This window comes from Shigella sp. FC1661 (genome assembly GCF_001712525.1).
GTDB lineage: Bacteria > Pseudomonadota > Gammaproteobacteria > Enterobacterales > Enterobacteriaceae > Escherichia > Escherichia coli.
In genome coordinates this window covers 1-40579 of the sequence record NZ_MDGW01000600.1, presented here as the reverse complement: position 1 = coordinate 40579, position 40579 = coordinate 1, and the positions used below count along the sequence as shown (strand labels likewise).

The following is a 40579-nucleotide window of genomic DNA, read 5'->3' as shown; positions in this document are numbered from 1 at the left end:
TAAGAAAGTGGCAGGCTCATATGACGGACCTCTGTAATGCGGTATCCAACCCGCGAATATCAGCGTGATTCACCGTCGGATTTACTGCTACGTCGCCCTCAGGGAATTAAACCTAAAAAGAAAATCGTCAAAATTAGAGATTCCGGTTTGACACGGAAAGTCATATCAGCGCTTACTGATCACCATCCCGCCAAAGGCAATCAACCAGACCACCGCGGTCTGCGAAATGGTTGCTGCCAGTCCGAGCATCACCGCCTGTTTAATGGTGCCTTTGATGGCGATGATAAACGCCGCCATCATCGTTTTTGAGTGCCCTGGTTCCAGACCATGAAGCGCACCAAGTAAGATGGCGCTGGGGATGAAGAACCAGGCGTTTCCTTGCTGAAGAAGAGTTGTAAATTCGGTCATGATAATAATTCTTAGTATTAATTCGGCAATCTGATTCTACTCCCCCCCAGTACCTGATACTACCCCCCAGTAGATTAATAGTGCTATGATTTTTCATATTCTTGTTAACCAGGTGTTGCCATGTCTCATACAATCCGTGATAAACAGAAACTGAAAGCGCGTGCCAGTAAGATTCAGGGCCAGGTCGTGGCGCTCAAGAAAATGCTCGACGAGCCGCACGAATGCGCTGCAGTTTTACAACAGATTGCTGCTATCCGTGGCGCGGTAAACGGTCTGATGCGGGAAGTGATTAAAGGTCATCTGACGGAACACATCGTTCACCAGGGGGATGAGCTAAAACGTGAAGAAGATCTGGATGTCGTTCTGAAGGTGCTGGATTCATATATCAAATAATTTATTAACGCGATTGTAAAACTGCCGTTTTTCCTCGTTTACAACGCGTGCGCTGGACATTACCATCCTCCTCTGCGATTTATCATCGCAACCAAACGACTCGGGGTGCCCTTCTGCGTGAAGGCTGAGAAATACCCGTATTACCTGATCTGGATAATGCCAGCGTAGGGAAGTCACGGACCACCAGGTCATTGCTTCTTCACGTTATGGCAGGAGCAAACTATGCAAGTCGACCTGCTGAGTTCCGCGCAATCTGCGCACACGTTACACCTTTTTCACCAACATTCCCCTCTTGTGCACTGCATGACCAACGATGTGGTGCAAACCTTTACTGCCAATACCTTGCTGGCGCTCGGTGCATCGCCAGCGATGGTTATCGAAACCGAAGAGGCCAGTCAGTTTGCGGCTATTGCTAGTGCGTTGCTGATTAACGTTGGCACGCTGACGCAGCCACGCGCACAGGCGATGCGTGCCGCCGTTGAGCAAGCAAAAAGCTCTCAAACCCCCTGGACGCTTGATCCTGTAGCGGTGGGTGCACTCGATTATCGCCGCCGTTTTTGTCTGGAACTTCTGTCTCATAAGCCAACCGCCATACGTGGTAATGCTTCGGAAATCATGGCATTAGCTGGCGTTGCTAATGGTGGACGGGGAGTGGATACCACTGACGCCGCAGCTAACGCAATACCCGCTGCACAAACACTGGCACGGGAAACTGGCGCAATCGTCGTGGTCACAGGCGAGGTGGATTATGTTACCGATGGGCATCGTATCGTTGGCATTCACGGTGGCGATCCGCTAATGACTAAAGTGGTAGGAACTGGCTGTGCATTATCGGCGGTTGTTGCTGCCTGTTGTGCGTTACCAGGCGATATGCTGGAAAATGTCGCATCTGCCTGTCACTGGATGAAACAAGCCGGAGAGCGCGCAGTCGCCAGAAGCGAGGGGCCAGGCAGTTTTGTTCCACATTTCCTTGATGCGCTCTGGCAATTGACGCAGGAGGTGCAGGCATGAAACGAATTAACGCTCTGACGATTGCCGGTACTGATCCCAGTGGTGGTGCGGGGATTCAGGCCGATCTTAAAACCTTCTCGGCACTTGGCGCTTATGGTTGCTCAGTTATTACTGCACTGGTGGCGCAAAATACCCGTGGCGTACAGTCGGTGTATCGCATTGAGCCTGATTTTGTCGCCGCCCAGCTCGATTCGGTGTTCAGCGATGTGCGAATCGACACCACTAAAATCGGTATGTTGGCGGAAACCGATATTGTTGAAGCGGTGGCAGAACGGTTGCAACGTTATCAGATCCAAAACGTGGTACTCGACACCGTTATGCTGGCAAAAAGCGGCGACCCGCTGCTTTCACCTTCGGCGGTTGCTACGCTGCGCAGTCGATTATTGCCACAGGTTTCATTAATAACGCCAAACTTGCCCGAAGCTGCCGCCTTGCTCGACGCGCCACACGCGCGCACCGAACAGGAAATGCTGGAACAAGGGCGATCGCTGTTGGCGATGGGCTGTGGCGCAGTGCTAATGAAAGGTGGTCATCTGGATGATGAGCAAAGCCCGGACTGGCTGTTTACCCGCGAGGGTGAACAACGGTTTACCGCACCGCGCATTATGACCAAAAACACCCACGGTACTGGTTGTACACTCTCTGCGGCGTTGGCTGCACTACGCCCGCGCCATACAAACTGGGCTGACACCGTACAGGAGGCAAAAAGCTGGCTTTCATCGGCGTTAGCCCAGGCCGACACGCTGGAAGTTGGTCACGGTATTGGTCCGGTTCACCACTTCCACGCCTGGTGGTGAGCACCGTACTATAGCTGCTTTGGTTATTGTCAGCCTTTGGCACTGACATTCAGGGATGAAACCAATGCAGCTAAGAATTACCAGTCGAAAAAAACTCACCGCTCTATTATGCGCTCTTGGGCTAATTTCCATCGTTGCAATTTATCCGCGTCAGACGGTGAATTTTTTCTATTCGACAGCAGTTCAGATTACAGACTACATCCACTTCTACGGTTATCGCCCGGTTAAATCTTTCGCTATTCGTATTCCTGCCAGTTACACCATTCACGGAATAGATGTTTCGCGCTGGCAGGAGCGGATCGACTGGCAGCGTGTGGCAAAAATGCGCGATAACGGTATTCGCTTACAATTTGCCTTTATTAAGGCGACGGAAGGCGAAAAGCTGGTGGACCCCTATTTTTCGCGTAACTGGCAACTAAGCCGTGAAAATGGCCTGCTGCGCGGGGCATATCATTATTTCTCCCCGTCGGTAGCAGCACCGGTTCAGGTGCGATTATTTCTGCAAACGGTAGATTTCTCACAAGGCGATTTCCCTGCGGTACTGGACGTAGAAGAGCGAGGAAAATTATCGGCAAAAGAATTACGCAAGAGGGTAAGTCAGTGGCTAAAAATGGTCGAAAAAAGTACGGGGAAAAAGCCGATTATTTACTCAGGAGCCGTTTTTTATCACACGAATCTGGCGGGCTATTTCAATGAATATCCGTGGTGGGTGGCTCACTACTATCAACGTCGTCCGGACAATGACGGCATGGCCTGGCGCTTCTGGCAGCATTCCGACCGTGGACAGGTAGATGGCATCAATGGTCCGGTGGATTTTAATGTGTTTAATGGCACGGTGGAGGAGTTGCAGGGGTTCGTTGATGGGATTAAAGAAACGCCTTAAATAAGAAGCAGTGATATACTCCCACCAGACTCCCTGGCAGGAAAAAGACAAATGGAACAAGCGCATACCCAGCTGATTGCCCAACTGAACGAACGTATTTTAGCGGCGGATAACACGCCGCTTTATATTAAGTTTGCCGAAACGGTAAAAAATGCCGTGCGCAGCGGGGTGCTGGAGCATGGCAATATTTTGCCCGGTGAGCGTGATTTAAGTCAGTTAACCGGCGTTTCGCGCATTACGGTGCGCAAGGCGATGCAGGCGCTGGAAGAAGAGGGTGTGGTGACGCGTTCGCGTGGTTACGGCACGCAGATCAACAACATCTTCGAATACTCGTTGAAAGAAGCGCGAGGTTTTTCTCAGCAGGTGGTATTGCGCGGGAAAAAGCCCGATACGCTATGGGTTAACAAGCGTGTCGTGAAATGTCCCGAAGAAGTCGCGCAGCAGCTGGCGGTCGAAGCAGGAAGTGATGTCTTTTTGCTTAAGCGTATTCGCTATGTCGATGAAGAAGCGGTATCGATTGAGGAATCGTGGGTTCCGGCGCATTTAATTCATGATGTTGATGCCATCGGGATTTCACTTTATGACTATTTCCGCAGCCAGCACATTTACCCACAACGTACGCGTTCCCGCGTTAGCGCCCGGATGCCGGATGCCGAGTTTCAGTCACATATTCAGTTAGATAGCAAAATACCGGTGCTGGTGATCAAGCAAGTGGCGCTTGACCAACAGCAACGGCCTATTGAGTACAGCATTAGCCACTGTCGCAGCGATCTATACGTTTTTGTGTGCGAGGAGTAGTTCCTCGCGCGTTGGCGCACAATCACCGCCCCGATGCCCGACAACCCACGACGCCACTGCATTGCCCAGTAATACGGCATCCGCCAGTGGCAGACCAGAGGCCAGCCCGGCATGACTGTCGCCCGCCCCAATGGTGTCGACAACTTGCGTTGGAAATGCCGGAATGCAGCCAGAAGCGTCGTTGCTGAAATACCATGCGCCTTCTTTATCGAGACGAACGATCAACGGCGCGGCAAATTTCTCCTGCCATTGCTTGCCAAGTGTTGTTATCTCTGCGGATAAAGCAAAACGTTCGGCGCAATCTCAGCCTCTTGACGATTGAGTGACACTAAAGGTCGACAGGCCATGATCCGCGCCAGTAATGCGTCCGGGATATCGCCAATACGTGGGCCAAAATCGATAAACGGCGTCACGTCTTGCAGCTCTTCCAGCCATTCCACTAACAATTCGCCGCAGGGCGAGGCCAGTTGATAACCGGAAAAATAGAGCAGGCTGCCAGGCGCAACGGTTAATCGCGCCAGCCACTGGCGATTCCACTGATTTTCCACACCGCTGAATGACATAAAAGTACGTTCGCCATCCGGCTCAACCAGCGCCAGACACCAGCCGTTATCGCCTTCGGCGTTATCGATCAGGCTGATTAACCCCTCTTTCGCCATCCGGTTGCGAATAATCTCCGCCCATACCCCCTGACCGAGCGGCAAGGCATTACCCGCTTCGATGCCGAGGCGCTTTAACGCCACGGCAATATTCAGTGCGCAGCCGCCAACGTTAACGCTCTGCTGTTTCAGTTCGATATCGCACCCACGCCAGGGGAGGACATAAGCGTCGGCGATCACGTCAATGACCGCCGCGCCGACGACCATCACCGACTGACGCGTGGTTAATTCAGGCAGCAGCGTGTGTAATCGAGCGCCGCTCATACCGCCTCCCGTTGTTGACGATATTTCGCCAGCGCTGTGGCATAGCGGTTGAAATCAAGCTGATTTACCGCATCCAGCTCCGCCTTTAACGGAGGATCGATAGCGTTAATGCCATGCAACGCGCCGCAGATTGCCGTCGCCATAGCACCGATGGTGTCTGTATCGCCGCCAAGGTTAGCGCAGAGGACGGCGCAACGGTTCGGGTCGGTTTGTGCCAGTTCAACCAGCGCAATGGCGCACGGAACGGACTCGATAGTGCTGGTACCTGCGCCAACGACCTGATACAGCTGTTCGCTGGCGGATTCAGTGCCGTCGGCATTGCGCACAATTTTCAGCGCAATCTCCAGACGTGCTGCCAGTGAGGCGCTGAAGGTGGTGATGCGTTTTTGCTGGGCATGTCGCGCAATTGAAGGCAGTGAATCTACAATCGCTGACCAGCTTTCTCCGTCAATGGCACGAGAAATCGCCCATGCGATGACTACCGCGCCCGCAACCGCCAGATCGGATTTATGGGTCGGGCTGGACGCCAGCGCCACATCATCAATAAAGGAATCAACATCACGCGCCGGAAGCAAACAACCTAATGGCGAGACGCGCATTGCCGCGCCGTTGGTCACGCCATTGTTTTCCAGTTCAGCAACGGGTTTACCGTCGCGAATGGCGTTGAGAGCAATCTTCGAGGTCGGACCTAGTACGTTTTTGTTAAAGGCGTCGAAACGCAGCGCCCAGTCGAGAATATTACGCCCAATAAGATTCGGATCGATCTTGCCTTCACGTTCCAGTAACGCATCCGCCAGACACAGCGCCATCGAGGTATCGTCGGTGAATTCGGCGCGGTTAAAATAACAGGCCGCGTTATTCTCCTTTGGTCCAGGAAGAAAACGGTCAATCCAGCCAAAGTGTGCTTTAACGCGGCTGCGTGGCCAAAGCTCGGAGGGCATCCCCATCGCATCCCCTAACGCCTGCCCATAAAGAGCACCGAGAATACGTTCTGTTTTCATTTAACTTCCCCTTGTGTCAACGCAATATCGCGATCATCGACCTTGATAGCCGTAATTTCGTTGTCGGATTCGCGGAAAAAAATCATGAACAGCACGGCGATAATGGCAATCATCACCGCGCCGAAAGTCCACATCCCGGACCAGTTGAAAGTCAGTCCGTTTACCGGTTCCTGATAAGCGAACATCTTTTCCATCATCACACCGCCAAGACGATAGCCGAGCAAACTGCCGAAGCCCTGGCAGCAGAGCGTGATCAGCCCCTGCGCAGCGGTACGCATATGCACGGGGGCTTTTTTATCGACATAGATGTAAGCGGTAACGTAGTAAAAATCGTAACTTACGCCGTGAAGCAAAATACCGAGGAACAGTAACGCGTAGGTGAAATATTCATCCGCACTACCGTAAATAAAGAAGCCATAGCGGATCGCAGCGGTGACCAGACCAAGCAATAACACCTTTTTGATACCAAAGCGTTTAGTGAAAAACGGCAATGCCAGCATAAAGAAGATTTCAGAGAACTGGCCGAGCGTCATCCAGCCGGTGGCGTTTTTCATGCCAACTTCGGTCAGATAACCGTTGGCAAAGATGTAATAGAACGCCAGTGGCATCGCAAACAGGAATGAACAGAAGAAAAAGACGAGGAAGTTTTTATCGCGCAGCAGGATCAGCGCATCCAGGCCGAGCATGACTTTAATATCCATTTTGCCGGTGCTTTTTGGTGGCGTGTCGGGCAGGAAAAACGCAAACACACCGAGCAGAGCAGAACTTCCGGCGGTAATCAGCAGCGGGATGTTAGTCGGTGAGATATCGGCATACCCCAGTATTTGCGGCAAGAAACCACATGCCAGACCGGAGGCAATCCAGCCGATAGTGCCCATCACACGAATGCGCGGGAAATCACGCTCAACATCCGGCACGTTGGCAAAAGCGATGCTGTTAGTCAGCGCAATGGTCGGCATATAGGTTAGCGAGTAGGCCAGCAGTAACGGGAAGAACCCGGCAAAAGTGGTCTGTTGCGCAGCGAAATACATCAGCAGCGCGCCTGCGAACATCAATACCGCCAGCACTTTCTGCGCCGAGAAAAAGCGGTCAGTGATGGAGCCAACCAGAATTGGCGACAGGATCGCCGCAATGGCGGTACAGGCATACGACCAGCCAATTTCTCCGGCACTAAAACCGCTTTTACTTAACCACAACCACAATGGCACAAACCACGCGCCCCAGATAAACCATTCAACAAACATCATGAACGACAGCTTTGCTGTTGTTTTCATCTTTTAATTCCTTCATGACAGGTAATGTAAGGTACGCGATGACAATACCACTTAATAATGCCTTTTAAATACCTTTGCGGTGAAAACTTGACCGCGCTAACATTTTTTCTGATGAATCGAGCCAACAGAAAACGCTGAAAAAACATCCAAAAGATGGAAAAACTCGCCCGTAACGACCAGGATTATGATTGCCCGCAAAAGGCGGGCCAGGAAAATCCATAGCCGATATCCAATCGGAATTTACGGGAGCATAGTAATGACAGATATTGCGCAGTTGCTTGGCAAAGACGCCGACAACCTTTTACAGCACCGTTGTATGACTATTCCTTCTGACCAGCTTTATCTCCCCGGACATGACTACGTAGACCGCGTGATGATTGACAATAATCGCCCGCCTGCGGTGTTACGTAATATGCAGACGTTGTACAACACCGGGCGTCTGGCTGGCACAGGATATCTTTCTATTCTGCCGGTTGACCAGGGCGTTGAGCACTCTGCCGGAGCTTCATTTGCTGCTAACCCGCTCTACTTTGACCCGAAAAACATTGTTGAACTGGCGATCGAAGCGGGCTGTAACTGTGTGGCGTCAACTTACGGCGTGCTGGCGTCGGTATCGCGGCGTTATGCGCATCGCATTCCATTCCTCGTCAAACTTAATCACAACGAGACGCTAAGTTACCCGAATACCTACGATCAAACGCTGTATGCCAGCGTGGAGCAGGCGTTCAACATGGGCGCGGTTGCGGTTGGTGCGACTATCTATTTTGGCTCGGAAGAGTCACGTCGCCAGATTGAAGAAATTTCTGCGGCTTTTGAACGTGCGCACGAGCTGGGCATGGTGACAGTGCTGTGGGCCTATTTGCGTAACTCCGCCTTTAAGAAAGATGGCGTTGATTACCATGTTTCCGCCGACCTGACTGGTCAGGCGAACCATCTGGCGGCGACCATTGGCGCGGACATCGTCAAACAGAAAATGGCGGAAAATAACGGCGGTTATAAAGCGATTAATTACGGTTATACCGACGATCGCGTGTACAGCAAGTTAACCAGCGAAAACCCGATTGATCTGGTGCGTTATCAGTTAGCTAACTGCTATATGGGCCGGGCAGGGTTGATAAACTCCGGCGGTGCTGCAGGCGGTGAAACTGACCTCAGTGATGCAGTGCGTACTGCGGTTATCAACAAACGCGCTGGCGGAATGGGGCTGATTCTTGGACGTAAGGCGTTCAAGAAATCGATGGCTGACGGCGTGAAACTGATTAACGCCGTGCAGGACGTTTATCTCGATAGCAAAATTACTATCGCCTGATACGCCTTATACGAACAACACCACCCCGTAGGACGGATAAGGCGTTTACGCTGCATCCGGCAACCTATGCCTGATGCGACGCTGAAGCGTCTTATCATGCCTACATAGCACTGCCACGTATGTTTACACCGCATCCGGCATAAAAACACGCGCACTTTGCTACGGCTTCCCTATCGGGAGGCCGTTTTTTTGCCTTTCACTCCTCGAACAATTTTCATATTGTCGTTTTTGTGATCGTTATCTCGATATTTAAAAACAAATAATTTCATTATATTTTGAAATCGAAAACAAACAGCAGGATATGAAAATGTACGTGGTATCGACAAAGCAGATGCTGAACAACGCACAGCGCGGCGGTTATGCGGTTCCGGCATTCAATATTCACAATCTCGAAACGATGCAAGTGGTGGTGGAAACCGCTGCCAACCTGCATGCGCCGGTCATCATCGCCGGAACGCCTGGCACATTTACTCATGCTGGTACAGAAAATCTGTTGGCGCTGGTCAGCGCGATGGCGAAGCAATATCACCATCCACTGGCAATTCATCTCGACCATCACACGAAATTTGACGATATCGCTCAGAAGGTTCGTTTTGGCGTGCGCTCAGTCATGATTGACGCCTCGCATTTGCCTTTTGCGCAAAATATTTCACGGGTCAAAGAGGTGGTGGATTTTTGCCATCGCTTTGATGTCAGCGTCGAAGCGGAGCTGGGGCAACTTGGCGGCCAGGAAGATGATGTGCAAGTCAATGAAGCCGATGCTTTTTATACCAACCCCGCTCAGGCGCGTGAATTTGCCGAGGCAACCGGAATTGATTCCCTGGCGGTCGCCATCGGCACGGCTCATGGTATGTATGCCAGCGCACCGGCGCTTGATTTTTCTCGACTGGAGAACATTCGCCAGTGGGTGAACTTACCGCTGGTGCTGCATGGCGCGTCAGGATTATCGACTAAGGATATTCAGCAAACCATCAAACTGGGGATATGCAAAATCAACGTTGCAACGGAGCTGAAAAATGCCTTCTCGCAGGCGTTAAAAAATTACCTGACCGAGCACCCCGAAGCGACCGATCCCCGGGATTATTTGCAGTCGGCTAAATCCGCAATGCGCGATGTGGTGAGCAAAGTGATTGCCGATTGTGGCTGCGAGGGCAGGGCATAACGCACCTGCCATTTAACAAGGAAAAAACATGAAAACGTTAATTGCCCGGCATAAAGCTGGTGAACATATCGGCATATGTTCAGTCTGTTCTGCCCATCCGTTGGTTATCGAAGCGGCGCTGGCATTTGATCGCAACAGCACGCGCAAAGTGCTGATTGAAGCAACGTCAAACCAGGTCAATCAATTTGGCGGTTATACCGGAATGACACCGGCAGACTTTCGCGAATTTGTTTTTACGATTGCCGATAAAGTTGGGTTTGCACGCGAACGCATTATTCTCGGCGGCGATCATCTGGGGCCAAACTGCTGGCAGCAAGAAAATGCGGATGCGGCGATGGAAAAATCCGTCGAGCTGGTAAAAGCATATGTTCGTGCTGGCTTCAGTAAAATTCATCTTGATGCGTCAATGTCCTGCGCGGGGGATCCCATACCGTTAGCACCAGAAACGGTTGCGGAACGAGCTGCTGTGCTTTGCTTTGCTTTGCTTTGCTGCGGAAAGTGTGGCGACAGATTGCCAGCGTGAGCAACTGAGCTATGTCATTGGCACCGAAGTTCCGGTTCCGGGCGGTGAGGCCAGCGCCATTCAGTCAGTACACATCACCCATGTTGAAGATGCCGCCAATACTTTACGTACGCATCAAAAGGCCTTTATTGCCCGTGGGCTGACAGAGGCGTTAACACGTGTGATTGCCATCGTGGTGCAGCCGGGTGTGGAATTTGATCACAGCAATATTATCCATTATCAGCCGCAGGAAGCGCAGGCGCTGGCGCAATGGATAGAAAACACCCGAATGGTTTATGAAGCACATTCTACCGATTACCAGACCCGAACGGCTTATTGGGAATTAGTCCGCGATCACTTTGCAATATTGAAAGTCGGTCCCGCATTAACCTTTGCTTTACGCGAGGCGATATTTGCACTGGCACAAATTGAGCAGGAACTTATCGCCCCCGAAAATCGCAGCGGTTGCCTGGCGGTAATTGAAGAAGTGATGCTCGACGAACCGCAATACTGGAAAAAATATTATCGTACGGGTTTTAACGATTCATTACTGGATATTCGTTACAGCCTGTCGGATCGTATTCGTTATTACTGGCCGCATAGTCGGATTAAAAATAGCGTCGAAACGATGATGGTGAATCTTGAAGGCGTGGACATCCCACTGGGCATGATTAGTCAGTATCTTCCCAAACAATTTGAACGCATTCAGTCCGGGGAATTATCAGCAATACCGCATCAGCTGATTATGGATAAAATTTATGATGTTTTGCGCGCCTATCGCTACGGCTGTGCGGAATAAGGACGGTATATGACTAACCTGTTTGTTCGTAGCGGAATTTCTTTTGTCGATCGTAGCGAAGTTTTAACCCATATCGGTAATGAGATGCTCGCCAAAGGTGTGGTTCATGATACCAGGCCACAGGCATTAATTGCCAGAGAAGCAGAATTCCCTACCGGGATAATGCTTGAGCAGCACGCCATTGCAATACCGCATTGTGAGGCGATTCATGCTAAGTCGTCAGCCATTTATCTGTTAAGGCCAACAAATAAAGTTCATTTTCAGCAAGCGGATGATGATAACGACGTGGAGGTATCGTTGGTTATTGCGTTGATTGTGGAAAATCCGCAGCAGCAATTGAAACTTTTACGCTGTTTATTTGGCAAGTTACAACAGCCCGATATCGTCGAGACACTAATCACTCTTCCTGAAACCCAGTTAAAGGAATACTTCACAAAGTATGTTTTAGATTCAGACGAATAAATCCCTCTGTAACAATAAAAAGGACTATTTATGAAACGCAAGATTATTGTCGCTTGCGGAGGCGCGGTTGCGACCTCTACGATGGCGGCGGAAGAAATTAAAGAGTTGTGTCAGAATCATAATATTCCTGTTGAATTAATCCAGTGTCGGGTTAATGAAATAGAAACCTATATGGATGGTGTGCATTTGATATGCACCACTGCCAAAGTGGATCGTAGTTTTGGCGATATTCCGTTAGTTCACGGCATGCCTTTTATTTCTGGTATCGGTATCGAAGCATTACAAAATAAAATTCTGACTATCTTACAGGGGTGACCTATGTTTTCAGAAGTCATGCGTTATATTCTCGACCTCGGCCCTACGGTGATGCTTCCGATTGTCATCATTATTTTTTCTAAAATATTAGGCATGAAGGCAGGCGATTGCTTTAAAGCGGGTCTGCATATCGGGATTGGCTTTGTTGGCATTGGCCTTGTGATTGGCTTAATGCTGGATTCCATTGGTCCGGCGGCGAAAGCGATGGCGGAAAATTTCGACCTGAATCTGCATGTGGTCGATGTCGGCTGGCCGGGCTCTTCACCAATGACCTGGGCGTCGCAAATTGCGCTGGTGGCGATTCCGATTGCGATTCTGGTTAACGTGGCGATGTTACTGACCCGTATGACGCGGGTGGTAAATATTGATATCTGGAATATCTGGCATATGACCTTCACCGGCGCGTTGCTGCATCTGGCAACCGGTTCATGGATGATAGGGATGGCAGGTGTGGTAATTCACGCGGCGTTTGTTTATAAGCTCGGCGACTGGTTTGCCCGCGATACCCGAAATTTCTTTGAGCTGGAAGGTATTGCTATTCCGCACGGTACGTCGGCGTATATGGGGCCGATTGCGGTGCTGGTCGATGCTATCATCGAGAAAATCCCAGGCGTTAACCGAATTAAATTTAGCGCCGACGATATTCAGCGCAAATTTGGTCCATTTGGCGAGCCTGTCACCGTGGGTTTTGTGATGGGGCTGATTATCGGCATCCTCGCGGGTTACGATGTCAAAGGTGTATTGCAGCTGGCGGTAAAAACGGCGGCAGTGATGCTGCTAATGCCACGGGTGATTAAACCCATCATGGATGGTTTAACGCCCATCGCTAAGCAGGCCCGTAGTCGTTTACAGGCGAAGTTCGGCGGTCAGGAGTTCCTGATTGGCCTGGATCCCGCATTACTGCTGGGGCATACGGCGGTGGTATCGGCAAGCCTGATTTTTATCCCGCTCACCATTTTAATTGCTGTTTGTGTTCCGGGTAATCAGGTGCTGCCGTTTGGCGATCTTGCCACCATCGGCTTCTTTGTGGCGATGGCAGTCGCCGTGCATCGTGGAAATCTGTTCCGCACCTTAATCTCGGGTGTCATCATCATGAGCATCACTCTGTGGATCGCGACGCAAACTATTGGTTTGCACACCCAACTGGCGGCTAATGCTGGGGCGTTAAAAGCCGGGGGTATGGTGACTTCAATGGATCAGGGCGGTTCTCCCATTACCTGGTTACTGATTCAGTTTTTCTCCCCGCAAAATATTCCCGGTTTCATTATTATCGGTGCAATTTATCTGACCGGTATTTTCATGACCTGGCGTAGAGCGCGTGGCTTTATTAAACAAGAGAAAGTCGTTCTCGCAGAATAATTTTTACCTGAGGGGGAGGTTATCCCCCTTAACAATCAGGAGTTTTTATGAAATCAGTGGTGAATGATACTGATGGTATCGTGCGCGTTGCAGAAAGCGTCATTCCTGAAATTAAACATCAGGATGAGGTGCGGGTAAAAATTGCCAGCTCGGGCTTATGTGGTTCCGATTTACCCAGGATATTTAAAAATGGTGCACATTATTATCCAATAACGTTAGGCCATGAATTTAGCGGCTATATTGATGCGGTGGGATCCGGTGTTGATGATTTACACCCTGGCGATGCGGTTGCTGTGTGCCGTTATTACCCTGTTTTACTTGTCCAGAGTGTCTGAAAGGGTTTTATTCCCAGTGCGCAAAATATGATTTTATTGGCTCGCGGCGTGATGGTGGATTTGCTGAATATATTGTCGTTAAGCGAAAAAATGTCTTTGCTCTACCCACGGATATGCCTATTGAGGATGGGGCTTTTATTGAGCCGATTACCGTTGGTCTGCATGCTTTTCATTTAGCGCAAGGTTGTGAGAATAAAAACGTTATTATTATTGGTGCCGGAACCATTGGCCTGCTGGCTATTCAGTGCGCTGTCGCGCTGGGAGCAAAGAGTGTGACGGCTATCGACATTAGCTCAGAAAAACTGGCACTGGCAAAATTTTTCGGTGCGATGCAAACATTTAACAGTAGCGAAATGAGCGCGCCGCAAATGCAGAGCGTTTTACGCGAACTGCGTTTTAATCAGCTTATCCTCGAGACGGCTGGCGTACCGCAAACTGTCGAACTGGCGGTAGAGATTGCCGGTCCTCATGCCCAACTGGCGCTGGTGGGCACGTTGCATCAGGATCTGCATTTAACATCGGCAACGTTTGGCAAAATATTGCGTAAAGAGCTGACGGTTATCGGCAGTTGGATGAACTATTCCAGCCCTTGGCCGGGGCAGGAGTGGGAAACGGCGAGCCGGTTGCTGACAGAACGTAAGTTAAGCCTGGAGCCATTAATCGCTCACCGTGGAAGCTTTGAAAGCTTCACCCAGGCGGTGCGTGACATCGCTCGTAATGCCATGCCGGGCAAAGTGTTGCTCATTCCATGAAACCGCGGGCCAGCGTGATGCTGGCCCGGTATTGTGCAAAACAGATCATTCACCAATGGTCCCCCTTCGTTTACACTAGCCACAATTGAATATGGGTAAATGACGATGAATTCATTCGAGCGAAGGAATAAGATCATCCAATTAGTGAATGAACAGGGAACCGTGCTTGTTCAGGATCTGGCGGGAGTATTTGCTGCCTCGGAAGCGACAATCCGTGCCGATTTGCGCTTTCTCGAACAAAAAGGCGTGGTTACGCGCTTTCATGGCGGTGCGGCGAAAATAATGTCCGGTAATAGTGAAACCGAGACCCAGGAAGTCGGGTTTAAAGAGCGATTTCAGCTCGCCAGCGCGCCAAAAAACAGAATAGCGCAGGCGGCAGTCAAAATGATCCATGAAGGGATGACCGTTATTCTCGACAGCGGAAGTACCACAATGCTTATCGCCGAAGGATTAATGACCGCTAAAAATATCACGGTGATTACCAACAGTCTCCCGGCAGCGTTTGCCCTTTCCGAAAATAAAGACATTACTCTGGTCGTCTGTGGTGGCACGGTCCGCCATAAAACGCGCTCGATGCATGGTTCCATTGCCGAGCGGTCATTGCAGGATATTAATGCCGATTTAATGTTTGTCGGTGCTGATGGTATTGATGCGGTTAATGGTATTACGACCTTTAATGAAGGTTATTCGATTAGCGGTGCGATGGTCACCGCCGCTAATAAAGTGATTGCCGTTCTCGATTCATCGAAATTTAACCGTCGCGGTTTTAATCAGGTACTGCCAATCGAAAAAATTGACATTATTATTACCGATGATGCTGTATCAGAGGTGGATAAACTGGCATTGCAGAAGACACGGGTAAAATTAATTACGGTGTAGTATTGTTCTGTATGCCGGATAAGGTATTTACACCTCATCCGGCATTACGGATTCTCCCTGGTTCAAGAGAGAATAGTTTGATTAACGCAATAATGGACAATCTGGTGGTAATCGACAACGCAACGCCGCCGGAAGTATTTCAATATGAAAGTTTTGTCCACTCAACGGTTCGCCATCAAGATTAAAAGTGATTTCGTGTGGAGCTTGTATATCAAACCACGACGAAGCGCCTTCGATAATATTCGGGTTATCTTCGTCAGATTTTAAAGTTGATACGAGAGCCGGAAGAATTTCATCGCCGGTAAAAATGCGCAGTTGCAGCAAGCCATCGTTAATTAACGCGTTCGGGCACAATTGTTGACCGCCACCGGCCTGACGCCCGTTACCAATACCAATGACCAGGGCGTCACCTTGCCAGTGAAAGTTTTCACCGCGGATTTCACAACGGTCCGGTTGCAGAGTATCCATACGCATTAAGCCATGAATGATGTATGAGACGCCACCCAGCGCGGCTTTTAATTTTTCCGGCGTTTCTGTGGTAATACGCGTCCCAAACCCGCCTGTCGCCATATTAATAAAACAGGTTTGTTTGTTGACCTGCGCCATATCTATCGCAATGGCATTACCGGCAATTGCCAGTTTCAGCGCCTTATCCAGTGCCTCAGGAATCCCTACACTGGTGGCAAAATCATTGGCGGTTCCTAATGGCAAAATTCCCAGCGCGGGTATGTCATCCCCCTCACACTGAATCAACGCCGTAGAAACTTCATTAATGGTGCCATCGCCACCACCGGCAATCACCGTTGCGACGCCCAACTTCCGGGCCTCCTCTACAAATCGTGCGGCATCACCTTTCTCCCAGGTGACCCGCACATGGATCGTCATTCCTTCCTCACGCAACAGCATAATTGCTTCGCGCAAGGGTAGATTGTCAGTACTTTTGCCATTAAGAATCAGTAAGCTGGCGGGAAATTCTGCCATGATCGTATGTGCCTTTATGATTGGTCTGTAGATAGTGTAGAGCAGAAAAGAAAAGGTGGAGTCAGAACAGGATGAAAGTCGGAGGATAAAAAGTCAGTTCAAGTATGGAGGATTCAGTGGTTACCACCAGGAGCTTGCAATGGGAACAGCGAATATTAACGGTAACCACCGATAAATTTCAAAAAAGAGCATATACCTAATATTCAACTAAACAGTGGCATCTTCAATATAATATATTAAAGCCCCCATGGAGTTACCCTGAAGGGCCTCAATGTCCGTAATTCCTACTTATGTAGGAAATGTTGTACAGAACATTTATTATAATCCTATTCAATTATAATAATCATGCCATTATTATATTTAAACACTAGAGAGTGTCGTTGGTATTTAATGGGGGAAGGTGAGATGAAAAAGATAGCTGCTATATCATTAACTAGTGTTTTTCTTATATCTGGTTGTGCTGTGCATAATGATGAGACAAGTATCGGTAAATTTGGTCTTGCATATAAAAGTAATATTCAGCGTAAACTCGATAACCAATACTACACCGAAGCCGAAGCTTCTTTAGCCAGGGGTAGAATATCTGGTGCAGAAAATATAGTAAAAAATGATGCAACTCATTTCTGTGTTACTCAGGGCAAAAAAATGCAAATAGTTGAGCTGAAGACAGAAGGTGTAGGATTACATGGTGTCGCTCGTCTGACATTCAAATGTGGAGAGTGAGAATATTTTTTGGTAAGCGTCAACTATGCGCGTTCTGGCTGTGCGTAGCCGGAACCTGTGGGAGCACGATGCCGATAAGTGAAAGGCATCGTGCTATGAAGGAGGATTCTATCGATGTGGTCAATGGAAGACGGTTACCAGAGATAGGGCTTATGCATAAAAAAATAAGCCCGTGTAAGGGAGATTTAGGGTGTCACCAGTAGGGGCTTTCAACGGTACAATGCGGGTTTGAGCGGCATAAATTACCACTGAAAGCCCTTAAACGTTACTCTACTGTGGACACTGTGTGGACACTCTCGGCCTCAGTACCACCTCTTAGCGGATTAAGAGAAATGGCGTCCTGAAGGTACTCTGGCGCAAAATGAGCGTAAACCATAGTTTGCTCAATCCGCGTGTGACCTAGTATCCGTTGTAGCGTGATAATACTTCCTCCATTAATCATGAAATGAGTGGCAAAGCTGTGCCTTAGTGCATGTGTGGCTTGCCCCGTTGGCAAATCCGGTTTTATTGCTTTCATTGTTCGTCTGAAGCGAGGGTAATCAGCATCAGGGAATAAAAAACCTCGTTTGTTATCCGCGATCATTTTGGCAACAGCCTCTGAGATCGGGACGGTGCGTGGTTTGTTTGTTTTCGTTTTAACAAACGTGACGCGGTTATGGATGATATTTTCTGCTTTCAAACGAGCTGCTTCTCCCCAACGTGCTCCTGTACTCAGGCAAAGAATCGCAATCTTTTTATTGTCGCCGTCAAGTGCTGCAAGCAGTAAGGCAATTTCTTCCTGTGTGAGATAGCCTGTTTCTGGTTTTTCCTCCTTAAGCCTCTTTGTCCCTCTGATAGGGTGCTCACCAAAGAATAACTCCGCTTCAATCAGGGCTGTAAACATGCCGCTAATACATGTTAAATCACGATTGATACTCGAAGGTTTAATACCCTGACTTCTTCGGGTGGCGCAGTACTGGCTGATAAGGGATTTCGTGATTTGAAATGCGCATGGGTCATTCGTTATTTTTGTGAAGATTTCAATTTTTCCAAGATTAGATTTCCCATGCTCTTCGTGTTTACCCTTTAAATCCCACCAGATCTGTGTCAGTTCCGACAGACGTCGTTTGTCTGTTGGTTTTGATAGCCATTCTTTATTGTGGTGGTTGTACAACGTGTATTTTTCGAAAGCGACAGCTTCGCTTTTCTTATCAAACTTCCTACGGATGCGTTTTCCGTTACGTCCAGTAGGGCGGATGTCCACTTCATATCGACCATCATCGAGTTTTTTGATTGCCATCAGAAAACCCTCCGAGTGGTACTTTTTTTTGCTACTACTAATCGCTTTTTTCGTGGTGGCTGAAATTTAGCCACCAATAGTAGGCACTTGTGATGAATATATTCACGATAAATTGTTAACCAGTCTTTTGACCGGAGTGGGGCGACGTTGTTTCGTTTTGCCCAAAGTGTGCGAGAGCGGGCGCAATTTGCCCGGACTCAGGAGCGATCTGATTTGTCATGAACCATAAAGTGTATTTGGTGAATTGTGGGGTCTGCAGGATGTTCATCATGACATCTGTTGGAGGTGTTGAACGACCACTTTCATAGTAACTCAGCGTGCCATACGGAACCCCTGTTAAATCAGCAAGTTGTTGTCTGCTCAAATACTCAGATTTTCGCATTAAGACTATCTTCTCGCTTATCGTGTTTGACATAGTGTTTAGATCTCAATAGTATTTAGTTTAGATGTAGATTGTTTAGTGCTTGGATGTGGGCACTAAAAGGCATTATAAGGCATTAAACGCAATTCATGAGGGCTGGAGGACGACATGAGCAAGCAAGTAACACTCATGACTGATGCGATTCCTTATCAGGAGTTCGCAAAACTAATAGGAAAATCGACAGGAGCGGTTCGTCGGATGATCGATAAAGGAAAGCTGCCTGTAATTGATATGACCGATCCACAATCAGCTTCAGGTCGTGCAGGTGAATATTGGGTATACCTTCCGGCATGGAATAACGGACTAAAACTGGCTTATGAAAGCCGCCCTAAAGAGATTCGTGACGGCTGGTTGATGTGGTTAGGTCTCGGTGAACCACGTTAAGGAGAACCGTATGAATGAGCCTCGTTGTATTGCTCAGTTACTGCGTAACGAAAGCCCCAGGGCGATTGACTTCACCATTACCCACGGTAAGGGACGCAAGGGAATCATTATCCGCACCAAAAAACAGAGTCCGTTAAAGAAGGCTCTGACCTTTCTGAAAAGTCGGAGGGTCTGGAAATGACAGTGATGACGCTCAATCTTGTTGAAAAACAGCCAGCAGCTATGCGCCGGATAATTGGTAAGCATCTGGCCGTCCCTCGCTGGCAGGAGACATGCGATTATTATAATCAGATGATGGAACGTGAACGGCTAACGGTTTGCTTCCATGCGCAGTTAAAACAGCGTCACGCAACGATGCGTTTTGAAGAAATGAATGATGTCGAACGTGAACGACTGGTATGTGCAATTGATGAATTGCGTGGGGCATTCTCAAAACGCCGTCAGGTTGGCGCAAGTGAGTATGCATATATTAGTTTTTTAACAGTCAGTCAGCGTCGTACTTTATTTATGCATGCCGGATTGACTGAAAAAGAATTCAACCAGCCATACTGGCGAATTAATGAAGAGTCATGTTACTGGCGTGATGCTTTATTCCGTGCATTACGTGAATTATTCAGCCTGTTTGAGTATGCACCGACAATTCTGACGTCGGTAAAACCAGAGCAATATCTGCATTAAGTAATTAACCAGAGTTTTTAACGCACTTAATCGTGCGGGGCTTCTTTTTGCCTGGAGAAAGTTATGCATACAGTTTCTGAAAATCAGTGCGGTAAATACGCATTACTGCTGCAACAGGCCAGAACCGAAGCACAGGCCGACGCTGCGACGCGCTTTTCTTCTCATCTTGATGCCATGATTCGCCACATCACAAAGGCGGAGTTATCCCGCGTGGAGATAGTCGAGCTGCTCAGTCAGGAGTCGGAAAAATTTCACAATATCGGATTGTCTCGCGGGGAGGTGCTTTGATGTCCTGTTCTCGTTCAGTTGTATTACTGAATAACGCCTTAAAAATCGCCGTTATGAAAAATGGCGATTTGTCTCTTATTCAACTTGGTCTTGATAAAGAAAAACGCGAAATAACTGAGTCTGTTATCGCGATTTATCAGAACGAATTAAACCTCCTGTCTGATGTGGTCAATTTACTTGTTAAACGCGCTGTATTCCACAAGCAAATTTCCTCAGTGGATGAACTGACAAAATTAACGACAGAACTTGCCAGCTATTGCGCTGATGAATTTAAAAAACTGAACGACAAAAGGAACTGGTAATGCCGGACAACGTAGATTTTATTCAGGAACAACAGACTGAATTACTGGAGCGCCAGATTAACGCGGCAAGGGTAAAACATTGCGGTGTTTCTTCGCTGGTTTGCGAAGAGTGTGACGCGCCAATACCTGCTGCCCGTCGTGCGGCTTATCCGTCAGCCACGCGTTGTGTTTCCTGTCAGTCAGTCTTTGAAGCAAAAAACAAACATTACCGGAGAATGGCATGAGCATTCGTATTGAAATTGGCGAACGTTATGTCGTTACCAGTGACAGCTTTCAGTTTATTCTCCACGAGAAAAAGAGAGCGGAAAGCGGTAAAAACGCCGGTCAGGAATGGCTGGCGGTGGTTGGTTATTACCCGAAATTAAGCCAGCTCGTTTCCGGCCTGATGCATCACGATATTCTGACCGGAAGCGCAAAGTCTTTTGCTGATTTAAACGCGCAGGTTGAGCAACTCAGCAGGCGTTGTTCAGAGGCTTTTGGCTCATATGGCCGTTAAAGCCTCCGGGCGTTTTGTCCCTCCGTCAGCATTTGCCGCAGGCACCGGTAAGACGTTTACCGGTGCTTATGCATGGAACGCGCCACGCGAGGCTGTCGGGCGCGAAAGACCCCTTACACGTGACGAGATGCGTCAGGTGCAAGGTGTTTTATCCACGATTAACCGCCTGCCTTACTTTTTGCGCTCGCTGTTTACTTCACGTTATGACTACATCCGGCGCAATAAAAGCCCGGTGCACGGGTTTTATTTCCTCACATCCACTTTTCAGCGTCGTTTATGGCCGCGCATTGAGCGTGTGAATCAGCGCCATGAAATGAACACCGACGCGTCGTTGCTGTTTCTGGCAGAGCGTGACCACTATGCGCGCCTGCCGGGAATGAATGACAAGGAGCTGAAAAAGTTTGCTGCCCGTATCTCATCGCAGCTTTTCATGATGTATGAGGAACTCTGCGATGCCTGGGTTGATGCACATGGCGAAAAAGAATCGCTGTTTACGGATGAGGCGCAGGCTCACCTTTATGGTCATGTTGCTGGCGCTGCACGTGCTTTCAATATTTCCCCGCTCTACTGGAAAAAATACCGTAAAGGACAGATGACCACGAGGCAGGCATATTCTGCCATTGCCCGCCTGTTTAACGATGAGTGGTGGACTCATCAGCTTAAAGGCCAGCGTATGCGCTGGCATGAGGCGTTACTGATAGCTGTCGGGGAGGTCAATAAAGACCGTTCTCCTTATGCCAGTAAACATGCCATTCGTGATGTGCGTGCGCGCCGCCAGGCAAATCTGGAATTTCTTAAATCATGTGACCTTGAAAACAGGGAAACCGGCGAGCGCATCGACCTTATCAGTAAGGTGATGGGCAGTATTTCTAATCCTGAAATTCGCCGGATGGAGCTGATGAACACCATTGCCGGTATTGAGCGTTACGCCGCAGCAGAGGGTGATGTGGGGATGTTTATCACGCTGACCGCGCCGTCAAAGTATCACCCGACACGTCAGGTCAGAAAAGGCGAAAGTAAAACCGTCCAGCTAAATCACGGCTGGAACGATGAGGCATTTAATCCAAAGGATGCGCAGCGTTATCTCTGCCGTATCTGGAGCCTGATGCGCACGGCATTCAAGGATAATGATTTACAGGTCTACGGTTTGCGTGTCGTCGAGCCACACCACGACGGAACGCCGCACTGGCATATGATGCTTTTTTGTAATCCGCGCCAGCGTAACCAGATTATCGAAATCATGCGTCGCTATGCGCTCAAAGAGGATGGCGACGAAAGAGGAGCTGCGCGAAACCGTTTTCAGGCGAAACACCTTAACCGGGGCGGTGCTGCGGGGTATATCGCGAAATACATCTCAAAAAATATCGACGGCTATGCACTGGATGGTCAGCTCGATAACGATACCGGTAAGCCGCTTAAAGATACTGCCGCGGCTGTTACCGCATGGGCGTCAACGTGGCGCATCCCACAATTTAAAACGGTTGGTCTGCCGACAATGGGGGCTTACCGTGAACTACGCAAATTGCCGCGCGGCGTCAGCATTGCTGATGAGTTTGACGAGCGCGTCGAGGCTGCTCGCGCCGCCGCAGACAGTGGTGATTTTGCGTTGTATATCAGCGCGCAGGGTGGGGCAAATGTCCCGCGCGATTGTCAGACTGTCAGGGTCGCCCGTAGCCCGTCGGATGAAGTTAACGAGTACGAGGAAGAAGTCGAGAGAGTGGTCGGCATTTACGCGCCGCATCTCGGCGCGCGTCATATTCATATCACCAGAACGACGGACTGGCGCATTGTGCCGAAAGTGCCGGTCGTTGAGCCTTTGACTTTAAAAAGCGGCATCGCCGCGCCTCGGAGTCCTGTCAATAACTGTGGAAAGTTCACCGGCGGTGACGTTCCGGTTATGCACCCTACACCGTCTGAGCATGCCGCAGCGGTGTTAAATCTGGTTGATAGTGGTGTTATCGGATGGGATGACCCGGAAGTTGTGACGGTGCTCAGGAGTGCATTAAAACATGGTGCACCGAGACCGAATTGGCAACAAAGAAACTGCGAACCATTAAAACCGTACCAGATAGCGCCATCAGGGCGGATGACAAAGGCTGAACGTTCGCAGATTCCACGCATCCATTTCGAGCTGGCACTAATTGGTAAAACCTATCAATAGTGATTTAATGAAATTTCGGAGTCATAAATATTGTGTATTTAACTAGATGATTGCAATATAAGTGCTTATTATTTATGCGATTATAGCCATAACGGAGCTGAGTATGAGTGTTGCAAGGCATCATCATTTTTTATCCCAATGTTATTTGAAAGGGTTTACAAGTAATGGGGGGAAAAAATCAAAATTAACTGTAATAGATTTAAAGGAGCGCAAAACCTTTGAGAGTAATACTCGCAATGTCGGGGGGGTTAGAGATTTCAACCGATTAGAATTGGATGGAGTTGACCCAAACTATCTCGAGAGTTCTCTTGCAGAGTTTGAAGGCAGTGTCGCTACTCATTTAAGAAAACTTGAGGAGGGGGGCGAGTTTTCAGGCGAAACCAAAGATGTTATTCTGGAGTTTATTTCCTTATTGGCAATACGTACGCCTGCTCAGCGAGAACATTTATCATCTCCATTGAAACAAATAGCAAAGTTTATCATGAAATCCTCAGTTAGTTCGGCTGAGCGTTGGGACGATTGCAAATTAGCTTATGAGAAAGAAATGGGTGAGTCTTTGCCATATGATCTCGCTTACGAAAAAATTAAAAATTTTGTGGATGGGGATAATTTCGAAATCAATGTAATCAGAGAGTTCATGATAGATATGGAAATGAAATGTGTACCTGTTATCACCAAGTTGTTGCATCAACGCAACTGGTCACTTATGACCATATCTGATGGGCAAGGGTCATTTATAACTTCAGATAACCCAGTTTGCTTAATGTGGACTAATCCTGAATTAGCACGAGGCCCTTATTCCCCCGGGTTTGGTGTAAAAGACACTTTAGTTTTGTTCCCAGTATCAAAAAACCTTCTTTTGGCGGGCGAGTTTGATGGTCATGAGGGTGTATTCAGTTGTAATGAGGAGCAGGCTGCGGTCTTCAATACTTCAGTCATTCGGCATACCGCAGAAAGAATATTTTCATCTAATGATAATTTCAAATTTTTAGACTCATCTAAAAAAATGAAGCAAGGCAAAAGCCTGGTTTGATAGCGGTTTTTCTATGATTTTACTAGGAGAATTCTACCCTTAATCAGTGTGTTTAAAATGATTAATTGTCATAACATTTTTTCATTTTTAGGTGTGCCTAGAAATGCATTCAATTGCATGCGTTTTCCTCCCCTGTTGCGTCTGAGCGCCACCAGTGCCGGCGCGCCTCCGGTGTATTCGTGCACCTGCATTAAAACCGACCCATAAAGCGGGCGGGCGAGGCGGGGAAAGCACTGCGCGCTGGCGGTGGTGCTGATTTTATTTTTTCAGCGTCTGAGCGCGTCGTGATGGCGTTTAGATTGTTCGCCGGGGCCGTTGGTGTGTCTGCGGGGTGTTTTGTGCGGTGGTGAGCGTATGAGGGCGTGATGACGGGGTGTAAAAAAGCCGCCCGCAGGCGGCGATGTTCAGCTGTTGTCAGTGTCCAGTGAGTAGTTTTTAAAGCGGATGACTTCCTGGCCGAGCCAGCCGTTTATCTCGCGGATCCTGTCCTGTAGCGGGATAAGCTCATTGCGGACAAAGACCTTTGCCACTTTCTCAATATCGCCCAGCGACCCGACGTTCTCCGGCTTGCCGCCCATCAACTGAAAGGGGATGCGGTGCGCGTCCAGCAGGTCAGCGGCGCTGGCTTTTTTGATATTAAAAAAATCGTCCTTCGTTGCCACTTCACTGAGCGGGATAATTTTAATGCCGTCGGCTTTCCCCTGTGGGGCATAGAGAAACAGGTTTTTAAAGTTGTTGCGGCCTTTCGACTTCACCATGTTTTCGCGGAGCATTTCGATATCGTTGCGATCCTGCACGGCATCGGTGACGTACATGATGTATCCGGCATGTGCGCCGTTTTCGTAATACTTGCGGCGGAACAGCGTGGCCGATTCATTCAGCCAGGCAGAGTTAAGGGCGCTGAGATATTCCGGCAGGCCGTACAGCTCCTGATTAATATCGGGCTCCAGCAGGTGAAATACGGAGCCGGGCGTGAAAGGTGTCGGCTCGTTGAAGGACGGTACCCACCAGTAAACATCCTCCTCCACACCACGGCGGGTATATTTTGCCGGTGAGGTTTCCAGTCTGATGACCTTACCGGTGGTGCTGTATCGCTTTTCCAGAAACGCATTACCGAACACCAGAAAATCCAGCACAAAGCGGCTGAAATCCTGCTGGGAAAGCCACGGATGCGGGATAAATGTCGAGGCCAGAATATTGCGTTTAACGTAAATCGGTGAGCTGTGATGCACGGCAGCACGCAGACTTTTTGCCAGACCGGTAAAGCTGACCGGTGGCTCATACCATCTGCCGTTACTGATGCACTCGACGTAATCCAGAATGTCACGGCGGTCGAGTACCGGCACCGGCTCACCAAAGGTGAATGCCTCCATTTTCGGGGCGCTGGCGGTCATTTTTTTTGCCGCAGGTTGCGGTGTTTTCCCTTTTTTCTTGCTCATCAGTAAAACTCCAGAATGGTGGATGTCAGCGGGGTGCTGATACCGGCGGTGAGTGGCTCATTTAACAGGGCGTGCATGGTCGCCCAGGCGAGGTCGGCGTGGCTGGCTTCCTCGCTGCGGCTGGCCTCATAGGTGGCGATGCGTCCGCTGCTGGTCATGGTCTTGCGGATAGCCATAAACGAGCTGGTGATGTCGGTGGCGCTGACGTCATATTCCAGACAGCCACGGCGGATAACGTCTTTTGCCTTGAGCACCATTGCGGTTTTCATTTCCGGTGTGTAGCGGATATCGCGCGCGGCAGGATAGAACGAGCGCACGAGCTGGAACACGCCGACACCGAGGCCGGTGGCATCAATACCGATGTATTCGACGTTATATTTTTCGGTGAGTTTGCGGATGGATTCAGCCTGGGTGGCAAAGTCCATGCCTTTCCACTGGTGACGCTCAAGTATTCTGAATTTGCCACCGGCCACCACCGGCGGTGCCAGCACCACGCATCCGGCACTGTCGCCACGGTGTGACGGGTCGTAACCAATCCATACCGGGCGGGAGCCGAACGGATTGGCGGCAAAGGGTGCATAGTCTTCCCATTCTTCCAGCGTGTCGACCATGCAGCGTTGCAGCTCCTCGAACGGGAACACCGATGCCTTGTCGTCAACAAATTCACACATGAACAGGTTTTTAAAATCGTCGGCGCTGTTTTCGCGTTTGAGCTGCTCAATGTCGAACAGCGTGCAGCCGCCTTTCAGGGCGTCCTCAATGGTGACAATCTGCCGCCACTGGCCGTCCGCACAGAGAAGACCTCCGGCAAGGGCGTTATGACTGACGTCGATTTCCACGCGTTCGGCGGCGCTGGCGCGTCCCCGGTTGAACAGTTCACCCGACCAGAACGGGTAGGCGTCGTGCGCCAGCGTGGACGGGGTGGAGAAATAGGTCGAGCGCAGGTGGCTCTGTGAGGCCATACCTGATGCCACCTTACGCAGTACCTGAAAATTCGGGATCCAGAAAATCTCATCGACGTACAGGTCGCCGTTATGGCTCTGTGCGGTGTTGGAGTTGGTGCCGAGAAAAATCAGTTTTGCGCCGTTATTGCCCAGGACAATCGGGTCACCGGTAAGGTCAACGTCAACCAGACGGGCAAAGGCGATGATGTATTCACGGAACACATACGCCTGCGTTTTACTGGCCGACAGAAAAATCTGGTTATGGCCGGTTTTCAGGGCGCGCAGCAGCGCCTCGCGGGAAAAATAAAACGTCGCGCCAATCTGGCGGGATTTCAGGATATCGCGGATGCGGTGCTCAAGCCCGGCGCGATACCAGTGCAACTGATAGTCGAAAGACTGCTCAAAGAAAATCTGCTCCAGCTTTTCGATGGCCTCGTCACTGAAAAAATTCTTTTTCGGTTTGCGACGCCCGCCTTTGTTGCGGTTAGCGACGTTCGGATTAAGGTCTGCCTCGTTGCCGGTCTGACTGTAACGGTTGACCCGTGCCAGTCGTTCAATCTGGCGTCCGAGCAGGTCAATTTCCTTGAAGTCACCGCCGGTTTTCTGCGGTTTGATGATGAGCTGGGTCAGCCGCGCTTCCAGACTCATTTCGACACGGCTGATGGGGGCAACGCTGTCCCAGCCGTCGCGCTGCTTCCAGCTCTGCACCGTCGGGCGTTTCATCTGCAACATGGCGGCAATCTGCGGCACGGAAAATCCCTGCCAGTACAGCAGCGCCGCCTGACGACGCGGGTCGTGTAAAAGAGTGGTGTCTGTGGTGATGGTCATGAATACCTCGCCGTGATGAATACACGGCAAGGCTACTGAGTCGCGCCCCGCGATTCGCTAAGGTGCTGTTGTGTCAGTGATAAGCCATCCGGGACTGATGGCGGAGGATGCGCATCGTCGGGAAACTGATGCCGACATGTGACTCCTCTAATCACTATTCAGGACTCCTGACAATGGCAAAAAAAGTCTCAAAATTCTTTCGTATCGGCGTTGAGGGTGACACCTGTGACGGGCGTGTCATCAGTGCGCAGGATATTCAGGAAATGGCCGAAACCTTTGACCCGCGTGTCTACGGTTGCCGCATTAACCTGGAACATCTGCGCGGCATCCTGCCTGACGGTATTTTTAAACGTTATGGCGATGTGGTCGAACTGAAGGCCGAAAAGATTGATGACGATTCGGCGCTGAAAGGCAAATGGGCGCTGTTTGCGAAAATCACCCCGACCGATGACCTTATCGCGATGAACAAGGCCGCGCAGAAGGTCTACACCTCAATGGAAATTCAGCCGAACTTTGCCAACACCGGCAAATGTTATCTGGTGGGGCTGGCCGTCACCGATGACCCGGCAAGCCTCGGCACGGAATACCTGGAATTCTGCCGCACGGCAAAACACAACCCCCTGAACCGCTTCAAATTAAGCCCTGAAAACCTGATTTCAGTGGCAACGCCCGTTGAGCTGGAATTTGAAGACCTGCCTGAAACCGTGTTCACCGCCCTGACCGAAAAGGTGAAATCCATTTTTGGCCGCAAACAGGCCAGCGATGACGCCCGTCTGAATGACGTGCATGAAGCGGTGACCGCTGTTGCTGAACATGTGCAGGAAAAACTGAGCGCCACTGAGCAGCGCCTCGCTGAGGTGGAAACCGCCTTTTCCGCACTTAAGCAGGAGGTGACTGACAGGGCGGATGAAACCAGTCAGGCATTCAGCCGCCTGAAAAACAGTCTCGACAACACCGAAAGTCTGACCCAGCAGCGCCGCAGCAAGGCCACCGGTGGTGGCGGTGACGCCCTGATGACGAACTGCTGACCGGCGTCAGTCAGTCCGGGAAAACCTTCACGATTAACCCTTAATTTCAGGAAAAACTATGCGCCAGGAAACCCGCTTTAAATTTAATGCCTACCTGTCCCGTGTTGCCGAACTGAACGGCATCGACGCCGGTGATGTGTCGAAAAAATTCACCGTTGAACCGTCGGTCACCCAGACCCTGATGAACACCATGCAGGAGTCCTCTGACTTTCTGACCCGCATCAACATTGTGCCGGTCAGCGAAATGAAAGGGGAAAAAATTGGTATTGGTGTCACCGGCTCCATCGCCAGCACCACCGACACCGCCGGTGGCACCGAGCGTCAGCCGAAGGACTTCTCGAAGCTGGCGTCAAACAAGTACGAATGCGACCAGATTAACTTCGATTTTTATATCCGCTACAAAACGCTGGACCTGTGGGCGCGTTATCAGGATTTCCAGCTCCGTGTCCGTAACGCCATTATCAAACGCCAGTCCCTTGATTTAATCATGGCCGGTTTTAACGGCGTGAGGCGTGCCGAAACCTCTGACCGCAGCAGTAACCAGATGCTGCAGGATGTGGCGGTCGGCTGGCTGCAGAAATACCGCAATGAAGCCCCGGCGCGCGTGATGAGCAAGGTTACTGACGAGGAAGGTCACACGACCTCTGAGGTCATCCGCGTGGGTAAGGGCGGTGATTATGCCAGCCTCGATGCACTGGTGATGGATGCGACCAACAACCTGATTGAGCCGTGGTATCAGGAAGACCCTGACCTTGTGGTGATTGTGGGGCGTCAGCTACTGGCGGACAAGTATTTCCCCATCGTCAACAAGGAGCAGGACAACAGCGAGATGCTGGCCGCTGACGTCATCATCAGCCAGAAACGCATCGGTAACCTGCCGGCAGTGCGCGTCCCGTACTTCCCGGCGGATGCGATGCTCATCACGAAGCTGGAAAACCTGTCCATCTACTACATGGATGACAGCCATCGCCGCGTGATTGTGGAAAACCCGAAACTCGACCGCGTGGAGAACTACGAGTCAATGAACATTGATTACGTGGTGGAAGACTACGCCGCCGGTTGTCTGGTGGAAAAAATCAAGGTCGGTGACTTCTCCACACCGGCTAAAGCGACCGCAGAGCCGGGAGCGTAACCGATGACGAGTCCCGCACAGCGCCACATGATGCGGGTCTCGGCAGCGATGACCGCGCAGCGGGAAGCCGCCCCGCTGCGACATGCAACTGTCTATGAGCAGATGCTGGTTAAGCTCGCCGCAGACCAGCGCACACTGAAAGCGATTTATTCAAAAGAGCTGAAGGCCGCGAAAAAACGCGAACTGCTGCCGTTCTGGTTGCCGTGGGTGAACGGCGTGCTGGAGCAGGGCAAAGGTGCACAGGATGACATTCTGATGACGGTCATGCTGTGGCGTCTGGATACCGGCGATATTGCCGGTGCGCTGGAGATTGCCCGTTATGCCCTGAAGTACGGTCTGACCATGCCGGGTAAACACCGCCGCACCCCGCCGTACATGTTCACCGAGGAGGTCGCGCTTGCGGCCATGCGTGCCCACGCTGCCGGTGAGTCTGTGGATACCCGCCTGCTGACGGAGACCCTTGAACTGACTGCCGCTGCTGACATGCCTGATGAAGTGCGCGCAAAGCTGCACAAAATCACCGGTCTGTTTCTGCGTGACGGTGGTGATGCCGCCGGTGCGCTGGCGCACCTGCAACGTGCGACACAGCTCGACTGTCAGGCAGGCGTCAAAAAAGAGATTGAACGACTGGAGCGGGAGCTGAAACCGAAGCCGGAGCCGCAGCCGCAGCCAAAAGCGGCCACCCGTACCCCGCGTAAGACCCGGAGCGTGACACCGGCAAAACGTGGACGCCCGAAAAAGAAAGCCAGTTAACAACCGAATGCGCCCCGCGCCAGGGCGGCACGCCGGTCAGTGAGGGTGAATCATCTGACACTGCACCGGCGTCCACCGCCCGACTTTTCAGAGGTAGTCATGATGACGCTGATTATTCCGCGAAAGGAGGCTCCCGTGTCCGGTGAGGGTACGGTGGTCATCCCGCAACCGGCAGGCGACGAGCCGGTGATTAAAAACACGTTCTTTTTTCCCGATATCGACCCGAAGCGCGTCCGGGAACGTATGCGCCTTGAGCAGACTGTCGCCCCCGCCCGTCTGCGTGAGGCCATCAAGTCAGGCATGGCGGAAACAAATGCGGAGCTGTACGAGTACCGCGAACAGAAAATTGCCGCCGGTTTTACGCGTCTGGCGGACGTCCCGGCGGACGACATCGACGGTGAAAGCATCAGGGTTTTTTACTACGAGCGCGCCGTGTGTGCGATGGCGACCGCGTCGCTGTATGAGCGTTATCGCGGCGTGGATGCCAGTGCGAAAGGCGACAAGAAGGCTGACAGCATTGACAGCACCATTGATGAGCTGTGGCGGGATATGCGCTGGGCGGTGGCGCGCATCCAGGACAAGCCGCGCTGCATCGTGAGTCAAATCTGATGAAGACCTTTGCGCTACAGGGCGACACGCTCGACGCCATTTGTGTCCGGTATTACGGGCGCACTGAGGGCGTGGTTGAGACCGTGCTCGCCGCAAATCCGGGACTGGCTGAACTGGGCGCGGTGCTGCCGCACGGCACCGCCGTCGAACTGCCCGACGTTCAGACCGCGCCCGTGGCTGAAACTGTCAATCTGTGGGAGTAACGCATGACAGCAGAAGAAAAAAGCGTCCTGTCGCTTTTCATGATTGGGGTGCTGATTGTTGTCGGCAAGGTGCTTGCCGGTGGTGAACCCATCACCCCGCGTCTGTTTATCGGGCGCATGTTGCTCGGTGGTTTTGTCTCGATGGTTGCCGGTGTTGTTCTGGTGCAGTTTCCTGACCTGTCATTGCCTGCGGTGTGCGGCATCGGCTCCATGCTGGGTATCGCCGGTTATCAGGTGATTGAGATTGCCATTCAGCGCCGCTTTAAGGGCAGGGGGAAACCGTAATGCCGGTTATTAACACGCATCAGAATATCGCCGCCTTTCTCGACATGCTGGCCGTGTCCGAAGGGACGGCGAACCATCCGCTGACGAAAAACCGGGGCTATGACGTGATAGTCACCGGACTGGACGGAAAGCCGGAAATTTTCACCGACTACAGTGACCACCCGTTCGCACATGGCCGACCGGCGAAGGTGTTTAACCGTCGCGGTGAAAAATCCACGGCCTCCGGTCGCTATCAGCAGCTTTACCTGTTCTGGCCGCATTACCGCAAACAGCTTGCCCTGCCGGATTTCAGTCCGTTGTCACAGGACAGACTCGCCATTCAGTTGATCCGCGAACGCGGTGCGCTGGATGACATCCGGGCGGGACGTATTGAGCGCGCCATTTCACGCTGTCGCAATATCTGGGCGTCCCTGCCGGGTGCCGGTTACGGTCAGCGTGAGCATTCACTGGAAAAACTGGTCACCGTCTGGCGTACCGCTGGCGGCGTACCGGCTTAAACGGAGTAAACACCATGAAGAAATTATCCCTTTCACAGATGCTGAACGTGTCGCTGGCGCTGATGCTGGCACTGTCCCTGATTTACCCGCAGAGCGTGGCCGTCAATTTTGTCGCCGCCTGGGCGATTCTGGCGACGGTTATCTGTGTGGTTACCGGTGGTGTCGGGGTGTATGCCACTGAGTATGTGCTGGAACGCTACGGGCGGGAGCTGCCGCCGGAATCGCTGGCCGTGAAGATTGTCACGTCGCTGTTTTTGCAGCCGGTGCCGTGGCGCAGACGGGCGGCGGCTCTGGTGGTGATGGTGGCGACGTTTATCGCGCTGGTCGCTGCCGGGTGGATTTTTACCGCGCTGATTTATCTTGTGGCGTCGGTGTTCTTCCGGCTGATACGTACGGCCTGCCGTCAGCGTTTTGAGGGGCGGGAACCATGTCAAAGCTGATGATTGTGCTGGTTGTGTTGTTATCACTGGCGGTGCCGGGGCTGTTTCTGGTGAAGCATGAAAATGCCAGCCTGCGCACCTCACTGGACAGGGCGAACAGCGTCGCCAGCGGGCAGCAGACGACCATCACCATGCTGAAAAATCAGCTTCATGTTGCACTCACCAGGGCAGACAAAAACGAGCTGGCGCAGGTGGCACTGCGTCAGGAACTGGAGAACGCCGCGAAGCGTGAAGCACTGCGCGAGAAAACCATCACGAGGTTACTTAATGAAAACGAGGATTTCCGCCGCTGGTATGGCGCTGACCTGCCTGATGCTGTGCGCCGGTTGCACCAGCGTCCGGCCTGCACTGACGCCAGTGATTGTCGCCAACGCCTGCCCGAAAGTGAGCCTTTGCCCGATGCCGGGCAGTGACCCGCAGAAGAACGGCGATTTAAGTGCCGATATCCGGCAGCTTGAGAACGCGCTGGCACGCTGTGCCAGCCAGGTAAAAATGATTAAACACTGTCAGGACGAAAACGATGCTCAAACCCGACAGCCTGCGCAGGGCGCTGACTGATGCCGTCACGGTGCTGAAAACTAACCCCGATATGCTGCGGATATTCGTGGATAACGGGAGTATTGCCTCCACACTGGCGACGTCGCTGTCGTTCGAAAAGCGTTACACGCTCAATGTCATTGTGACCGACTTTACCGGTGATTTTGACCTGCTCATCGTGCCGGTGCTGGCGTGGCTGCGGGAAAATCAGCCCGACATCATGACCACGAAAAAGGGCTTCACGTTTTATGCAGACATCAACAATGACAGCAGCTTTGATATCAGCATCAGCCTGATGCTGACCGAGCGCACGCTGGTCAGTGAGGTGGACGGCGCGCTGCATGTGAAGAATATCCCGGAACCTCCGCCGCCGGAGCCGGTCACCCGCCCGATGGAGCTTTATATCAATGGCGAACTGGTGAGTAAGTGGGATGAATGAGTTTAAGCGTTTTGAAGACAGGCTGACCGGACTGATTGAGTCGCTGTCACCGTCAGGGCGTCGGCGACTGAGCGCCGAACTGGCGAAACGTCTGCGTCAGAGTCAGCAGCGTCGGGTGATGGCACAGAAAGCCCCGGACGGCACACCCTACGCACCACGCCAGCAGCAGAGCGCCAGAAAAAAGACCGGTCGCGTTAAGCGAAAAATGTTTGCGAAACTTATCACCAGTCGTTTTTTGCATATCCGCGCCAGCCCTGAACAGGCATCAATGGAGTTTTACGGCGGGAAGTCACCGAAAATAGCCAGTGTGCATCAGTTCGGTCTGTCGGAAGAAACCCGGAAAGACGGTAAGAAAATTGAATATCCGGCGCGTCCTCTGCTCGGCTTTACCGGTGAGGATGTGCAGATGATTGAAGAGATTATCCTGGCTCACCTGAATCGTTAGCTTTAATCATCTGAGAATATAAGATAGAAATCAATTGATTAGCATAATTTATTTTGAATTTTCATGTTAATAAATAAAAGGCCAGTTATTGGCCTTTTATCATTACTTTCCATTTTTAATGAATTGATTAACGATGCTATTTGCTCAATGCCATCAAATGTAGATGGTATCTTATCATCGGATAGCATGATGTTTGAAAATACTACGTCTTCGAATTTTGAAAGCGCTTCCGGATTGTTTTTCCTTATCTCTGAGGAATAGTCGCTATAACTCTGAATGAACTGACAAAGGCTCTTTCTGAGTTCTATTTGCATAATCTGAGTTCGTAACGATATATGATTTAGCAGTACAACTCTAAAGTAATACATGAAAATCAATGTAACTGATGCAAAAGGTAGTGCTGACATAAAATATGTGGCAGCATTTGTCGTTTCGAGAGCTGGTAATTTATGCATTCCATAGTATATCAGCGGGGAGGGAATGATTATAGCCAAGATGATAAGAATTATTCTTGATAGCATGATTTCACTTTCTTTCTTTTTGCCAAGTGAATTAAAGCCTTCAAACAATCCAACAAAATTAAATGCGACCTCATACCCTTTTAATGACTCTTTGATTGACTCTATTTTGGCATGTTGCTCCTTTAAGAAGGAGTCGCACTTTTCGAAAAATTGACGCCCTTCGTTTAAACTATCAATGTATTTTTTATATGTGTCAACATTGCTGGAGCTTAAAACTTCTTTAACCATTGCTAATGGCAGTTCTCTAAGAGAAAAGTCTATCTGTGCTCTGCTCCGCTCATCGAATTCATTATAGTTATACAGAGCAAAATCCTTGATGGTTCTTAGTGGTGAAAAGTGAGACTCTATTTCCGGAGAGAGAATGCTTGGTTCAATGATAAATCTAAAAAAGCAAGTGAATATAAGGTTGATGCTGTTGTTATCTTCTCCCTTTTCTCTTAAGAAACTTTTAAAGGTGTCGCCAATCATAGCAATGTTGTACTGGGATTTTTTGTCCCAATCTTCAGGGTTTTCGGAAATGAAGTTTATTGCTTGAGCAATTATTTTGTTTCTGCTTGATTCAAAGTTTGTGCCGGGAGTCAGCGTGTTCAAAAAGACCAGATAATCTTTGAACAATTCTTTCATTGTTTCTGACGAGAAAAAGTAAGTACTCATAATGGATTTTGTTGTCCCTTGTTGTTCTGTGCACCAGAAATCGTGGTGTGATTTACTTCGAGATTGTACAGAATCATTATTATCGAATGAATGCACAATACAATGAAATTCTTCGCTTTATACGCAATATGATTCGCACTGGCATTATCGTCGAAACCGACCTTAATGCCGGTCGCTGCCGTGTGCAGACCGGCGGCATGTGCACCGACTGGCTTCAGTGGCTGACCCATCGCGCCGGTCGTTCGCGCACATGGTGGGCACCTTCCGTGGGGGAACAGGTGCTGATTCTGGCCGTGGGCGGTGAACTCGACACGGCGTTCGTTCTGCCGGGGATTTATTCCGGCGATAACCCCGCGCCGTCGGCGTCGGCGGATGCCCTGCATATCCGTTTCCCTGACGGGGCGGTGATTGAGTATGAACCTGAAACCAGTGCACTCACGGTAAGCGGAATTAAAACGGCCAGCGTGACGGCTTCTGATTCTGTTACTGCCACGGTGCCGGTGGTCATGGTGAAAGCATCAACCCGCGTCACCCTGGACACACCGGAGGTGGTCTGCACCAACAAGCTGATTACCGGCACGCTGGAAGTGCAGAAGGGCGGGACGATGCGCGGCAACATTGAACACACCGGCGGTGAACTTTCATCAAACGGGAAGGTACTGCATACCCATAAACACCCCGGCGACAGCGGCGGCACAACCGGGAGTCCTCTATGACAGCGCGTTATCTCGGAATGAATCGCAGTGATGGCCTGACGGTCACTGACCTTGAGCATATCAGCCAGAGTATCGGCGATATCCTGCGCACACCGGTCGGCTCACGGGTGATGCGTCGTGATTACGGCTCGTTGCTGGCATCAATGATTGACCAGCCGCAGACCCCGGCGCTTGAGTTGCAGATTAAGGTCGCCTGTTACATGGCAGTGCTGAAATGGGAACCCCGCGTCACCCTGTCATCCGTCACCACGGCGCGCAGTTTTGACGGGCGAATGACGGTCACGTTAACCGGTCAGCACAACGACACCGGCCAGCCACTTTCGTTAACCATCCCTGTGAGTTGAAACCATGCCGATTATCGACCTGAACCAGCTACCCGCACCGGATGTGGTCGAGGAGCTGGACTTTGAAACCATTCTTGCCGAACGCAAGGCGACACTGATTTCCCTTTACCCGGAAGACCAGCAGGAGGCGGTCGCCCGTACCCTGACGCTTGAATCTGAGCCTCTCGTCAAACTGCTGGAGGAAAATGCTTATCGTGAGCTTATCTGGCGTCAGCGTGTGAATGAGGCCGCACGGGCGGTGATGCTGGCCTGTGCTGCCGGTAATGACCTTGATGTGATTGGTGCCAATTACAACACCGCGCGCCTGATTATCACCCCGGCAGATGATTCGACCCTCCCGCCGACACCGGCCGAGATGGAATCTGACACCGATTATCGTCTGCGTATTCAGCAGGCGTTTGAAGGTTTAAGCGTCGCCGGGTCGGTGGGGGCCTATCAGTATCATGGTCGAAGTGCCGACGGGCGTGTCGCAGATATCTCTGTCACCAGTCCTTCTCCGGCCTGCGTCACCATCTCTGTGCTGTCACGTGAAAATAACGGTGTCGCATCCGAAGACCTGCTGGCGGTGGTGCGTAACGCCCTTAATGGCGAGGACGTCAGGCCGGTAGCCGACCGCGTGACCGTGCAGTCTGCCGCCATCGTTGAATACCAGATAAACGCCACGCTTTACCTTTACCCTGGTCCCGAAAGCGAACCCATCCGCGCTGCCGCCGTGAAAAAACTGGAAGCGTACATCACGGCACAGCACCGGCTGGGGCGCGACATCCGTCTGTCTGCCATTTATGCCGCTTTGCATGTGGAAGGCGTGCAGCGTGTCGAACTGGCTGCACCACTGGCCGACATTGTGCTCAACAGTACGCAGGCGTCTTTCTGTACCGAATACCGCGTCGTGACCGGAGGCTCGGATGAGTGATTCGCGCCTGCTGCCGACCGGCTCATCACCGCTTGAAGTCGCCGCCGCAAAAGCCTGTGCGGAAATTGAAAAAACGCCGGTCAGTATTCGTGATCTGTGGAACCCGGATACCTGTCCGGCAAATCTGCTGCCGTGGCTGGCGTGGGCGTTTTCGGTCGACAGGCGGGATGAAAAGTGGCCGGAAGCGACCAAACGCGCCGTTATTCGCGATGCCTATTTCATCCACTGTCATAAAGGCACTATAGGTGCAATCCGGCGTGTGGTGGAGCCGCTGGGCTATCTCATCAACGTGACGGAGTGGTGGGAAACCAGTGACCCGCCAGGCACCTTCCGGCTTGATATTGGCGTACTGGAAAGCGGCATCACAGAGGCAATGTATCAGGAAATGGAACGGCTTATTGCTGATGCCAAACCTGCAAGCCGTCATCTTATTGGCCTGAACATTACCCGGGATATTCCCGGCTACCTGTTCGCCGGTGGTGTGGCTTACGACGGCGATGTAATTACGGTTTACCCCGGATAAGTGAGGAATAATGAGCACAAAATTCAAAACCGTTATCACCACTGCCGGTGCAGCAAAGCTGGCAGCGGCAACCGCACCGGGAGGGCGGAAGGTCAACATTACCACGATGGCCGTCGGGGATGGCGGTGGTAAATTGCCTGTCCCGGATGCCGGACAGACCGGGCTTATCCATGAAGTCTGGCGACATGCGCTGAACAAAATCAGCCAGGACAAACGAAACAGTAATTATATTATCGCAGAGCTGGTTATTCCGCCGGAGGTGGGCGGTTTCTGGATGCGTGAACTTGGCCTGTACGATGATGCGGGAACGCTAATTGCCGTGGCGAACATGGCCGAAAGTTATAAGCCAGCCCTTGCCGAAGGCTCAGGGCGTTCGCAGACCTGCCGCATGGTCATCATCGTCAGCAGTGTGGCCTCAGTGGAGCTGACCATTGACACCACAACGGTGATGGCAACGCAGGATTACGTTGATGACAAAATTGCAGAACATGAACAGTCACGACGTCACCCTGACGCCTCGCTGACCGCAAAAGGTTTTACTCAGTTAAGCAGTGCGACCAACAGCACGTCTGAAACACTGGCTGCAACTCCGAAAGCGGTTAAGGCCGCATATGACCTTGCTAACGGGAAATATACCGCACAGGACGCTACCACCGCGCGAAAAGGCCTTGTTCAGCTCAGTAGTGCGACTAACAGCACGTCTGAAACGCTCGCCGCAACGCCGAAAGCGGTAAAGGCAGCATATGACCTTGCTAACGGGAAATACACTGCACAGGATGCCACAACAGCGCGAAAAGGCCTTGTTCAGCTCAGTAGCGCCACCAACAGCGATTCTGAAACGCTTGCGGCAACGCCAAAGGCGGTTAAGACAGCATATGACCTTGCTAACGGGAAATACACTGCACAGGATGCCACCACGGCGCGAAAAGGTCTTGTCCAGCTCAGTAGCGCCACCAACAGTGATTCTGAAACGCAGGCTGCAACGCCAAAGGCGGTGAAGTCTGCCTATGACAATGCTGAAAAACGTCTTCAGAAAGATCAGAACGGTGCGGATATTCCGGGAAAGGATACCTTCACGAAAAATATCGGTGCCTGTCGTGCTTATAGCGGCGCTTTGAGCACTGAAGCCGGAAACTGGACAACCGCTCAGTTTATTGAATGGCTGGATTCCCGTGGTGCATTTAATCATCCGTACTGGATGTGCAAAGGCTCCTGGTCATATGCAAATAACAAAATCATTACGGATACTGGCTGTGGCAATATTCATCTTGCTGGCGCTGTTATTGAGGTAATGGGCATAAAGTCTGCAATGACTATTCGTATTACCACACCAACAACATCAAGCGGTGGGGGCGCTACAAGCGCGCAATTTACTTATATTAACCACGGGGACAACTATGCTCCTGGCTGGCGGCGTGACTGGAACCGTTACGGCGATTCTATGTCTGGAACTATTAATCAGGATAGTGGAAGCCAGAATGCCTATATGTCTACGGCCTTATGTTCCGGCACCAGAGGCGGCAAAAAATATCTCAGAAAGTTTCGTGGTGGAGAAGGAGACACTATCTGGCATGAAACAGTACAGGGCGGGGTAATTCGCTGGGCGACAGGTAATACTGATGCTCAGGAAGAATTATCACTCAGCTCTGCTTATGGTCTTCGTTCAAGAGGTGAAATTACATCGCTCAGTGCTAATGGTCTGCGCATTGCTTATGGCAATTATGGATTCTTTATCAGGAATGATGGCGGCAGCACATATTTAATGCTGACGGCCTCTGGCGATAAATTTGGAACATGGAACGGTTTAAGACCGCTGACTATCAATAACGCCAATGGCGGAGTGTCAATGGGGCATGGCCTGAGTGTTACTGGACGTGTTAACCCATCAGATTACGGAAATTTTGATTCCCGCTATGTGAAAGATGTTCGCCTGGGTACGCGTGTTGTTCAGACCATGCAAAAAGGCGTGATGTATGAGAAATCAGGCCATGTAATTACAGGGCTTGGCATTGTCGGCGAAGTTGATGGCGATGATCCGGCAGTATTCAGACCAATACAAAAATACATTAATGGCACATGGTATAACGTCGCACAGGTGTAATTTATGCAGCATTTAAAAAATATTACTGCGGGTAATCCCAAAACTGTTGCCCAATATCAACTGACAAAAAATTTTGATGTTATCTGGTTATGGTCTGAAGACGGAAAAAACTGGTATGAGGAAGTAAGTAATTTTCAGGAAGACACGATAAAGATTGTTTACGACGAGAATAATATAATTGTCGGCATCACCAGAGATGCTTCAACGCTTAACCCTGAAGGTTTTAGCGTTGTCGAGGTTCCTGATATTACCGCCAACCGACGTGCTGATGACTCAGGTAAATGGATGTTTAAGGATGGTGCCGTGATTAAGCGGATTTATACGGCAGACGAACAGCAGCAACTGGCAGAATCACAAAAGGCAACTTTACTTTCCGAAGCTGAATCCGTGATTTTGCCGCTGGAGCGCGCTGTCAGGCTGAATATGGCAACAGATGAGGAGCGCAGCCGACTGGAAGCATGGGAACGCTACAGCGTTCTGGTCAGTCGTGTGGATCCTGCAAATCCTGAATGGCCGGAAATGCCGCAATAAGTTGTATGAGCTGACATACCTATAGCACAGAGTAAAGTCTAATCTGACAGTCCGCTCTGTGCCAAGAGCAGACGCTGGTAATTCGTGCCTAATATACTTCACTTAACTTATATCCCAGCTTTGATACAGATCATACAAATTAAATGCCCCAGTAATTGGCAGGCTGAGTAACTTAAAACTCCTTAGAATATAGGATGATTTGTATCGGCACTAGACTGGCCCCCTGAATCTCCAGACAACCAGTATCACTTAAATAAGTGATAGTCTTAATACTAGTTTTTAGACTAGTCATTGGAGTACAGATGATTGATGTCTTAGGGCCGGAGAAACGCAGACGGCGTACCACACAGGAAAAGATCGCAATTGTTCAGCAGAGCTTTGAACCGGGGATGACGGTCTCCCTCGTTGCCCGGCAACATGGTGTAGCAGCCAGCCAGTTATTTCTCTGGCGTAAGCAATACCAGGAAGGAAGTCTTACTGCTGTGGCCGCCGGAGAACAGGTTGTTCCTGCCTCTGAACTTGCTGCCGCCATGAAGCAGATTAAAGAACTCCAGCGCCTGCTCGGCAAGAAAACGATGGAAAATGAACT

48 protein-coding genes, 4 pseudogenes and 1 riboswitch are annotated in these 40579 nt (G+C 50.7%); of the genes and pseudogenes, 42 read left to right on the top strand and 10 right to left on the bottom strand.

Annotation, left to right across the window (positions count from 1 at the left end; genetic code table 11):
• Positions 1-168: 168 nt before the first annotated feature.
• A pseudogene (rcnA, locus tag BFF42_RS25660) lies at positions 169-408 on the bottom strand (nickel/cobalt efflux protein RcnA); the annotation flags it as partial.
• 120 nt (positions 409-528) lie between these two features.
• Here rcnA and rcnR point away from each other — a divergent pair.
• From rcnR to BFF42_RS25635, 5 genes are all read left to right on the top strand, one after another.
• On the top strand, positions 529-801 hold the full coding sequence (rcnR, locus tag BFF42_RS25655) for a Ni(II)/Co(II)-binding transcriptional repressor RcnR (protein WP_000019944.1): 273 nt from the start codon (positions 529-531) through the stop codon (positions 799-801).
• 91 nt (positions 802-892) lie between these two features.
• Positions 893-989, top strand: a riboswitch (TPP riboswitch).
• Positions 990-1023: 34 nt separating this feature from the next.
• Complete coding sequence (gene thiM, locus BFF42_RS25650; protein ID WP_001195636.1) at positions 1024-1812, top strand: hydroxyethylthiazole kinase; 789 nt, start codon at positions 1024-1026, stop codon at positions 1810-1812.
• Positions 1809-2609 (top strand): bifunctional hydroxymethylpyrimidine kinase/phosphomethylpyrimidine kinase, encoded by an 801-nt coding sequence (gene thiD, locus BFF42_RS25645; protein WP_000822274.1) that lies wholly within the window; start codon positions 1809-1811, stop codon positions 2607-2609. Before thiM ends, thiD begins: the two co-directional genes overlap by 4 nt.
• 64 nt (positions 2610-2673) lie before the next feature.
• On the top strand, positions 2674-3492 hold the full coding sequence (locus BFF42_RS25640) for a glycoside hydrolase family 25 protein (RefSeq protein ID WP_005031483.1): 819 nt from the start codon (positions 2674-2676) through the stop codon (positions 3490-3492).
• A gap of 51 nt (positions 3493-3543) precedes the next feature.
• Positions 3544-4290, top strand: a complete 747-nt coding sequence (locus tag BFF42_RS25635) for a GntR family transcriptional regulator (RefSeq protein ID WP_000434038.1) — start codon at positions 3544-3546, stop codon at positions 4288-4290.
• Here BFF42_RS25635 and BFF42_RS25630 read toward each other — a convergent pair.
• The 3 genes and pseudogenes from BFF42_RS25630 to BFF42_RS25620 all read right to left on the bottom strand — a co-directional run bounded on the left by BFF42_RS25630 (position 4264) and on the right by BFF42_RS25620 (position 7488).
• Positions 4264-5213: pseudogene (locus BFF42_RS25630) on the bottom strand (carbohydrate kinase family protein). The gene BFF42_RS25635 and the pseudogene BFF42_RS25630 overlap by 27 nt on opposite strands.
• On the bottom strand, positions 5210-6214 hold the full coding sequence (locus BFF42_RS25625) for an ADP-ribosylglycohydrolase family protein (RefSeq protein WP_000846236.1): 1005 nt from the start codon (positions 6212-6214) through the stop codon (positions 5210-5212). Before BFF42_RS25625 ends, BFF42_RS25630 begins: the two are co-directional and overlap by 4 nt.
• The gene (locus BFF42_RS25620; RefSeq protein ID WP_000858484.1) at positions 6211-7488 is read right to left on the bottom strand and encodes a nucleoside permease; all 1278 of its coding nucleotides are present in this window, start codon (positions 7486-7488) and stop codon (positions 6211-6213) included. Before BFF42_RS25620 ends, BFF42_RS25625 begins: the two co-directional genes overlap by 4 nt.
• Before the next feature lie 256 nt (positions 7489-7744).
• Between BFF42_RS25620 and fbaB the strand changes: the two genes are divergently transcribed.
• From fbaB to BFF42_RS25580, 8 genes and pseudogenes are all read left to right on the top strand, one after another.
• Positions 7745-8797, top strand: coding sequence for a class I fructose-bisphosphate aldolase (gene fbaB, locus BFF42_RS25615; RefSeq protein ID WP_000129551.1), 1053 nt, complete (start codon positions 7745-7747; stop codon positions 8795-8797).
• Between the two features lie 307 nt (positions 8798-9104).
• On the top strand, positions 9105-9959 hold the full coding sequence (gatY, locus tag BFF42_RS25610) for a tagatose-bisphosphate aldolase subunit GatY (RefSeq protein WP_039059210.1): 855 nt from the start codon (positions 9105-9107) through the stop codon (positions 9957-9959).
• A 28-nt stretch (positions 9960-9987) separates the two neighbouring features.
• Positions 9988-11260 (top strand): annotated as a pseudogene (gatZ, locus tag BFF42_RS25605) (tagatose-bisphosphate aldolase subunit GatZ).
• Positions 11261-11269: 9 nt separating this feature from the next.
• Entirely contained in the window at positions 11270-11722 is a 453-nt protein-coding gene (gatA, locus tag BFF42_RS25600) for a PTS galactitol transporter subunit IIA (protein WP_000182888.1), read from the top strand.
• A gap of 30 nt (positions 11723-11752) precedes the next feature.
• Positions 11753-12037, top strand: a complete 285-nt coding sequence (gene gatB / locus BFF42_RS25595; RefSeq protein ID WP_000823270.1) for a PTS galactitol transporter subunit IIB — start codon at positions 11753-11755, stop codon at positions 12035-12037.
• Positions 12038-12040: 3 nt separating this feature from the next.
• Positions 12041-13396, top strand: coding sequence for a PTS galactitol transporter subunit IIC (locus BFF42_RS25590; protein ID WP_039060130.1), 1356 nt, complete (start codon positions 12041-12043; stop codon positions 13394-13396).
• A 47-nt stretch (positions 13397-13443) separates the two neighbouring features.
• Positions 13444-14483: pseudogene (gatD, locus tag BFF42_RS25585) on the top strand (galactitol-1-phosphate 5-dehydrogenase).
• Positions 14484-14588: 105 nt separating this feature from the next.
• The gene (locus BFF42_RS25580) at positions 14589-15362 is read left to right on the top strand and encodes a DeoR/GlpR family DNA-binding transcription regulator (RefSeq protein WP_001295426.1); all 774 of its coding nucleotides are present in this window, start codon (positions 14589-14591) and stop codon (positions 15360-15362) included.
• A gap of 81 nt (positions 15363-15443) precedes the next feature.
• Here BFF42_RS25580 and yegS read toward each other — a convergent pair whose 3' ends face one another.
• Positions 15444-16343: a lipid kinase YegS gene (yegS, locus tag BFF42_RS25575; RefSeq protein ID WP_000807346.1), complete on the bottom strand. Its 900-nt coding sequence runs from the start codon at positions 16341-16343 to the stop codon at positions 15444-15446.
• Positions 16344-16748: 405 nt separating this feature from the next.
• Between yegS and yegR the strand changes: the two genes are divergently transcribed.
• Positions 16749-17066 carry a protein YegR gene (gene yegR, locus BFF42_RS25570; protein ID WP_024258580.1) on the top strand — a complete coding sequence of 106 codons (318 nt, stop codon included), beginning with the start codon at positions 16749-16751 and terminating at the stop codon, positions 17064-17066.
• A 265-nt stretch (positions 17067-17331) separates the two neighbouring features.
• Here yegR and BFF42_RS25560 read toward each other — a convergent pair whose 3' ends face one another.
• Together BFF42_RS25560 and BFF42_RS25555 are read right to left on the bottom strand one after the other, a co-directional pair.
• Positions 17332-18345: a site-specific integrase gene (locus BFF42_RS25560; protein ID WP_000985261.1), complete on the bottom strand. Its 1014-nt coding sequence runs from the start codon at positions 18343-18345 to the stop codon at positions 17332-17334.
• 115 nt (positions 18346-18460) lie between these two features.
• Positions 18461-18760: a helix-turn-helix domain-containing protein gene (locus BFF42_RS25555; RefSeq protein WP_001306384.1), complete on the bottom strand. Its 300-nt coding sequence runs from the start codon at positions 18758-18760 to the stop codon at positions 18461-18463.
• A 114-nt stretch (positions 18761-18874) separates the two neighbouring features.
• On the opposite strand from BFF42_RS25555, the gene BFF42_RS25550 reads away from it, so the two are divergent.
• From BFF42_RS25550 to BFF42_RS25515, 9 genes are all read left to right on the top strand, one after another.
• Positions 18875-19150, top strand: a complete 276-nt coding sequence (locus BFF42_RS25550; protein ID WP_000043869.1) for a regulatory phage cox family protein — start codon at positions 18875-18877, stop codon at positions 19148-19150.
• Between the two features lie 10 nt (positions 19151-19160).
• Positions 19161-19331 carry a hypothetical protein gene (locus tag BFF42_RS27155; RefSeq protein WP_001005162.1) on the top strand — a complete coding sequence of 57 codons (171 nt, stop codon included), beginning with the start codon at positions 19161-19163 and terminating at the stop codon, positions 19329-19331.
• Complete coding sequence (locus tag BFF42_RS25545; protein WP_000217677.1) at positions 19328-19828, top strand: hypothetical protein; 501 nt, start codon at positions 19328-19330, stop codon at positions 19826-19828. The genes BFF42_RS27155 and BFF42_RS25545 overlap by 4 nt, the downstream gene beginning before the upstream one ends.
• 63 nt (positions 19829-19891) lie before the next feature.
• Complete coding sequence (locus tag BFF42_RS25540) at positions 19892-20116, top strand: DUF2732 family protein (RefSeq protein ID WP_000557703.1); 225 nt, start codon at positions 19892-19894, stop codon at positions 20114-20116.
• Positions 20116-20418: a DUF5405 family protein gene (locus BFF42_RS25535; RefSeq protein WP_001277959.1), complete on the top strand. Its 303-nt coding sequence runs from the start codon at positions 20116-20118 to the stop codon at positions 20416-20418. The genes BFF42_RS25540 and BFF42_RS25535 overlap by 1 nt, the downstream gene beginning before the upstream one ends.
• Complete coding sequence (locus BFF42_RS25530) at positions 20418-20642, top strand: TraR/DksA family transcriptional regulator (RefSeq protein WP_001113278.1); 225 nt, start codon at positions 20418-20420, stop codon at positions 20640-20642. Before BFF42_RS25535 ends, BFF42_RS25530 begins: the two co-directional genes overlap by 1 nt.
• Positions 20639-20914: a DUF5405 family protein gene (locus BFF42_RS25525; RefSeq protein ID WP_000027667.1), complete on the top strand. Its 276-nt coding sequence runs from the start codon at positions 20639-20641 to the stop codon at positions 20912-20914. The genes BFF42_RS25530 and BFF42_RS25525 overlap by 4 nt, the downstream gene beginning before the upstream one ends.
• Entirely contained in the window at positions 20904-23075 is a 2172-nt protein-coding gene (locus BFF42_RS25520) for a replication endonuclease (RefSeq protein ID WP_000268616.1), read from the top strand. The genes BFF42_RS25525 and BFF42_RS25520 overlap by 11 nt, the downstream gene beginning before the upstream one ends.
• Before the next feature lie 103 nt (positions 23076-23178).
• On the top strand, positions 23179-24108 hold the full coding sequence (locus tag BFF42_RS25515) for a DUF4238 domain-containing protein (RefSeq protein WP_001515549.1): 930 nt from the start codon (positions 23179-23181) through the stop codon (positions 24106-24108).
• Between the two features lie 404 nt (positions 24109-24512).
• Here BFF42_RS25515 and BFF42_RS25510 read toward each other — a convergent pair whose 3' ends face one another.
• Positions 24513-25547 carry a phage portal protein gene (locus tag BFF42_RS25510; RefSeq protein WP_000038167.1) on the bottom strand — a complete coding sequence of 345 codons (1035 nt, stop codon included), beginning with the start codon at positions 25545-25547 and terminating at the stop codon, positions 24513-24515.
• Complete coding sequence (locus tag BFF42_RS25505) at positions 25547-27319, bottom strand: terminase ATPase subunit family protein (protein WP_000156858.1); 1773 nt, start codon at positions 27317-27319, stop codon at positions 25547-25549. The genes BFF42_RS25510 and BFF42_RS25505 overlap by 1 nt, the downstream gene beginning before the upstream one ends.
• Before the next feature lie 173 nt (positions 27320-27492).
• Between BFF42_RS25505 and BFF42_RS25500 the strand changes: the two genes are divergently transcribed.
• The 12 genes from BFF42_RS25500 to BFF42_RS25445 all read left to right on the top strand — a co-directional run bounded on the left by BFF42_RS25500 (position 27493) and on the right by BFF42_RS25445 (position 33687).
• Positions 27493-28347 (top strand): GPO family capsid scaffolding protein, encoded by an 855-nt coding sequence (locus BFF42_RS25500; RefSeq protein WP_001085978.1) that lies wholly within the window; start codon positions 27493-27495, stop codon positions 28345-28347.
• Between the two features lie 58 nt (positions 28348-28405).
• Positions 28406-29479: a phage major capsid protein, P2 family gene (locus BFF42_RS25495; RefSeq protein WP_001248589.1), complete on the top strand. Its 1074-nt coding sequence runs from the start codon at positions 28406-28408 to the stop codon at positions 29477-29479.
• A gap of 3 nt (positions 29480-29482) precedes the next feature.
• Positions 29483-30232, top strand: coding sequence for a phage terminase small subunit (locus tag BFF42_RS25490; RefSeq protein ID WP_000203457.1), 750 nt, complete (start codon positions 29483-29485; stop codon positions 30230-30232).
• 99 nt (positions 30233-30331) lie between these two features.
• Complete coding sequence (locus BFF42_RS25485; protein WP_000988639.1) at positions 30332-30841, top strand: head completion/stabilization protein; 510 nt, start codon at positions 30332-30334, stop codon at positions 30839-30841.
• Positions 30841-31044 carry a tail protein X gene (locus BFF42_RS25480; protein WP_000846409.1) on the top strand — a complete coding sequence of 68 codons (204 nt, stop codon included), beginning with the start codon at positions 30841-30843 and terminating at the stop codon, positions 31042-31044. Before BFF42_RS25485 ends, BFF42_RS25480 begins: the two co-directional genes overlap by 1 nt.
• A 3-nt stretch (positions 31045-31047) precedes the next feature.
• Positions 31048-31329 (top strand): phage holin family protein, encoded by a 282-nt coding sequence (locus tag BFF42_RS25475; protein WP_000123123.1) that lies wholly within the window; start codon positions 31048-31050, stop codon positions 31327-31329.
• Positions 31329-31826, top strand: a complete 498-nt coding sequence (locus tag BFF42_RS25470; RefSeq protein WP_001144101.1) for a glycoside hydrolase family 24 protein — start codon at positions 31329-31331, stop codon at positions 31824-31826. The genes BFF42_RS25475 and BFF42_RS25470 overlap by 1 nt, the downstream gene beginning before the upstream one ends.
• A gap of 14 nt (positions 31827-31840) precedes the next feature.
• Positions 31841-32266, top strand: coding sequence for a DNZ54_00345 family protein (locus BFF42_RS25465; protein ID WP_000736628.1), 426 nt, complete (start codon positions 31841-31843; stop codon positions 32264-32266).
• On the top strand, positions 32254-32679 hold the full coding sequence (gene lysB, locus BFF42_RS28065; RefSeq protein ID WP_000040671.1) for an Rz-like lysis system protein LysB: 426 nt from the start codon (positions 32254-32256) through the stop codon (positions 32677-32679). The genes BFF42_RS25465 and lysB overlap by 13 nt, the downstream gene beginning before the upstream one ends.
• Positions 32561-32824, top strand: coding sequence for an Rz1-like lysis system protein LysC (lysC, locus tag BFF42_RS27440; protein WP_225390765.1), 264 nt, complete (start codon positions 32561-32563; stop codon positions 32822-32824). Before lysB ends, lysC begins: the two co-directional genes overlap by 119 nt.
• The gene (locus tag BFF42_RS25450; RefSeq protein WP_039060539.1) at positions 32787-33242 is read left to right on the top strand and encodes a phage tail protein; all 456 of its coding nucleotides are present in this window, start codon (positions 32787-32789) and stop codon (positions 33240-33242) included. Before lysC ends, BFF42_RS25450 begins: the two co-directional genes overlap by 38 nt.
• Entirely contained in the window at positions 33235-33687 is a 453-nt protein-coding gene (locus BFF42_RS25445) for a phage virion morphogenesis protein (RefSeq protein WP_001001790.1), read from the top strand. The genes BFF42_RS25450 and BFF42_RS25445 overlap by 8 nt, the downstream gene beginning before the upstream one ends.
• A gap of 38 nt (positions 33688-33725) precedes the next feature.
• On the opposite strand, the gene BFF42_RS25440 is transcribed toward BFF42_RS25445, so the two are convergent.
• Positions 33726-34832 carry a hypothetical protein gene (locus tag BFF42_RS25440; RefSeq protein ID WP_241557078.1) on the bottom strand — a complete coding sequence of 369 codons (1107 nt, stop codon included), beginning with the start codon at positions 34830-34832 and terminating at the stop codon, positions 33726-33728.
• A 116-nt stretch (positions 34833-34948) separates the two neighbouring features.
• Here BFF42_RS25440 and BFF42_RS25435 point away from each other — a divergent pair, with 116 nt between their 5' ends.
• The 7 genes from BFF42_RS25435 to BFF42_RS25405 all read left to right on the top strand — a co-directional run.
• Entirely contained in the window at positions 34949-35578 is a 630-nt protein-coding gene (locus BFF42_RS25435) for a phage baseplate assembly protein V (RefSeq protein WP_024259820.1), read from the top strand.
• Positions 35575-35922, top strand: a complete 348-nt coding sequence (locus tag BFF42_RS25430) for a GPW/gp25 family protein (RefSeq protein ID WP_000127163.1) — start codon at positions 35575-35577, stop codon at positions 35920-35922. Before BFF42_RS25435 ends, BFF42_RS25430 begins: the two co-directional genes overlap by 4 nt.
• A gap of 4 nt (positions 35923-35926) precedes the next feature.
• Positions 35927-36835 (top strand): baseplate assembly protein, encoded by a 909-nt coding sequence (locus tag BFF42_RS25425; RefSeq protein WP_001121467.1) that lies wholly within the window; start codon positions 35927-35929, stop codon positions 36833-36835.
• Entirely contained in the window at positions 36828-37358 is a 531-nt protein-coding gene (locus tag BFF42_RS25420; RefSeq protein WP_039060592.1) for a phage tail protein I, read from the top strand. Before BFF42_RS25425 ends, BFF42_RS25420 begins: the two co-directional genes overlap by 8 nt.
• A gap of 10 nt (positions 37359-37368) precedes the next feature.
• Positions 37369-39459 carry a tail fiber protein gene (locus BFF42_RS25415; protein ID WP_000104687.1) on the top strand — a complete coding sequence of 697 codons (2091 nt, stop codon included), beginning with the start codon at positions 37369-37371 and terminating at the stop codon, positions 39457-39459.
• Positions 39460-39462: 3 nt separating this feature from the next.
• A complete protein-coding gene (locus tag BFF42_RS25410; RefSeq protein ID WP_001164147.1) occupies positions 39463-39990 on the top strand; it encodes a tail fiber assembly protein in 528 nt (175 codons plus the stop codon).
• A 302-nt stretch (positions 39991-40292) separates the two neighbouring features.
• Positions 40293-40579: transposase (locus BFF42_RS25405; RefSeq protein WP_000567737.1), on the top strand; the 287-nt coding region annotated here is incomplete at its 3' end.

Excerpts from the sequence above, each read along its gene's own strand:
- BFF42_RS25550 (WP_000043869.1), top strand. The coding sequence starts at position 18,875 with ATGAGCAAGCAAGTAACACTCATGACTGATGCGATTCCTTATCAGGAG.
- thiM (WP_001195636.1), top strand. The coding sequence starts at position 1,024 with ATGCAAGTCGACCTGCTGAGTTCCGCGCAATCTGCGCACACGTTACAC.
- BFF42_RS25465 (WP_000736628.1), top strand. The coding sequence starts at position 31,841 with ATGAAGAAATTATCCCTTTCACAGATGCTGAACGTGTCGCTGGCGCTG.
- BFF42_RS25445 (WP_001001790.1), top strand. The coding sequence starts at position 33,235 with ATGAATGAGTTTAAGCGTTTTGAAGACAGGCTGACCGGACTGATTGAG.
- BFF42_RS25590 (WP_039060130.1), top strand. The coding sequence starts at position 12,041 with ATGTTTTCAGAAGTCATGCGTTATATTCTCGACCTCGGCCCTACGGTG.
- BFF42_RS25500 (WP_001085978.1), top strand. The coding sequence starts at position 27,493 with ATGGCAAAAAAAGTCTCAAAATTCTTTCGTATCGGCGTTGAGGGTGAC.
- BFF42_RS25480 (WP_000846409.1), top strand. The coding sequence starts at position 30,841 with ATGAAGACCTTTGCGCTACAGGGCGACACGCTCGACGCCATTTGTGTC.
- BFF42_RS25440 (WP_241557078.1), bottom strand. The coding sequence starts at position 34,832 with ATGAAAGAATTGTTCAAAGATTATCTGGTCTTTTTGAACACGCTGACT.
- gatY (WP_039059210.1), top strand. The coding sequence starts at position 9,105 with ATGTACGTGGTATCGACAAAGCAGATGCTGAACAACGCACAGCGCGGC.
- BFF42_RS25415 (WP_000104687.1), top strand. The coding sequence starts at position 37,369 with ATGAGCACAAAATTCAAAACCGTTATCACCACTGCCGGTGCAGCAAAG.
- rcnR (WP_000019944.1), top strand. The coding sequence starts at position 529 with ATGTCTCATACAATCCGTGATAAACAGAAACTGAAAGCGCGTGCCAGT.
- BFF42_RS25430 (WP_000127163.1), top strand. The coding sequence starts at position 35,575 with ATGACAGCGCGTTATCTCGGAATGAATCGCAGTGATGGCCTGACGGTC.
- BFF42_RS25545 (WP_000217677.1), top strand. The coding sequence starts at position 19,328 with ATGACAGTGATGACGCTCAATCTTGTTGAAAAACAGCCAGCAGCTATG.
- fbaB (WP_000129551.1), top strand. The coding sequence starts at position 7,745 with ATGACAGATATTGCGCAGTTGCTTGGCAAAGACGCCGACAACCTTTTA.
- BFF42_RS25640 (WP_005031483.1), top strand. The coding sequence starts at position 2,674 with ATGCAGCTAAGAATTACCAGTCGAAAAAAACTCACCGCTCTATTATGC.
- BFF42_RS25435 (WP_024259820.1), top strand. The coding sequence starts at position 34,949 with ATGAATGCACAATACAATGAAATTCTTCGCTTTATACGCAATATGATT.
- BFF42_RS25560 (WP_000985261.1), bottom strand. The coding sequence starts at position 18,345 with ATGGCAATCAAAAAACTCGATGATGGTCGATATGAAGTGGACATCCGC.
- gatB (WP_000823270.1), top strand. The coding sequence starts at position 11,753 with ATGAAACGCAAGATTATTGTCGCTTGCGGAGGCGCGGTTGCGACCTCT.
- BFF42_RS25520 (WP_000268616.1), top strand. The coding sequence starts at position 20,904 with ATGGCCGTTAAAGCCTCCGGGCGTTTTGTCCCTCCGTCAGCATTTGCC.
- BFF42_RS25420 (WP_039060592.1), top strand. The coding sequence starts at position 36,828 with ATGAGTGATTCGCGCCTGCTGCCGACCGGCTCATCACCGCTTGAAGTC.
- BFF42_RS25490 (WP_000203457.1), top strand. The coding sequence starts at position 29,483 with ATGACGAGTCCCGCACAGCGCCACATGATGCGGGTCTCGGCAGCGATG.
- BFF42_RS25535 (WP_001277959.1), top strand. The coding sequence starts at position 20,116 with ATGTCCTGTTCTCGTTCAGTTGTATTACTGAATAACGCCTTAAAAATC.
- BFF42_RS25525 (WP_000027667.1), top strand. The coding sequence starts at position 20,639 with ATGAGCATTCGTATTGAAATTGGCGAACGTTATGTCGTTACCAGTGAC.
- lysC (WP_225390765.1), top strand. The coding sequence starts at position 32,561 with ATGGCGCTGACCTGCCTGATGCTGTGCGCCGGTTGCACCAGCGTCCGG.
- BFF42_RS25540 (WP_000557703.1), top strand. The coding sequence starts at position 19,892 with ATGCATACAGTTTCTGAAAATCAGTGCGGTAAATACGCATTACTGCTG.
- BFF42_RS25425 (WP_001121467.1), top strand. The coding sequence starts at position 35,927 with ATGCCGATTATCGACCTGAACCAGCTACCCGCACCGGATGTGGTCGAG.
- BFF42_RS25485 (WP_000988639.1), top strand. The coding sequence starts at position 30,332 with ATGATGACGCTGATTATTCCGCGAAAGGAGGCTCCCGTGTCCGGTGAG.
- BFF42_RS25580 (WP_001295426.1), top strand. The coding sequence starts at position 14,589 with ATGAATTCATTCGAGCGAAGGAATAAGATCATCCAATTAGTGAATGAA.
- BFF42_RS25625 (WP_000846236.1), bottom strand. The coding sequence starts at position 6,214 with ATGAAAACAGAACGTATTCTCGGTGCTCTTTATGGGCAGGCGTTAGGG.
- BFF42_RS25450 (WP_039060539.1), top strand. The coding sequence starts at position 32,787 with ATGCTCAAACCCGACAGCCTGCGCAGGGCGCTGACTGATGCCGTCACG.
- thiD (WP_000822274.1), top strand. The coding sequence starts at position 1,809 with ATGAAACGAATTAACGCTCTGACGATTGCCGGTACTGATCCCAGTGGT.
- BFF42_RS25505 (WP_000156858.1), bottom strand. The coding sequence starts at position 27,319 with ATGACCATCACCACAGACACCACTCTTTTACACGACCCGCGTCGTCAG.
- BFF42_RS25510 (WP_000038167.1), bottom strand. The coding sequence starts at position 25,547 with ATGAGCAAGAAAAAAGGGAAAACACCGCAACCTGCGGCAAAAAAAATG.
- BFF42_RS25470 (WP_001144101.1), top strand. The coding sequence starts at position 31,329 with ATGCCGGTTATTAACACGCATCAGAATATCGCCGCCTTTCTCGACATG.
- BFF42_RS25515 (WP_001515549.1), top strand. The coding sequence starts at position 23,179 with ATGAGTGTTGCAAGGCATCATCATTTTTTATCCCAATGTTATTTGAAA.
- BFF42_RS25620 (WP_000858484.1), bottom strand. The coding sequence starts at position 7,488 with ATGAAAACAACAGCAAAGCTGTCGTTCATGATGTTTGTTGAATGGTTT.
- lysB (WP_000040671.1), top strand. The coding sequence starts at position 32,254 with ATGTCAAAGCTGATGATTGTGCTGGTTGTGTTGTTATCACTGGCGGTG.
- BFF42_RS25410 (WP_001164147.1), top strand. The coding sequence starts at position 39,463 with ATGCAGCATTTAAAAAATATTACTGCGGGTAATCCCAAAACTGTTGCC.
- BFF42_RS25530 (WP_001113278.1), top strand. The coding sequence starts at position 20,418 with ATGCCGGACAACGTAGATTTTATTCAGGAACAACAGACTGAATTACTG.
- BFF42_RS25475 (WP_000123123.1), top strand. The coding sequence starts at position 31,048 with ATGACAGCAGAAGAAAAAAGCGTCCTGTCGCTTTTCATGATTGGGGTG.
- gatA (WP_000182888.1), top strand. The coding sequence starts at position 11,270 with ATGACTAACCTGTTTGTTCGTAGCGGAATTTCTTTTGTCGATCGTAGC.
- BFF42_RS25495 (WP_001248589.1), top strand. The coding sequence starts at position 28,406 with ATGCGCCAGGAAACCCGCTTTAAATTTAATGCCTACCTGTCCCGTGTT.
- BFF42_RS27155 (WP_001005162.1), top strand. The coding sequence starts at position 19,161 with ATGAATGAGCCTCGTTGTATTGCTCAGTTACTGCGTAACGAAAGCCCC.
- yegS (WP_000807346.1), bottom strand. The coding sequence starts at position 16,343 with ATGGCAGAATTTCCCGCCAGCTTACTGATTCTTAATGGCAAAAGTACT.
- BFF42_RS25635 (WP_000434038.1), top strand. The coding sequence starts at position 3,544 with ATGGAACAAGCGCATACCCAGCTGATTGCCCAACTGAACGAACGTATT.
- BFF42_RS25555 (WP_001306384.1), bottom strand. The coding sequence starts at position 18,760 with ATGTCAAACACGATAAGCGAGAAGATAGTCTTAATGCGAAAATCTGAG.
- yegR (WP_024258580.1), top strand. The coding sequence starts at position 16,749 with ATGAAAAAGATAGCTGCTATATCATTAACTAGTGTTTTTCTTATATCT.